This window comes from Sphaerisporangium rhizosphaerae (assembly GCF_042665155.1).
Classification (GTDB): Bacteria; Actinomycetota; Actinomycetes; order Streptosporangiales; family Streptosporangiaceae; genus Sphaerisporangium; species Sphaerisporangium rhizosphaerae.
Genome location: NZ_JBHTCG010000028.1, coordinates 56,439 through 113,848, shown reverse-complemented (window position 1 = coordinate 113,848; position 57,410 = coordinate 56,439). Strand labels below are relative to the sequence as shown.

The 57,410-nt window shown below is 72.5% G+C and carries 46 protein-coding genes (2 of these 46 cut by a window edge); 21 read left to right on the top strand and 25 right to left on the bottom strand.

Going from position 1 to position 57,410, the window contains the following annotated elements:
• Window positions 1-473: the 3' portion of a hemerythrin domain-containing protein gene (locus ACFQSB_RS30875; protein ID WP_354848253.1), read on the top strand. 97 nt of this gene lie to the left of the window's left edge; only the last 473 of its 570 coding nucleotides appear in the window; the start codon falls outside the window, past its left edge; it ends in the stop codon at window positions 471-473.
• Between the two features lie 201 nt (window positions 474-674).
• Here the strand turns inward: ACFQSB_RS30875 and ACFQSB_RS30870 are convergent, their stop codons facing one another.
• On the bottom strand, window positions 675-2,219 hold the full coding sequence (locus ACFQSB_RS30870; RefSeq protein WP_380830381.1) for a penicillin-binding transpeptidase domain-containing protein: 1,545 nt from the start codon (window positions 2,217-2,219) through the stop codon (window positions 675-677).
• 102 nt (window positions 2,220-2,321) lie between these two features.
• On the opposite strand from ACFQSB_RS30870, the gene ACFQSB_RS30865 reads away from it, so the two are divergent.
• Both ACFQSB_RS30865 and ACFQSB_RS30860 read left to right on the top strand, forming a co-directional pair.
• Window positions 2,322-3,263, top strand: a complete 942-nt coding sequence (locus tag ACFQSB_RS30865) for a LysR family transcriptional regulator (protein WP_380830380.1) — start codon at window positions 2,322-2,324, stop codon at window positions 3,261-3,263.
• Window positions 3,260-4,198 (top strand): serine hydrolase, encoded by a 939-nt coding sequence (locus ACFQSB_RS30860; RefSeq protein ID WP_380830378.1) that lies wholly within the window; start codon window positions 3,260-3,262, stop codon window positions 4,196-4,198. The genes ACFQSB_RS30865 and ACFQSB_RS30860 overlap by 4 nt, the downstream gene beginning before the upstream one ends.
• Window positions 4,199-4,248: 50 nt before the next feature.
• Here the strand turns inward: ACFQSB_RS30860 and ACFQSB_RS30855 are convergent, their stop codons facing one another.
• The 4 genes from ACFQSB_RS30855 to ACFQSB_RS30840 all read right to left on the bottom strand — a co-directional run bounded on the left by ACFQSB_RS30855 (window position 4,249) and on the right by ACFQSB_RS30840 (window position 7,982).
• Window positions 4,249-4,704 carry a hypothetical protein gene (locus ACFQSB_RS30855; protein ID WP_380830376.1) on the bottom strand — a complete coding sequence of 152 codons (456 nt, stop codon included), beginning with the start codon at window positions 4,702-4,704 and terminating at the stop codon, window positions 4,249-4,251.
• A 211-nt stretch (window positions 4,705-4,915) separates the two neighbouring features.
• A complete protein-coding gene (locus tag ACFQSB_RS30850) occupies window positions 4,916-5,119 on the bottom strand; it encodes a hypothetical protein (protein WP_380830374.1) in 204 nt (67 codons plus the stop codon).
• A 369-nt stretch (window positions 5,120-5,488) separates the two neighbouring features.
• The gene (gene glpK, locus ACFQSB_RS30845; protein ID WP_380830372.1) at window positions 5,489-7,006 is read right to left on the bottom strand and encodes a glycerol kinase GlpK; all 1,518 of its coding nucleotides are present in this window, start codon (window positions 7,004-7,006) and stop codon (window positions 5,489-5,491) included.
• A 136-nt stretch (window positions 7,007-7,142) separates the two neighbouring features.
• Window positions 7,143-7,982 (bottom strand): MIP/aquaporin family protein, encoded by an 840-nt coding sequence (locus tag ACFQSB_RS30840; protein WP_380830370.1) that lies wholly within the window; start codon window positions 7,980-7,982, stop codon window positions 7,143-7,145.
• A gap of 395 nt (window positions 7,983-8,377) precedes the next feature.
• Here ACFQSB_RS30840 and ACFQSB_RS30835 point away from each other — a divergent pair, with 395 nt between their 5' ends.
• From ACFQSB_RS30835 to ACFQSB_RS30815, 5 genes are all read left to right on the top strand, one after another.
• Window positions 8,378-9,643 carry a sensor histidine kinase gene (locus ACFQSB_RS30835; protein WP_380830368.1) on the top strand — a complete coding sequence of 422 codons (1,266 nt, stop codon included), beginning with the start codon at window positions 8,378-8,380 and terminating at the stop codon, window positions 9,641-9,643.
• A complete protein-coding gene (locus ACFQSB_RS30830) occupies window positions 9,640-10,311 on the top strand; it encodes a response regulator transcription factor (RefSeq protein WP_354848219.1) in 672 nt (223 codons plus the stop codon). The genes ACFQSB_RS30835 and ACFQSB_RS30830 overlap by 4 nt, the downstream gene beginning before the upstream one ends.
• A 178-nt stretch (window positions 10,312-10,489) precedes the next feature.
• Window positions 10,490-13,786 (top strand): efflux RND transporter permease subunit, encoded by a 3,297-nt coding sequence (locus tag ACFQSB_RS30825; RefSeq protein ID WP_380830366.1) that lies wholly within the window; start codon window positions 10,490-10,492, stop codon window positions 13,784-13,786.
• Window positions 13,787-13,975: 189 nt separating this feature from the next.
• The gene (locus tag ACFQSB_RS30820) at window positions 13,976-14,719 is read left to right on the top strand and encodes a sugar phosphate isomerase/epimerase family protein (protein ID WP_380830364.1); all 744 of its coding nucleotides are present in this window, start codon (window positions 13,976-13,978) and stop codon (window positions 14,717-14,719) included.
• Window positions 14,716-15,819, top strand: a complete 1,104-nt coding sequence (locus ACFQSB_RS30815) for a Gfo/Idh/MocA family protein (protein WP_354848211.1) — start codon at window positions 14,716-14,718, stop codon at window positions 15,817-15,819. The genes ACFQSB_RS30820 and ACFQSB_RS30815 overlap by 4 nt, the downstream gene beginning before the upstream one ends.
• Before the next feature lie 48 nt (window positions 15,820-15,867).
• On the opposite strand, the gene ACFQSB_RS30810 is transcribed toward ACFQSB_RS30815, so the two are convergent.
• The gene (locus ACFQSB_RS30810) at window positions 15,868-16,311 is read right to left on the bottom strand and encodes a CBS domain-containing protein (protein ID WP_354922437.1); all 444 of its coding nucleotides are present in this window, start codon (window positions 16,309-16,311) and stop codon (window positions 15,868-15,870) included.
• 20 nt (window positions 16,312-16,331) lie between these two features.
• Entirely contained in the window at window positions 16,332-17,615 is a 1,284-nt protein-coding gene (locus tag ACFQSB_RS30805) for an ArsB/NhaD family transporter (protein WP_380830362.1), read from the bottom strand.
• Between the two features lie 536 nt (window positions 17,616-18,151).
• On the opposite strand from ACFQSB_RS30805, the gene ACFQSB_RS30800 reads away from it, so the two are divergent.
• On the top strand, window positions 18,152-18,460 hold the full coding sequence (locus ACFQSB_RS30800) for a hypothetical protein (protein ID WP_380830360.1): 309 nt from the start codon (window positions 18,152-18,154) through the stop codon (window positions 18,458-18,460).
• A gap of 209 nt (window positions 18,461-18,669) precedes the next feature.
• On the opposite strand, the gene ACFQSB_RS30795 is transcribed toward ACFQSB_RS30800, so the two are convergent.
• The 4 genes from ACFQSB_RS30795 to ACFQSB_RS30780 all read right to left on the bottom strand — a co-directional run bounded on the left by ACFQSB_RS30795 (window position 18,670) and on the right by ACFQSB_RS30780 (window position 21,620).
• A complete protein-coding gene (locus ACFQSB_RS30795; protein WP_380830358.1) occupies window positions 18,670-19,206 on the bottom strand; it encodes a hypothetical protein in 537 nt (178 codons plus the stop codon).
• Complete coding sequence (locus ACFQSB_RS30790; protein WP_380830356.1) at window positions 19,203-20,321, bottom strand: XRE family transcriptional regulator; 1,119 nt, start codon at window positions 20,319-20,321, stop codon at window positions 19,203-19,205. Before ACFQSB_RS30790 ends, ACFQSB_RS30795 begins: the two co-directional genes overlap by 4 nt.
• A gap of 224 nt (window positions 20,322-20,545) precedes the next feature.
• A complete protein-coding gene (locus ACFQSB_RS30785) occupies window positions 20,546-20,746 on the bottom strand; it encodes a DUF397 domain-containing protein (protein ID WP_380830354.1) in 201 nt (66 codons plus the stop codon).
• Window positions 20,739-21,620 (bottom strand): helix-turn-helix domain-containing protein, encoded by an 882-nt coding sequence (locus ACFQSB_RS30780; protein ID WP_380830352.1) that lies wholly within the window; start codon window positions 21,618-21,620, stop codon window positions 20,739-20,741. The genes ACFQSB_RS30785 and ACFQSB_RS30780 overlap by 8 nt, the downstream gene beginning before the upstream one ends.
• A 113-nt stretch (window positions 21,621-21,733) precedes the next feature.
• Here ACFQSB_RS30780 and ACFQSB_RS30775 point away from each other — a divergent pair, with 113 nt between their 5' ends.
• The 3 genes from ACFQSB_RS30775 to ACFQSB_RS30765 all read left to right on the top strand — a co-directional run bounded on the left by ACFQSB_RS30775 (window position 21,734) and on the right by ACFQSB_RS30765 (window position 23,199).
• Window positions 21,734-22,210 carry an ATP-binding protein gene (locus ACFQSB_RS30775; protein ID WP_380830350.1) on the top strand — a complete coding sequence of 159 codons (477 nt, stop codon included), beginning with the start codon at window positions 21,734-21,736 and terminating at the stop codon, window positions 22,208-22,210.
• Window positions 22,211-22,498: 288 nt separating this feature from the next.
• Window positions 22,499-22,711 carry a DUF397 domain-containing protein gene (locus ACFQSB_RS30770; RefSeq protein ID WP_380830348.1) on the top strand — a complete coding sequence of 71 codons (213 nt, stop codon included), beginning with the start codon at window positions 22,499-22,501 and terminating at the stop codon, window positions 22,709-22,711.
• 77 nt (window positions 22,712-22,788) lie between these two features.
• Entirely contained in the window at window positions 22,789-23,199 is a 411-nt protein-coding gene (locus ACFQSB_RS30765; RefSeq protein ID WP_380830346.1) for a hypothetical protein, read from the top strand.
• A gap of 238 nt (window positions 23,200-23,437) precedes the next feature.
• Here ACFQSB_RS30765 and ACFQSB_RS30760 read toward each other — a convergent pair whose 3' ends face one another.
• The 4 genes from ACFQSB_RS30760 to ACFQSB_RS30745 form a co-directional block, all read right to left on the bottom strand.
• A complete protein-coding gene (locus ACFQSB_RS30760) occupies window positions 23,438-23,773 on the bottom strand; it encodes a cupin domain-containing protein (RefSeq protein WP_354848196.1) in 336 nt (111 codons plus the stop codon).
• A 223-nt stretch (window positions 23,774-23,996) separates the two neighbouring features.
• Window positions 23,997-25,226: an ABC transporter permease gene (locus ACFQSB_RS30755; protein ID WP_380830344.1), complete on the bottom strand. Its 1,230-nt coding sequence runs from the start codon at window positions 25,224-25,226 to the stop codon at window positions 23,997-23,999.
• Window positions 25,227-25,314: 88 nt separating this feature from the next.
• Window positions 25,315-26,085: an ABC transporter ATP-binding protein gene (locus ACFQSB_RS30750; RefSeq protein ID WP_380830342.1), complete on the bottom strand. Its 771-nt coding sequence runs from the start codon at window positions 26,083-26,085 to the stop codon at window positions 25,315-25,317.
• The gene (locus ACFQSB_RS30745) at window positions 26,082-27,164 is read right to left on the bottom strand and encodes a peptidoglycan-binding protein (RefSeq protein ID WP_380830340.1); all 1,083 of its coding nucleotides are present in this window, start codon (window positions 27,162-27,164) and stop codon (window positions 26,082-26,084) included. Before ACFQSB_RS30745 ends, ACFQSB_RS30750 begins: the two co-directional genes overlap by 4 nt.
• Before the next feature lie 182 nt (window positions 27,165-27,346).
• On the opposite strand from ACFQSB_RS30745, the gene ACFQSB_RS30740 reads away from it, so the two are divergent.
• Together ACFQSB_RS30740 and ACFQSB_RS30735 are read left to right on the top strand one after the other, a co-directional pair.
• Window positions 27,347-28,024, top strand: coding sequence for a response regulator transcription factor (locus ACFQSB_RS30740; protein ID WP_380830338.1), 678 nt, complete (start codon window positions 27,347-27,349; stop codon window positions 28,022-28,024).
• Complete coding sequence (locus ACFQSB_RS30735) at window positions 28,021-29,232, top strand: sensor histidine kinase (protein WP_380830336.1); 1,212 nt, start codon at window positions 28,021-28,023, stop codon at window positions 29,230-29,232. The genes ACFQSB_RS30740 and ACFQSB_RS30735 overlap by 4 nt, the downstream gene beginning before the upstream one ends.
• A gap of 28 nt (window positions 29,233-29,260) precedes the next feature.
• Here ACFQSB_RS30735 and ACFQSB_RS30730 read toward each other — a convergent pair whose 3' ends face one another.
• Window positions 29,261-29,776, bottom strand: coding sequence for a hypothetical protein (locus ACFQSB_RS30730; protein WP_380830335.1), 516 nt, complete (start codon window positions 29,774-29,776; stop codon window positions 29,261-29,263).
• Window positions 29,777-29,978: 202 nt separating this feature from the next.
• Here ACFQSB_RS30730 and ACFQSB_RS30725 point away from each other — a divergent pair, with 202 nt between their 5' ends.
• Window positions 29,979-31,217, top strand: coding sequence for a PP2C family protein-serine/threonine phosphatase (locus ACFQSB_RS30725; RefSeq protein WP_380830334.1), 1,239 nt, complete (start codon window positions 29,979-29,981; stop codon window positions 31,215-31,217).
• A gap of 29 nt (window positions 31,218-31,246) precedes the next feature.
• On the opposite strand, the gene ACFQSB_RS30720 is transcribed toward ACFQSB_RS30725, so the two are convergent.
• Both ACFQSB_RS30720 and ACFQSB_RS30715 read right to left on the bottom strand, forming a co-directional pair.
• Complete coding sequence (locus ACFQSB_RS30720; protein WP_380830333.1) at window positions 31,247-32,194, bottom strand: hypothetical protein; 948 nt, start codon at window positions 32,192-32,194, stop codon at window positions 31,247-31,249.
• Between the two features lies 1 nt (window position 32,195).
• The gene (locus ACFQSB_RS30715; protein WP_380830332.1) at window positions 32,196-33,314 is read right to left on the bottom strand and encodes an MBL fold metallo-hydrolase; all 1,119 of its coding nucleotides are present in this window, start codon (window positions 33,312-33,314) and stop codon (window positions 32,196-32,198) included.
• Between the two features lie 295 nt (window positions 33,315-33,609).
• Here ACFQSB_RS30715 and ACFQSB_RS30710 point away from each other — a divergent pair, with 295 nt between their 5' ends.
• Window positions 33,610-34,047 (top strand): hypothetical protein, encoded by a 438-nt coding sequence (locus ACFQSB_RS30710; protein ID WP_380830331.1) that lies wholly within the window; start codon window positions 33,610-33,612, stop codon window positions 34,045-34,047.
• Window positions 34,048-34,177: 130 nt separating this feature from the next.
• Window positions 34,178-34,807: a hypothetical protein gene (locus ACFQSB_RS30705; protein WP_380830330.1), complete on the top strand. Its 630-nt coding sequence runs from the start codon at window positions 34,178-34,180 to the stop codon at window positions 34,805-34,807.
• 205 nt (window positions 34,808-35,012) lie between these two features.
• Here the strand turns inward: ACFQSB_RS30705 and ACFQSB_RS30700 are convergent, their stop codons facing one another.
• The 4 genes from ACFQSB_RS30700 to ACFQSB_RS30685 all read right to left on the bottom strand — a co-directional run bounded on the left by ACFQSB_RS30700 (window position 35,013) and on the right by ACFQSB_RS30685 (window position 39,336).
• Window positions 35,013-36,113: a RodZ family helix-turn-helix domain-containing protein gene (locus ACFQSB_RS30700; protein WP_380830329.1), complete on the bottom strand. Its 1,101-nt coding sequence runs from the start codon at window positions 36,111-36,113 to the stop codon at window positions 35,013-35,015.
• A gap of 418 nt (window positions 36,114-36,531) precedes the next feature.
• Window positions 36,532-37,515 (bottom strand): TauD/TfdA family dioxygenase, encoded by a 984-nt coding sequence (locus tag ACFQSB_RS30695; RefSeq protein ID WP_380830328.1) that lies wholly within the window; start codon window positions 37,513-37,515, stop codon window positions 36,532-36,534.
• 110 nt (window positions 37,516-37,625) lie between these two features.
• On the bottom strand, window positions 37,626-38,639 hold the full coding sequence (gene sbnB / locus ACFQSB_RS30690; RefSeq protein ID WP_380830327.1) for a 2,3-diaminopropionate biosynthesis protein SbnB: 1,014 nt from the start codon (window positions 38,637-38,639) through the stop codon (window positions 37,626-37,628).
• The gene (locus ACFQSB_RS30685; RefSeq protein ID WP_380830326.1) at window positions 38,629-39,336 is read right to left on the bottom strand and encodes an aspartate/glutamate racemase family protein; all 708 of its coding nucleotides are present in this window, start codon (window positions 39,334-39,336) and stop codon (window positions 38,629-38,631) included. Before ACFQSB_RS30685 ends, sbnB begins: the two co-directional genes overlap by 11 nt.
• Before the next feature lie 112 nt (window positions 39,337-39,448).
• Between ACFQSB_RS30685 and ACFQSB_RS30680 the strand changes: the two genes are divergently transcribed.
• The 4 genes from ACFQSB_RS30680 to ACFQSB_RS30665 all read left to right on the top strand — a co-directional run bounded on the left by ACFQSB_RS30680 (window position 39,449) and on the right by ACFQSB_RS30665 (window position 42,688).
• Window positions 39,449-40,648 carry a cytochrome P450 gene (locus ACFQSB_RS30680; RefSeq protein WP_380830325.1) on the top strand — a complete coding sequence of 400 codons (1,200 nt, stop codon included), beginning with the start codon at window positions 39,449-39,451 and terminating at the stop codon, window positions 40,646-40,648.
• 11 nt (window positions 40,649-40,659) lie between these two features.
• Window positions 40,660-41,847 (top strand): NAD(P)/FAD-dependent oxidoreductase, encoded by a 1,188-nt coding sequence (locus ACFQSB_RS30675; RefSeq protein ID WP_380830324.1) that lies wholly within the window; start codon window positions 40,660-40,662, stop codon window positions 41,845-41,847.
• A gap of 210 nt (window positions 41,848-42,057) precedes the next feature.
• A complete protein-coding gene (locus ACFQSB_RS30670) occupies window positions 42,058-42,303 on the top strand; it encodes a hypothetical protein (RefSeq protein ID WP_380830323.1) in 246 nt (81 codons plus the stop codon).
• Complete coding sequence (locus ACFQSB_RS30665; RefSeq protein ID WP_380830394.1) at window positions 42,263-42,688, top strand: type II toxin-antitoxin system VapC family toxin; 426 nt, start codon at window positions 42,263-42,265, stop codon at window positions 42,686-42,688. Before ACFQSB_RS30670 ends, ACFQSB_RS30665 begins: the two co-directional genes overlap by 41 nt.
• Window positions 42,689-42,836: 148 nt before the next feature.
• On the opposite strand, the gene ACFQSB_RS30660 is transcribed toward ACFQSB_RS30665, so the two are convergent.
• From ACFQSB_RS30660 to ACFQSB_RS30650, 3 genes are all read right to left on the bottom strand, one after another.
• On the bottom strand, window positions 42,837-44,255 hold the full coding sequence (locus ACFQSB_RS30660) for a PI-PLC domain-containing protein (RefSeq protein ID WP_380830322.1): 1,419 nt from the start codon (window positions 44,253-44,255) through the stop codon (window positions 42,837-42,839).
• Between the two features lie 405 nt (window positions 44,256-44,660).
• Window positions 44,661-50,168, bottom strand: coding sequence for an amino acid adenylation domain-containing protein (locus ACFQSB_RS30655; RefSeq protein ID WP_380830321.1), 5,508 nt, complete (start codon window positions 50,166-50,168; stop codon window positions 44,661-44,663).
• Window positions 50,165-57,410, bottom strand: the 3' end of a protein-coding gene (locus ACFQSB_RS30650; RefSeq protein ID WP_380830320.1) for a non-ribosomal peptide synthetase. Its footprint extends 8,777 nt past the window's final position; 7,246 of the gene's 16,023 nt are visible here — the last part of the coding sequence; the start codon falls outside the window, past its right edge — the gene reads right to left on this strand; the stop codon is at window positions 50,165-50,167. The genes ACFQSB_RS30655 and ACFQSB_RS30650 overlap by 4 nt, the downstream gene beginning before the upstream one ends.

The window sequence follows — 57,410 nt, the reverse complement described above, 5'->3', positions numbered from 1 at the left end:
AGCGGATGCGGCAGCGCAAGCAGCAGGTGCGCCGGCTCATCATCGAGGAGTCCAAGCACGAGGCGGTCGAGGAGGAGTACTTCTGGCCCGTCGTGCGGCACCTGGTCCCGCACGGCGACGAGCTGGCCGAGCACGCGATCAAGCAGGAGCAGCGGGCCAAGTACACCCTCAACGACCTCATCGACTACGAGCCCGGCGAGTCCAGGTACGAGGACATGCTGACGGAGTTCATCGCCGAGGCGCGCGAGCACATCGCCTACGAGGAGGAGCAGGTCTGGCCGGAACTGCGCCTGGTGATCAGCCCCGACCGAGCCATGGAGCTCGGCACCAAGATGGAGAAGGCGAAGAGGATCGCCCCGACCCGGCCGCACCCGCACACGCCGCCGAACCCGGGGCTGCTCAAGGCCGCAGGGTTGTTCGTGGGGGCCGCCGACCGCATCCGCGACATGGTCGCCGCCCGCGCGCGGCACTGAGCCGCCCCGCGCCCGGCCCCGGGACGCCGCCCGCACCGACGCCCCGGGGCGGGGCCCCGCGCACCACCGCGATCCACGGCGAGACGGCGGACACCTCGCGAAGACCGCCGCCCCGCGTGAGGCGACCACTTGCCGCGAGTGGGTCGTCCCGCGCGGGGCGTCGTCTCAACCGGTGTCTCAACCGACGCCTCGACCGGCGCCTCAGCCGGTCGCGAGCCGGGACAGGAAGCGGGCGGCGACCGGCGCCGCGACCGCCGCGCCGGTGCCCCCGCCCTCGACGATGACCGCGAACGCCAGGTCGTCCCGGTAGCCGATGAACCACGAGTGGGTCGGCGGCATGCGGCCCGACCCGTACTCGGCCGTGCCGGTCTTGCCTGCCGTCCCGCCGGGGAAGTCCACGCCGCTCGCGGTGCCCTCGCTCACCACGGCGGGCATCAGGTCGCGCAGGGCGCGGACGACCGCGGGCTCCAGAACGCGCGGCGCCGACCCGCCCGCGGGGACCAGCGACGGCGGGACGAGCCGGGGCTGGCGCCAGGTCCCGTCGGCGATGGCGGCGGCCACGGCGGCCATGTTCAGCGGGCTGGCCAGCACGCGGCCCTGGCCGATCGCCGCCGAGGCCAGGTCGGTGTCGTCGCGCGGAGCGGGGAAGGCCGCGCGCACGGCCGGCACCCCGGGAGTGATCGGCGCGCCGAATCCGAAGCCGCGCGCCACCTCGGCCAGCCGCGCGCCGCCGAGCCGGTCCACCGCCAGGCTGCCGAAGGTGGTGTTGCACGAGTGGGCGAAGGCGTCCTCCAGGGACAGCCGCCCGAAGTCGTGGAACTCGGCGTTGTGGAAGGCGAACCCGCCGATGGTCCGCTCGGGCGGGCACTCGACGGTGTCGCCGGGGGCCATGCCACCGGCGACCAGCGCGGAAGCGGTCACCACCTTGAACGTCGACCCCGGCGGATAGGCGCCGAGCAACGCGCGGTTGAAGCCGCCCGGCCGGTTGACCGCGGCCAGCACCTCGCCCGTCGAGGGACGCAGCGCCACCAGCGAGGCGGGTTTGCGCACCCCCTCCAGCGCCGCCGCCCCCGCCCGGTGGACCCGCAGGTCGATGGTGGTGCGCAGCGGCGTGCCCGGCGCGGCCTTCCCGGCCGCCACCGTCTCGACGGCCCGGCCGTCCTTGACGATCTCCACGCGGGCCGACGGCCTGCCCTTCAGCCGGGAGCCGTACTCGGCCTTGAGCCCGTCGACGATCTGGAGCACCGAGCCCGGGGCGGTGGGCGTGTCGATGCGGGCGCCGTCGGCGGCGAGGATCGGTGCGGGCTCCGCCGGCACCTGGGTGACCCGGAAGCGCGCGCCGGCCGTGAGGTCGCGGTGCAGTGAGGAGGGTGAGAAGGACACCTTCCACGCGCGGTCCCGCTCGACCAGCCGCAGGGTGGCGGTGTACCCGAAGTCGACCGGACCGCGCAGGTCGGCGCGGAAGTCCACCGTCGTCGCCGTCCCGCCCTCCTTGACCGCGCCGGGCGTGAAGCGGGCGGAGGTGAGGCGCAGGTCGTCGTGGAAGCGGCGGTACCACTGCTCGAAGTCGCCCGGCGGTGCGGCCACCATGGCGCGCATCGCGGTGTAGTCGCTCTTGGACCAGGCGGCCAGGTAGAGGGCGGCGGTCTCCTGCGCCGACCCCTCGGTGCGCAGTGCCCACACCACCCCGCCCGCCACGGCCAGCGGCACCAGCGCCATGGCGGTCACCACTGTCACTCGTCTCATCGTTCCCCCTTCGACTCAGAGGAGGACAGCAGACGATTGACCGTTATGTCCAATATTGCTATGCACGTCATTTTCATACGGATCTGGATATAGTCGCTGGTGATGGACCTGGTACGGCACCTGCGCTACTTCACCGTCGTCGCCGACGAGCTGCACTTCGGCAACGCGGCGGTGCGGCTCGGCATGGCGCAGCCGCCGCTCAGCCAGCGCATCAAACGCCTGGAGGACGAACTGGGCGTGCGCCTGTTCGACCGCTCCAGCCGCCAGGTCCGGCTCACCGAGGCGGGCCGGCTGCTGCTCGCCGAGGCCCGCGACATCGTCGAGCGGGTGGACGCCATCCCCGCGCTGCTGGCCCGCGCGACCGGCGGCGGCGCCACGCTGCGCGTCGGCGTGCCGCCCGACCTGGGCGGGTCCGCCATCGCGGCCCTGCTCGCCGGCTTCCGCGAGGCCCACCCCGAGGTGCGGCTCGGCCTGATCGAGATGGGCACGGCCGACCAGGTGGGGGCGCTGAGCGACGGCGCCCTGGACGGCGGCGTGATCCGCCACCCGGTGAGCGCCCCCGGGCTGCGGTTCGGGCCCGTGCTGGTCCAGCACCCGGGCGTGCTGCTCGCCGAGGACGACCCGCTGGCCGCGTTCTCCTCGGTCCACCTGGCCGACCTGGCGCCGCGCCACCTGGTGCTGTTCCCCCGCGAGAGCGAGCCGGGACTGCACGAGGAGACGCTGTCGGAGTGCCGCCGCCACGGGTACGTGCCCGGCGAGGTGCACATCGGGCGGCACCCGCAGTTCACGCTGGGGCTGGTCATGTCCGGCACGGCCGTGGCCTTCGGCCCCCGCGCCGAGCAGGCCGGCGTCGCCTGGCGGCCGCTGCTCGGCGCCCCGCTGGCCTGGCGGGTGTCGGTCGCCTGGCAGCGCACGTCCCAGGCGTTGGAGGAGTTCGGCGCGGTGGCCCTGCGCGTCCTGCGGGACAATGCCGGGATGGTCCACGAGGGAACCGCGCCGCCCCGCGCGGTCAGGCCGCGCCCGGCGTCCGGCCTGCTCGCATGACCCGCGAGGACCGGGCCCCCGCCGCGCACGACACCGCCGCCGGGCCTTCCCGCCCGGACGGTCGGGGCGCCCGTACGCGGCCTCCCGACCTCGCGTCCGTCTTCCGCGCCGCCGCGGTCACCGGCAGCCTGCACGCGACCGACCTGGACACCGGGGCGCAGGTCGGCGTGCGGGCCGACGACCCGGTGGTGCTCGCGTCGGTGTTCAAGCTCCCCCTGCTGGTCGAGTTCTACCGGCAGGCCGAGGCGGGACTGCTCGACCCGGCGCTGCCGTGCCGCGTCGAGCCCGGCGAGCGCACGGCGGGCGGCACGGGGCTGGCCGCCATGCTCGACGGGGCCACCCTCTCGCTGCGCGACCTGGCGTACCTGATGATCGCGGTGAGCGACAACGCCGCCGCCGACGTCGTGGCCCGGCACGTCGGGCTGGAGGCGGTGAACGCCATGCTCGCCCGGTTCGGACTGCCTGGGACGTTCGTCGAGCACGACTGCCGCGGCATGCTCGCCGCGCTGGAGGCCGACCTCGGACCGCTGGAGGGACCACCGCACCCGCGCGACCTGGCCCGCCTGCGCGTGCTCGACCCCGCCACCACCAACCGCAGCACGCCGCGCGAGATGACCCGGCTGCTCGGCATGGTCTGGCGGGACGAGGCGGCGGGCCCCGAGGCGAGCGCCGCGATCCGCCGCCTGCTCGGCCTGCAGGTGTGGCCGCACCGCCTGGCCTCCGGGTTCCCCTACGACGACGTGGTGGTCAGCGGGAAGACCGGGTCACTGCCGACCCTCCGCAACGAGGTCGGCGTCGTGGAGTACCCCGACGGCGGCCGCTACGCGGTCGCGGTCTTCACCCGCTCCATCGGCACGGCCCAGCACCAACCCCGAGCCGACGCCGCCATCGGCCTGGCCGCCCGCGCCGCCATCGACCACCTCCGCACCCTCTGACCCCGCGAAGATCCCGGCACTCGGAAAGCCTCCCAGACTGTACGCATGGATCATTTCTTGCGCGTAACCGTGTATCCCTCTGTCTCCAGGTAGGCGATGGCGGTATCCATGTCACGCCTGATCGCCGCCTTGAGCTGCATCTGATGGAACTTGCGTCGGCCTGGTCCGATCGCCTCAGCCCATCCCGGCTTGCCTTCGACGACACGTTCGCTCACGAGGAACTCGATCACGTCCTCCAGGCACCAGCGGAAGCGGCGGTGACCGGCCGGGAAGTGCAGGCGGTGCAGTCCCCGTTCCAGAAGTTCTCCACCCCACTGCTTGAGGACGGACGAGTCGCCGTACACCTGGATGCGGGCCTCCGGGTAGCCATCTGCCTTGTTGCGCTCATAGTCGAAGTGACAGAGACGTCCTTCGCCCTCAGGGTCCGCATAGATGGCCACGAAGGAGGACAGCACGGTCAGGTACTCGCCCTCAGGGTCGTAGCAGAACCGAAACGACAGGTCCATCCATGGCCTGACGCGGCTCCCCGGGAGATACCGGAGGGGGAAGGGCTCCGGGATCAGGTTCGACTTCGTCAACCCCTTGGCGACGATGACGACGTTGCGGTCTCGGGGGGAGATGACCGCGGAAATCCGGACGTGATCACAAATGGTCGCGTTAAGAGTACGTTGGACGTATTCTCCGAATTTTCGTGCCTCGTTGTGAAGCTTCGCCCCATCAGTACTCGCGGATGAGGAGCCAGAGCTTGCGGTGCTGGAGCGAGTCGAACCGGCGCTCTTTAGCCTGTCGAGCCAGTTCGTCATAGGTGACACCCAGCCCGTGCAGCGCCTGCTCCTTCGCCGCCTCGTACTCCTCGTGCGTCAGCTCGATGACTTCCACGTCGTCGGGCTGCTGTGGGTCCATATGTTGTAAGACTGCCATCTTGACCTCCTCCCAGACCTCCGCTGAGCCACGTGAATCGGTCTGCTGTTGTCAAGGTAACCCCGGCGTCCGACAGAAAACACCGGCCACCACAGTCACGGATCGATCACTCAACGTTATTTCACGCTCTGCGACGATCCATAGGCCAGACGAGAGACAGTAGTCCCGCCCGTTGCCATGACCCCGGTAACAGGAGCGAGAAGTTGGAGCCCTATCTGTCGCCGGTGCCGGCGAGGCGTTCCCGAGCGGCGGAGAGATACCCGTCTGAGCCTTGAGGCCTTTCCGGCGGAGCCGGCGAGAGCGGCGATCGCCTGTGGGGCGTGCCTTCCGGCGGGCCGGTCGTGGCCCGCCGGAAGGCGGCGGTCTGTGTCAGTCGACGTCGACCCAGTCGAGGGTGCGTTGTACGGCCTTCTTCCAGCCGGCGTAGCCCTTCTCGCGCTGGTCCTCGGTCCAGGTGGGCTGCCAGCGGCGGTCCTCGTTCCAGTTGCGCTTGAGTTCCTCGGTGGAGCCCCAGAACCCCAGCGCCAGCCCGGCGGCGTACGCGGCGCCCAGGGCCGTGGTCTCGGCGACGACCGGCTTGGACACCGGGACGCCGAGGACGTCGGCCTGGATCTGCATGCACAGCTCGTTGGCGGTCACGCCGCCGTCCACGCGCAGCACGTCCAGGCGCACGCCCGAGTCGTTCTCCATCGCCTCGACCACGTCGCGGCTCTGGTAGCAGATCGCCTCCAGCGTCGCGCGGGCGATGTGGGCGTTGGTGTTGTAGCGGGACAGCCCGACGATGGCGCCGCGCGCGTCGGAGCGCCAGTACGGGGCGAACAGCCCGGAGAAGGCGGGCACGAAGTACACCCCGCCGTTGTCCTGCACCTGCCGGGCGAGCTGCTCGCTCTGCGCCGCGCCGGAGATGATGCCGAGCTGGTCGCGCAGCCACTGGACGGCCGACCCGGTGACGGCGATCGAGCCCTCCAGCGCGTAGACCGGCTTCTCCTGGCCGAACTGGTAGCAGACGGTCGTCAGCAGGCCGTGCTGTGAGCGGACCAGCTCGTTGCCGGTGTTGAGCAGCAGGAAGTTGCCGGTGCCGTAGGTGTTCTTGGCCTCGCCGACGCCGAAGCAGACCTGGCCCACGGTGGCCGCCTGCTGGTCGCCGAGGTCCCCCGAGAGCGGGACCTCCCCGCGCAGCGGGCCGGTGGCGCGGGTGACGCCGTACAGCTCAGGGTTGGAGGAGGGGCGGATCTCGGGGAGCATCGCGCGGGGGATGCCGAAGAACGACAGCAGCTCGTCGTCCCAGTCGAGGGTTTCGAGGTTCATGAGCATGGTGCGGCTGGCGTTGGTGGGGTCGGTGACGTGCACGCCGCCGTCGGTGCCGCCGGTGAGGTTCCACAGCAGCCAGGTGTCGGTGTTGCCGAAGACGGCCTCGCCCGCCTCGGCGTCCGCGCGCACGCCGTCGACGTTCTCGAGGATCCACTGGATCTTGCCGCCGGAGAAGTAGGTCGCCGGGGGCAGGCCGGCCTTGGCGCGGATGACCTCGCCCTTGCCCTCGCGTTCCAGTGCGCTCGCGATGCGGTCGGTGCGGGTGTCCTGCCAGACGATGGCGTTGTAGTAGGGCCGGCCGGTCCTGCGGTTCCACACGACGGTCGTCTCGCGCTGGTTGGTGATGCCGAGCGCCACCAGGTCGGCCGCCGAGAGGTTCGCCTTGCCCAGCGTGGTCTCGGCGACCGCGCGGGTGCGCTCCCAGATCTCCACCGGGTTGTGCTCGACCCAGCCGGCCTGGGGCAGGATCTGCTCGTGTTCGAGCTGGTGGCGGGCGATCTCGTTGCCGCCGTGGTCGAAGATCATGAAGCGGGTGCTCGTCGTGCCCTGGTCGACTGCTCCGACGAAGTCAGCCATGGATGATCGCCTCCTTCAGTGGCCCGGCCACTGGCGGGCCTCGCGCCTTTCACGCCGTCCACGCCCTGCACGGCGTCCTGCCGTCCTGCCGTCTGCCGTCCTGCCCTCTGCCGTCCTTCCGTCCTGCCGTCTGCCGCTAGGCCCTGAGGGTCCCATCGGACGCTTCCCTCTCGGTGGGCACGGTACCCGGCTCCGGCTCGCCCGGCTCGGGCAGGAATCGTGCGACCAGCGCCTGGTACAGCCCGGCGCCCAGCACGCCGCCGATGACCGGGGCCACGATCGGCACCCAGAAATAGAGGTTGCCGTACTGATCTCGCCACGCCGACCCGTACCCGGTCAGGTAGGAGGCCAGTCGCGGCCCGAAGTCGCGGGCCGGGTTGATCGCGTAGCCGGCGTTGGTGCCCCAGGCCATGCCGATCGCCACCACGATGAGCCCCACCACGAACGGGGCGAGGTTGGCGGCCGGAGCGCTGTTGGCCAGGTCGGTGACGGCCAGGACCAGGAACAGCAGGATGGCCGTGCCGATCACCTGGTCGCGGAAGGCCCCCCACTCGTGCACCGGCAGCGTGCCGTTGCCCGGCAGGGTGGAGAAGACCCCCTGCGTCTTGATCGTGTGGCCGGGGTCGGCCTGGGCGAGGACCTCGGTGTAGTTCCACCGCACCAGGAGCGCCGCGACGAACGCGCCCGCGGTCTGGGCGAGCGAGTACGGCAGCACCTTGCGCCATGCGAAGCCCTTGAACACCGCCAGGGCGATCGAGACGGCCGGGTTGAGGTGGGCGCCGCTGATGCGGCCCGCGGTGTAGACGCCGAGCGTCACGCCGAGGCCCCACGCCCAGGCGATGCTGTCGTGGTCGCCGAGGCCGCCGGCCACGACCTGGGCCACGACGGCCGTTCCGATGAGAATCAGGATCAGAGTGCCCGCGAACTCCGCGGCCAGCTCACCGAGCAGGCTGGGGGATCGTTTCGGTCCGGCCATGTCGTCTCCTCACGTGTCGCCGTACGACTCGCCGTTGTGCCTGACCGCCGCGGAGGCGACGGCGGGCCGTTACCATCGGCCGTCAAGCGGAGGAGCTGGGCGCCCGCCCGTCTGTTCAACCTGCAGCAACACTGCACCGAAGGACGAGAAAGCCATGTTCACGAACGGGTCAAGAAAATTTTTCGCGTAGTTCGTGACTTCCCCGGGTTCGTCCGCCGTCGTCCCGGTATCCGCACCGATCACGTTTTCGATTATGAGCGGCTGACGGAGAATTTCCACCCCGCGGCAACGACGAGGTCAAGGTCGCCTGGTGGCGGGCGTACCACGATCGCCGTAGCGAAGGACGGTCCCCCCGGACGAGGAGGAAGCGGCGCCGCGGCCGTACCGTGGTGGGCGTGAGTCGCGTGACCCGGCTGCGCGAGGCCGTCTCCTCCCACCCGTACCTGGTGGACACCCTCATCGCGTGCCTGACCTTCGCGGGGACCGTCCTCGGGCCGCCGGCCGGTCACCGGCCCCGCGTGGACCTGCCGCCGATCCCCGGCCCGGCCCCGGCCGCGGTGGCCCTGGCGGCGGCGATGTGCCTGGCGCTGGTGTTCCGCCGCGCCTCCCCTCGCCTGGTCGCCGCGCTGGCCGTGGCGGGCTCGGTGACACTGCTGATCACGGGCGGCCCCCGCCCCCCGTTCGACCTGGTCTCGGCCGTGGCCCTGGTCACCCTCGCCGTCCACACCCCCCGCCGCGTCTCGTGGACATGGGGCGTGGTCGCCGCGCTCGTCCTCGGCGGCACCCGCATCGTCCTGTCCGGCGACGCCTGGCTCACCCCGCAGGTGGCCGGGCAGATCGCGTGGATCGGCATGGCCATCGCCGTCGGCGACGCCGTGCGCAGCCGCCGCGCGTACATCGCCGCCGTGGTGGAGCGCGCCCGCCGCGCCGAGCAGACCCGCGAGGAGGAGGCCGAGCGCCGGGTCATGGAGGAGCGGCTGCGCATCGCCCGCGAGCTGCACGACGTGCTGGCCCACCACATCGCGCTCATCAACGTGCAGGCGCAGGTGGCCGCGCACGTCATGGACGCCGAGCCGCGGCAGGCGCGCGAGGCCCTCGGCCACATCCGCCAGGCCGGGCGGGCGGCCCTGGACGAGCTGCGCACCACGGTCGGGTTGCTGCGCCGGCCGGGCAGCGCCGAGGAGCTGCCCACCGAGCCCGCGCCCGGGCTGGACCGCCTGCCCGAGCTGATCACCTCCTTCACCGCGGCGGGCATGGACGTGGACTGCCATCTGGAGGGCACCCCCCGGCCGCTGCCCTCCCCGGTGGAGCTGACGGCGTTCCGCGTCGTGCAGGAGGCGCTGACCAACGTGAGCAAGCACGCCGGCCCGGCCACGACGCGGGTGCGCATCGCCTACGGGCGGCGCGAGCTGACCGTCGAGGTCAGCGACGACGGCCGGGGCTGCGCGGCGGTCCCGGGCGCCACCCCCGCCGCGGACGGCCCTCCGGACGGCTCCCCGGGCTCCCTGGACGGTCTCGCGCCGGCCGGCACCGGGCACGGGCTGGTGGGCATGCGCGAGCGGGCCCTGTCGGTGGGCGGGACGTTCAGCGTCGGCCCCTCACCCGGCCGCGGCTTCCGCGTCCACGCGGTCCTGCCCGCTCCCGCGGCGAGCGCCGTATGACCGTCCGCGTGCTGCTCGCCGACGACCAGGCCCTCGTGCGGGCCGGCTTTCGCGTCCTGGTCGACTCCGCTCCCGACCTGGAGGTGGTCGGCGAGGCCGACACCGGCCACGAGGCGGTGCGCCTCGCCCGGGACACCAGGGCCGACGTGGTGCTGATGGACATCAGGATGCCCGGGATGGACGGCCTGGCCGCCACCCAGGCGATCACCTCCGACGCCGACCTCGCGGGGGTGCGGGTGCTGGTGCTGACCACCTTCGAGATCGACGAGTACGTCTTCGCCGCGCTGCGCGCGGGCGCCAGCGGGTTCCTCGGCAAGAGCGTCGAGGCCGGCGAGCTCCAGGACGCCATCCGTGTCGTGGCGCGCGGCGACGCCCTGCTGTCCCCCGGCGCCACCAAGGGGCTCATCGCCCGCTTCCTGTCGGCGCCCGGAGCCCGGCCCGACCACACCCCCGAGCACCTGGACGTGCTCACCGACCGCGAGCGCGAGGTGATGACGCTGGTCGCCGCCGGGCTGACCAACGACGAGATCGCCGACCACCTGGGCATCAGCCGCATGACCGCCAAGACGCACGCCAACCGGGCGATGATCAAACTGGGCGCGCACGACCGTGCCCAGCTGGTCGTGATCGCCTACGAGACGGGCCTCGTGCGCCCCCGCGCGCGGTAGCCCTCCCGCTCCCCTACGACGTTCGCGGTAGGACAAGACCCTCCCAGCGACGGACACCCTTCGCCCAGGCGGCGATGAGCCTTGAAGTACGGTGCCGGGCGACCGGCCCGCGACCGCGAGCGGCGCCCCTCCCACAGGCGCCGGCCGCCCCTGCCGAACCCGACCAAGAGATGGACCGATGTCGTTACTCGCCAGACTGAGCCTCGCCAACCGCGGCCTGGTCGCCCTCATCACGATCGTGGTGGCCGCCTTCGGGGTGTACACCATCCCCGCGCTGAAGCAGCAGCTCCTGCCGTCGCTCTCCTTCCCCACCGTGTCGATCGTCGCCTCCTATCCCGGCGCGGCGCCGCAGATCGTGGAGGACGGCGTCACCCGCCCGCTGGAGGACGCCGTGCGCGGGCTGTCCGGCGTGACCGGCGTGAACTCGACCTCCCGCGAGTCCAGCGCGACCGTCCAGGTGCTGTTCGACTACGGCACCGACATCGACGCGGCCCAGAACCGCATCCAGCAGGCCATCGGCCGCGTGCAGACCCAGCTTCCCGACGGGGTGGACCCGCAGGCCGTCACGGGCAGCACCGACGACCTGCCGGTGATCCAGCTCGCCGCCAGCTCGGCCGGCGACCAGCGGCGGCTGGCCGACCGGCTCACCGCCGAGGTCGTCCCGGCGCTCAGTGGGGTCGAGGGGGTGCGCGAGGTGTCGGTCTCCGGCACCCGCGACGAGGTGATCACCATCGAGCCGGACGACGACGAGCTGGCCGAGCACGGGCTGAGCGCCTCCTCGATCGCCTCGGCCGTCCAGTCGGCCGGCACTCCGGTGCCCGCGGGCACGCTGACGAAGTCGGACAAGTCCCTCAGCGTCCAGGTGGGCACCAAGCTCGGCTCGGTGCAGGACATCAAGAACCTCTACCTCACCCCGCCCGCCGCCGCCCAGGGACAGGGTCAAGGGCAGGGGCAAGGACAGGGCCAGGCGTCCGGGCAGGGCCGGGCGGGCGCGGGCGGCCAGGGTGGCGTGCCCGGGGCGTCCGGGACCGCGGGCGCCGCCGGAACCGCGGCTTCGCGGGCTCCTCGGGCGCCCGCCAAGCCCAAGCCCGTGCGCCTGGGCGACGTGGCCACCGTCAAGCTCGGGGTCGCCGACTCCACCACGCTGACCCGCACCAACGGCCGGCCGAGCCTGGGCATCGCGGTCACCATGAAGTCCGGCGGCAACGCGGTGTCGATCTCGCACGACGTGCGCGCGAAGCTGCCCGCGCTGGCCTCCGCCTTGGGCGACGACGCCAGGTTCACCGTGATCTTCGACCAGGCGCCGTCGGTCGAGCAGGCCATCGAGAGCCTGACCACCGAGGGCCTGCTCGGCCTGGCCATGGCCGTGCTGGTGATCCTGGTGTTCCTGTTCTCGCTGCGGTCGACCATCGTGACGGCCGTGTCCATCCCGCTGTCGGTGCTGATCGCGCTGATCGCCCTGTGGATCCGCGACTATTCGCTCAACATGCTCACCCTCGGCGCGCTGACCATCGCGATCGGCCGGGTGGTGGACGACTCGATCGTGGTCCTTGAGAACATCAAGCGGCACCTGTCCTACGGCGAGCCCAAGCGCCAGGCCGTCGAGAACGGCGTGCGCGAGGTGGCGGGCGCGGTGACCGCCTCCACGCTGACCACCGTCGCGGTGTTCCTGCCCATCGCCTTCGTCGGCGGCCTGGTCGGCGAGCTGTTCAGCCCGTTCGCGATCACCGTGACGGTGGCGCTGCTCGCATCGCTGCTGGTCGCGCTCACCGTCGTCCCGGTGCTCGCCTACTGGTTCATGAAGGCGCCCAAGGACGGCGACTCCGAGGCGATCAGGCGGGCGGCGGACGAGAAGGAGCGCCGGGGCCTGCTCCAGCGCGCCTACGTCCCGGTGATCCGCTTCGCGACCCGGCACCGGATCACCACGGTCGCCATCGCCATGGTGATCTTCATCGGGACGCTGGGCCTGGTGCCGATGATCCGCACCAGCTTCATCGAGGACTCCGGTCAGAACACCATCAGCATCCGCCAGACCTTCCCGGTCAGCACCTCCCTCGCGGCGGCCGACGCCATGGCCAAGAAGGTCGAGCAGGTCGTCTCGGGCACCAGCGAGGTGGCCTCGTACCAGGTCACCGTGGGCGGCGGCGGAGGCATCGGCTTGGGCGGGCGCGGCCGTAATGGCGGGACCTCCCGGGCCAGCTACTCGCTGACGCTGCGCGACGGCGCCGACGCGGGCGCGGTCGAGCGCCGGCTGACCGACCGGCTCGCCGCCACGCCGGGCATCGGCGAGGTCGGCGTCGGCCAGGCCGGCGGCTTCGGCGGCAACGCGCTGCAGGTCGTCGTGCGCGCGGCGGAACTGGACACCCTGCGCACCGCCGCGCAGACCGTCCAGCGGGCCATGGCCGGCGTTCCGGACGTCGCCGAGGTGACCAGCAGCGTCGCCGACACCGCGCCCCGCATCGACGTCACGGTCGACCGCAGGAAGGCCGCGGTGAAGGGCCTCAGCGAGGTCGCCATCGGACAGGCTGTGGCGCAGGCGTTCAGGGGCAGCACGGTCACCCAGATCGCCCTGGACGGCACCACGGCCGACGTCGTGCTCCGGCCCGGCAAGGCGCCGGCCTCGCAGGCCGACCTGCGCGACCTGAAACTCGCCGGCACGGTCGAACTCGGCGACGTCGCCACGGTCAAGCAGGTCAACGGGCCGGTCGAGGTCACCCGCATCGACGGCGACCGCAGCGCCACGGTGTCGGGCAAGTCCACCGGCGCCGACCTCGGCGCCACCACCGCCGAACTGCGCAAGCGGGTGGACGCGCTGTCGCTCCCGGCGGGCGCCTCCGTCGAGATCGGCGGCGTCAGCGCCGACCAGGCGGAGGCGTTCGGCAGCCTCGGGCTGGCGCTGGTGGCGGCGGTCGCGCTGGTGTTCTTCGTCATGGTGGCGACCTTCCGCAGCCTGGTGCAGCCGCTGCTGCTGCTGGTCTCGATCCCGTTCGCCGCCACCGGGGCGATCGGCCTGCTGCTGGTGACCGACACCTCGCTCGGCCTGGCCGCGATGATCGGCATGCTGATGCTCGTCGGCATCGTCGTCACCAACGCGATCGTCCTGATGGACCTGGTCAACCAGTACCGCGAGCAGGGCATGCCCCTGCACGAGGCGGTCGTCGAGGGCGGCCGGCGGCGGCTGCGGCCCATCCTGATGACGGCGCTGGCGACGATCTTCGCGCTGCTGCCCATGGCGCTCGGCATCACCCAGGGGGGCGGCTTCATCTCCCGGCCGCTGGCCGTCGTGGTGATCGGCGGCCTGATCAGCTCCACGCTGCTCACCCTCGTGCTGGTGCCGACGCTGTACACGATGGTCGAGAACCGCAAGGAGAAGGCCCGCGCCCGGCGCGAGCGCCGCAAGGGCGGGACGCCTCTGCCGCCCCCGCGGGAGGAGACGCCCAGCGAGCCCGCCGTGAGCGCGCCGGGCCACGCCTGACCCGCTACCGGGTGAGGAGAAAGCGCCGGCCGTCCATCGCGGCGACCGGCGCTTTCCCGGTTCAGAACCCAAATTGGCCATTGTCTTTCCAATACCGGCGACTTAGCGTCTTTACGTACCGATTACCCGGTTGTTACGCGGAGTGTCGACGCGGGCACTCCGCCCTCTGGACCAGGAGGTTCCCTCCCGATGGCGAAGCCGCTGGGCGTACAGCTTTACACCGTTCGTGACCAGGTGAAGGTCGATCGTGACGAGGTGTTACGGCGGATAGCGGACATCGGATACGGCGCCGTCGAGGCCTACGACCCCACCGACGACCCCAAGGGATTCCGCAGGACCGCCGACGAGCTCGGGCTCACCGTGCCGAGCACGCACGCCTACGCGCTGCTCTCGCAGGAGCCGGACGCCGTCCTGGACGCCATCGCGACCGTGGGCGCCGACCTGGTGATCATCCCGGGCGGCATCCCCGAGGAGGACTTCACCACCCGCGACGGCCTCGACCGCACCGCCGACCTGCTCAACGGCCTGGCCGAGCACGCCGGCCGCTACGGCATGCGGCTCGGCTACCACAACCACTGGTGGGAGATCGAGCCGAAGATCGACGGCGTCCACGCCATCGAGGCGCTCGCCGAACTGCTCGCCCCCGGCGTGTTCCTGGAGATCGACACCTACTGGGCGGCCGTGGGCGGCGCCGACGTGCCCGCGCTGCTCGGGCGGCTCGGGGACCGCGTCCTGGCTCTGCACGTCAAGGACGGCCCCGGCGTCAAGGGCCAGGCCCACACCGCCCTCGGCGAGGGCGTGATGCCGGTGCCGGACTTCCTCGCCGCCGCCCCCGGCGCGCTGCGCATCGTCGAGCTCGACAACTGCGACACCGACATCTACGAGGCCCTGGCCAAGAGCCACGCCTACCTCACCGAGCTGGAGCGCGCATGACCGGCGGGCCCGTCGGCGTCGCCCTCGTGGGCGCCGGCGCGATCAGCGACGCCTACCTGCGCAACCTCACCACCTTCCCCGACGTGCGGGTGCTCGGCGTCGCCGACCTCGACGTCGCGCGAGCGGAGGAGAAGGCCCGCGCGTACGGCGTGCCCGTGGCCGGCGACGTGGACGCCGTCCTGGCCGTCCCCGAGGTGGAGATCGTCGTCAACCTCACCATCCCCGCCGCGCACGCCGCCGTCGCCACCGCCGCCCTGCGCGCGGGCAAGCACGTCTACGGCGAGAAGCCGCTGACCCTGGACCCCGAGGAGGGCGAGAAGCTGCTGGCCGAGGCCGCCGAACGGGGCCTGCGGGTCGGCAACGCGCCCGACACCTTCCTCGGCGCGGGCCTGCAGTCGGCCCAGCGGGCCCTCGCGTCCGGCCTGATCGGCGCGCCGGTCGCCGCGACCGCCGTCATGCAGAACCCCGGCCCGGAGTCCTGGCACCCCAACCCGGAGTTCCTGTTCCAGCGCGGGGCGGGCCCGCTGTTCGACATCGGGCCGTACTACCTGACCGCGCTGGTCGCCGCGCTCGGGCCGGTGGCCAAGGTCGCGGCCACCGCCCGCAAGGCCCGCCCGTACCGGGTGATCGGCTCGGGCCCGAAGGGCGGCACGCGCTTCGCCGTGGAGGTGCCCACGCACGTCATGGCGCTGCTCGACTTCGCGGGCGGGGCCAGCGCGTCCTCGACGTTCAGCTTCGACTCCCCCGCGCACGTGACGATGATCGAGATCATCGGCACCGAGGGCAGCCTGTCGCTGCCCGACCCCAACACCTTCGGCGGGCCGCTGAAGGTGCGCGCGGCCGGCGACGACGACTGGCGCGAGCTGCCGGTGGAAGGCACCACCGTCGGACGCGGCCTCGGCGTGCTGGACATGGCGCGGGCGCTGCGCGGCGGCGTGCCGCACCGCGCCTCCGGCAGCCTCGCCCTGCACGTGCTGGAGGCGATGGCCGCCATCGCCGGCTCGGCCGAGGACGGTGAGTTCCGGCACCTGTCCACGACGGTCCGCGAACCCGAGCCGCTCCCCGCCGACTGGAACCCCGAGGAGGCCACCCTCTCCTGACGGGAGCGCCGGGTCCCCTGATCGGGCGGACCCGGCGCCCGGCCCGCCTCAGACGGCCAGCGCGCGGGCGAGCAGCGTCTGGAGGGTGATCGCGCCCAGCAGCACGCCCTCCTCCACGACGGCGATCAGCGGGCTGCGGGTGCGGGCCATCAGGGCGGCCACCTCCAGCACGGTGGCGTCCGGGTCGGTGATCGGCAGCTCGCGCGGCTGCTCGGGCAGGCACTCGCCCACCGTGCGGCCGCCGAGCGCGCGGACGAACGCGTCGGCCTGGTCCTCGTCGATGACGCGGGCCAAGGCCGGGTCGTCCTGGCAGTAGCGCGGCACGGCCAGCCGCAGCACCTGCGTGCCGGGCAGTACGCACAGCGGCCTGCCGTCACCGTCCAGGACGATCAGGCCGGGCAGGTCCTGCTCGGCGAGCAGCCGGGCCGCCTCCGCCGCGGGAGTGCCGGCCGTCACCGTGGGAAAGCCGCAGACAAGATCACGCGCGTGCACCGAAGACCTCCTTGCCGAGCCTAACCGGCGAGATAGCGCAACCACAGGTACGGAGCCGCCAGCCCCACGGTCACCACCGTGACCACCAGGCCGTACTTGGTGAACTCCCAGAAGCTGATGCGGACGCCGTTGCGGGCGGCGATGCCGAGCACGACCACGTTGGCCGACGCGCCCACCGCCGTCGCGTTGCCGCCCAGGTCGGCGCCCAGGGCGAGCGCCCACCACAGCACGTCGCCGGACGGCCCGCTCACGTGGGCCAGGTCGGCGACGATCGGGCTCATCGTGGCGACATAGGGAATGTTGTCCACGATCGCCGACAGCACGGCCGACCCGCCCAGCAGCCCCATCGTGGCCGGCAGCAGGCTGCCCTCGGTCGCCGAGGCCGCCGCCTGCGACACCTGGCCGATGACGCCGGTCTCCACCAGAGCGCCCACCATGACGAACAGGCCCATGAAGAACACCAGCGTGGCCCACTCGACGTCGCGGATCGCCTCCTCCACCGTCACCCTGGTCGCGGCGACGAGCAGGCCGGCGCCGAGCAGCGCGACGACCGCGGGCTCGTAGTGCAGCACCGGGTGCAGGACGAACGCGGCGATCACCACGGCGAGCACCGCGAGGCTCTGCGTCAGCAGGCGGTGGTCCGCGATGGCCTCGCGCTCGTTCAGTTTCATGATCTGCAGCGCCCGCGCCGGGTCGTACACGAACGCCGACCGGAACAGCCACCTGCACAGACCGACGAAGACCACCAGCACCACGACGATGAACGGCGCCAGGTGCACCAGGAAGTCGTTGAAGGTGAACCCGGCCCGGCTGGCGATGATGATGTTGGGCGGGTCGCCCACCAGCGTCGCGGTGCCGCCGATGTTGGACGCCATCACCTCGGCGATCAGGAACGGCGCCACCGGCAGCGCCAGCCGGTCGCACACCAGGAAGGTGACCGGGGCGATCAGCAGCACGGTGGTGACGTTGTCCAGCAGCGCCGACGCCAGCGCCGTGATCACGATCAGCATGACCATCAGCCGGAACGGCCTGCCCTTGGCCCGTTTGGCCGCCCAGATCGCGACGTACTCGAACACGCCGGTCTGCTTGAGCACGCCTACGATGATCATCATGCCGAGCAGCAGGAAGATGACGTTCCAGTCGATGCCCGAACGCTCGGAGAAGAACGCCGACCGGCCGTCCACCGCGTGGATCAGCAACATCAGCCCGGCGCCGCCGAGCGCGGCGGCCGTGCGATGGATGCGCTCGGTCGCGATCAGCCCATAGACGGCGACGAACACGACGACGGCGGCGACAGCGATCACAGGCGAACCTCCGGGAAGCCGGTCTGGGCAACGTCAGCAGAACCGCCGACCAGACTTCCCGGCACACCTGACAACTCTCCAAGAACCCTACCAACCGTCATGAGAGAACTCGGTGTCCCAGCGCACGTCGCCGTATTTACCCTCGGTGACTATTTGATGACTCCATGCTGAAGAACGTCCGCAACGAACTGCGAGCCGGCCGCTGTGGAACGCCTGTCCATGCTGGAGGCATGAGCGACGAGGAGCCGATCGACTACGAAGCCGTCCGGCGACGATTCCCCTGGGTCGGTCTAGGAGCCAGCGGCGAACACGATCTCTCTACCCGCTACCGCGAGATCATGGCGGAGGCTCGGAAGAACAGGAGATCGTGGAGGCGATCGAGGCCATCCGCGCCGAGCCGTGAAAGCCCTGCTGTGCGATTCGGACCCGCTCATCGCCACCTTCGATCCGGGCGACACGTTCCACACCAGATGCACCCGTCTCCTGATGACATGGCCCAGCCGGCTCGTCATCCCGGAGCCCGTCCTCGGCGAGACGTGCAACTCTTCTTGCGCAACCATGTCCGGAACGGCGCCGGACTGGAAGCCACGCTGCTCGAAGCCGTCACCACGCACGCCAGTGACTTCGCGATCGCGGATCCAACGCTGGAGGACCGCAGGCGCGCCGTGGACGGGCGCCTGTACGTCAACGTCACCGACGCCGCCGCACCCCGCTGGGAGGACGCGGGCATGCCGTCGGAGGAGGGAAGGCCGAACCTCGGGCTCGGCGCCCGTGTCGTCCAGCCGCAAGCCGGTCGCGAGTACGCCCCGGTGGCCATGGTGACCGATCACGACGCCGAGGTCTGAGCGGACATGGGGGTCGGCTCATGGTGTGGACCCGCCTGGGCAAACCGGCCGGCGGCATCGTCGTCGAACAGGTCGGCGCGGTCGTCCTCACGACGGACCCACCGTCACGCAGACGCACGTCCTTTTCCGCACCCAAGAAGGCACCATCACCGACGCCTGGTACGGCTGACCGCGCAGGAGCGATCAGCCCGCGAACGGCGTACAAAGATTCACTCCAGCAGTCCTTCCGCATGCGCCCACTCGATGAACCCAGCGCCATCACATGGAAGAAACGCCTCGTGATCGCTCAGAAGATCTACTACCTCGGTCGCTTCTCCGGGTTCGACATATCCCTCGCGGATGCCCTTGCAGAGCAACTCGAGCGTCCCCGTCACCTTGACGCCTCGCTCCACTCCATGACGTCGCCCGACGCGATCATCGATCACCGCGACGATGTTGTGGAACTCGGCGTAAGCGAGCGTGGTCGCCTCACCGATGTTGCGGGAGCCGCGACCAAGGCGGTCATGATATTCAGAAAAAAGCGTTAGATAGTCCAATGCGCTCTCATCGACCACCGTCACCCAAGGTTGGGCAGACGCTTGGAACAACTGGGCGTGCTTGGACCCGCCTCGGAGCAACTCCTCCTCGACCGCCTTCGTGATGAGACATACGCTGCCGGCCACGAGCTTGGCGAATATGGGGAGCTGATTCGATCGGGCGAAGTAGTTCAGCGGCGAACTGTCGACGACCAGACGTCCGAGGCTCAACGCAACTCGCCCCGGAGCGCGTCCAGGGGCACCTCGTCCCGGACAGGGAGATCATCGATCTCGATCTCACCACGCAGAATGTCCGCTACCCGCTCGCCGGACAGGCGATGGCTGCGATATGCACGAATCGCGGCCGCGGACACCCCTGTCGGTATGTACGGCGGCTGCAGCTCTTCGACAACGCGCATGTTGCATTCGAGATAGTCCGCCCGAGTGGGAGAACGCGAGTCGAGAAGACCGAACTCGCCCTTCGAGATGAGCTCGAATGCTCGCAGCTGCCTCAGGGCAGCGGTCCAGCTTATTCGGTACTCCGCGCTGACAACGATGGCGGCCTGGCGGGGCTCCAAGTCCTTTCGAAGGTCATGCCATCGCCTGGTAACGCCTTTGCGAGGAAAGAGAAGGTTGATAGCGAATGAGTCGATCGCGCACTCCGCGCCATTAGTGTCGGTTCCCCAGTCAACGGAGTATGCGTCCCCAAAGAGGTGATGGCCCAACTCGTGAGCAAGAGTGGAACGCCTGCGCCCCGGGTCGATCTCCCCGTTGATCACTGCCACCCCGAGACCCTCCACCTCGACATAGGCGCCGTCGGCGGCCGATTCACCAAGGGCGAGGGAGTAAGGGAACAACCCCACGCGTTCGACGAGGTCGGCCAAGTTGTGCAGAGGGGCGCAGGGATCGACACCGAGGAGAGATCTGGCCTCGGACGCCGCCGGCTCCACGGACCAGTCCGCAGCGCCCGGTTTGATCGATCTCAGGGATCCTTTCGCCGGGTTCGGGGTCAGCACCCGGACATCGGCGAGGACCGCCAGGTCGCGGGCGATGTCCTCGATCGCCAGATCACCTTTCTGATCACTACGCTGCCCGGCGACGGCCGCACGCCGGCTGATGACAGCGGCCGGCGGGACCGACACGAACCACTGGAGCGGTCGCCCGAGGACTTCCGCCAAGCGGACGAGTTCGAGGGAGTTGATCTGCCTGCGACCGGCTTCGATCTTGGTCACCGCGGTGCGGTCCACGCCGAGCTCGTGGGCAAGGCGATCTTGGCTGTACCCCCGGGCCCGACGAGCTTCCGCAACACGCGCGCCGACCTGGTGCCACTCCTGCCCATCGATCATGGTGCCATTATCGCACATAATCTCGGTCGATCACAGAATGTGATCTTAATGGCACGTCACGCCTGCTGCCTCGACTGACGGGCCATGGCCACCAGAGAGAACTTCCGCGTCTTTGGCCCGGCAGCCGAGGTGAGACCAACGCCGAGGTTCGGGGTGTGCGCGGATGCGAAAGGAGCCCTGCCGGGTGGGCCAGGGCTCCTTCCTCTCGTGCGTGGTCGCGGGTGTCAGGCGATCATTTCCCCGGTCTTGAGCGCGCCCAAGAACGTGGACCACTCGGCCGGCGGCAGGACGAGGGCTACGGACGCCGCGCTCTTGCTGTCCCGCACCGCGATGATCCCCGGCACGTTCGACGCGACCTCGACACAGTTGCCGTTGTCTGTGCTGTAGGTGCTCTTGCGCCATTGTGCGCCCCAAAGGTCACCCACTTTGGTTCACCACTTCCTGTATGAGGCGGAGTGACTGTTTGAACGGTAGAGCCTCAGCGCGCACCGCGTCATATCTAGCCGTCAGCTCGACGATGACCTGCCGGTCTTCTATCGTTCGCCCATTCGGCTGCGCGTCCGTGTAGGCCGCATAGGGAGATCCGTTCCGCTCGGCGATGATGAACCCCCCGGCCAGCCCGCAGTGCTCTCCTGCGTCGTAGGGCACGATCTGTATGGTGATCTTGGGCCGGTGTGCGACCTCCAGCAGGAACCGTAGTTGTTCCCGTAGAACTTCCGCGCTGCCTATGCACCGTCGAATCACGGCCTCATCCATGATGAAGCTCGTCGCCGGAGGCTTGTCCCTCTGCAGGATCGATTGTCGCTGCATCCGGCTGGCAAGCCGTTCCCCCACCTCCTGAGGGGTGAGGCCAGGAGCCGCCGAGAACATCGCGTGCGCGTATGCCTCGGTTTGCAGGAGGCCGGGGATCAGGATGGGCTCCCAACTACGAAGCACGTCGGCCTCTTCCTCTTGTTCGAGCCAGGGCCTGAGGTGCGCAGGCGCACGGTTCCATGTCGTGGCGATGTAGAGGCCGAACATGGTGCCGTCCAGGCCGAGGGCTCGGTCGCACGCGCGGGCGAAGTCGTCGGTCGGCGGGCGTCTGAGAGTTTCCACCATGGCTACCAGCGAGTCCGAGAAGCCCATGCGAGACGCCAGCGCCCGCTGAGAAAGTCTGGCCGCCTGACGATACCGCCGCAGTTCGCAGGCGAAGACGGCACGGGGGGACTCACCCGGGTCCACGTCCTTCGTGGGGGACAACCCACTCCTTTCTATGGCGATTTCCGACATATTTCTGCGCTCACGGACCAGCTCACGCAAGATGTGAAGCTATGTAAGCGCCAATCGCTCCCGATCGTAACTCTCTGCCGCCACTCTGATAAGGCGAAGTCTGAAAGACGCGCAGTCCTGGATCGGACGAAAAGGCGAGCACAATGCGGATGGGAAGACTATTAGGCGTCATCGAACTGGCCGGCGACCCCAGGTCTGCCAGGACGGCCCGTGACTTCGTACGGGAGAGAGTCGGTGATGGCCACACGGCGCTGGACACCTTGACGCTCCTGGTTTCCGAAGTGGTCACCAACTCGGTGGTCCATTCGGATTCCCGGCATGGCGGAAGAGTCACTCTGACGCTCGCCGACTGCTACGACTTCATTCACGTCGACGTGGTGGACGCGGGCGGCTCAGGGGTTCCACACGTACGGGTCGACGAATCCGGCGAGGGCGGACGGGGTCTTCAGATCGTGCAGATCCTCGCCGCTCGCTGGGGTGTGCGTCAGGATGCGACCAGCCGGACCGTGTGGTTCCAGGTGAACTACGAGCGCGGCAGGGTCGCCTCCGCGATCAGGGCGACGGCGGAGGCGAAATCTTCTGCGTCGGATCATAAGCATGCTTTCCTCACTACCACCTGATCCACTTACGCGCTCGTTGGCCGACACATGAACTGAGCGATCACGCTGTTCATGACGTAGGTGAGCAACGAAATGGCACCGCATATACGAGCCGCCATATCGGCTCGCTTGGCATCCGAATCGGCTTCACCGCCGACCGGTCATGAACCGGTGCGGCGGCGAATTCCACCCCGTTCGCCGTCACATCATGGCGACGGCACGAAGCGGCGCCACCCCTGGGGCGCCATCGTGCCGCCGCCGGCGAGTCGTCCGGCGACCGTCGCCGGGCACCACAGGAAGGGAAGACACATGCACGACCTTTACGGTCACGACCTCGCCGGAGCGCAGTTCCGGCGGTTGTGCGGCGGGTACACCGGCGATGACGGGGAGGCATGCGTGGAACTCGCCCCCATCCCCGGCGCGATCGACGCTTTCGCCCTGCGTGACGGCAAGAACCCGGATGCCGGGACGCTCCGGTTCACCGGTGCCGAACTCCGCGCCGCCGGAATGACCACCCTGTAGCACCAGCGGAACAGGCGGTCCCTGCCCGCTCGCGACAGGCAGGGACCGCGCCCGAAAATAGGGGAAAGAAGCGCACGATGCACCACTTCCACTGCTACTCGTGGACCGGTCAGGGCGACGACCAGCGTCGGGAAGGCGAACGTCGTCCGACATCCCCGGCATGGTCCGGCTCGCCTCTCCCTCCGATGCGCACCTGCGACTGGCTGCTGAAGCCGCTCACCCGCGCGGCGGCGTCACCGCAGAGGGTGGAGCATGCCTTGTCCTGGCTCGCCGAGCGCTACCAGGAGGTCGTTCCGACCTTCCTGTACCCCGATTGCGAGGCCGAAGTCGGACTGGACTTCCGGCTGACGATCGCGAGGGAGTCCCTGGTGGGCGGAGTCGACGTCCAATGGGGCTTCTGGCTACAGGCGGGACGCTTCGCGACCGCCGGCGTCGTCTGCTGCTCCCCGAACCGACACGCCGCTCATCCTTGCCCAGCCCGCCGGTGATGATAGATGCCCGGGGCGACCTTCACCTTGACGACGAAGCTTCAGCGGCCTCCCCATCAAGGGCTCACAGATCGCAACGAAACGCTGCGCGACTGCGAGGGCGACGGCAGAAGGGAATCGCCTCGAAAAGGGCGCGCCGAAGGCACCATTTCCCGGAGCGGCGGCGACGGCACCCCGCGCCGATCGAACCCACCGGCACTCCACCGCGATGTGGCCGGCGGGCTTCGGTGGCCGGTGGTCAGCGGGGCATGGCTACGGTGAGGAGGAGGGCGGAGTCCTCCAGGGCCTCCAGGCGGTGGCGGGTGTCGGGGACGATGATCAGGTCGCCGGCCAGGGCCTCCCAGGAGACCTCGCCGGCGATCACGCGCACCCGTCCGAGCAGCACGAAGATGGTGGCCTCGCCGTTGGCCTCGTGCTCGCTCTGCTCCGAACCCTTGGCGAACGCCATGACCGTCTGCCGCAGGACGCGTTCGTGCCCGCCCACGACGGTGTCGGCCGCGTGCCCGCCGGTCGATTCGACGGCCTTGTCGAGCTGCTGACGGGCCATGGCCACCAGAGAGAACTTCTGCGTCACGATGCTTCCCCTCACGTTCGGCACGGCGGCCGGTCCGGCGTGCGCGCCCCGCTTCCAGGTCGCCGCATCCTGACCGGAGTGGTCACGCGGGACGATGAAGGCTCACCTTCATGCGTACCCCGTTGCGCGTCTACCCTCGTCAGCCGTTTGACACCTTTTCCGTGCCGCCGGTGACGGCTCCCCGGCCGATCACATGCTGTTCAGGGCGGAAGCGGCAGGGCCTTCACGTGGCGGCCAGGGCGACGGTGGGGGCGAGGCGGGCGGCGCGCATCGCCGGGTAGATGCCGGCCAGGGTGCCGATGAGCAGGGTCGCGAGCAGTGCCCCGCCCATCGCCCAGGCGGGAACCACCGCCGGCCAGCCCTTGGCCATGGCGTACGCCGTCGTGGCCGCCGCTCCGAGCGCCGTGCCCGCCACCCCGCCGAGCACCGACAGCAGCAGGGACTCGGTGAGGAACTGGAGCCGTACCTGGCCGCGCGTCGCGCCGAGCGACCGGCGCAGGCCGATCTCCCTGCGGCGCTCCAGGACCGAGATGACCATGGTGTTGGCCACCCCGACCCCGCCCACCAGCAGCGCCACCGCGCCGAGGCCGAGCAGGAGGTTCGTGAACGCGCCCGAGGCCGCCGCCTTGGCCGCGAGGGCGTCGGACGGCCGGCTGACCTGCACCTCGTCGGGACTCTCGGGGTTGACGGTTCGCGGCAGGACCCCGCGCACCGCCTCCACCGTCTCGTCCGGCGAGCGCTCGTAGATCGTGGTCGGGTACCCGTCGAAGCCCGCGTAGCGTTCGGCGGCGGCCCAGCCCATGAGGGCCGAGCGTTCGATCTCCGGCGCCAGCGGCATCGCGTCCAGGATCCCGACCACCGTGAACCAGCGGCCCGCGATCCAGACCGGCACTCCGACGCGCTCGATGCCGAGCCGGCGGGCGGCGACCGAGCCGAGCACGACGGCGGGCTCGCGCCCGATGGCGGCGTTCAGCCAGGTGCCCTGCCGGACGGCGCCCTCCAGCGTGGCGGTCAGGCCCTCGTCCGCCGCCTGCACGGCGATGCCGCCGGTGACGGCTTCGGGGATGCGGTCGGTTCTGCGTACGGTCGCGTCCAGTCGTCCGGTGGCGCCGGCCCTGGTGACCGGGCCGATGCGGCGGACCATGTCCAGCGCTTGCTTCGGCAGTTTGGCGTCGTCGCCGAACATGGTCTGGCCGGGCGCCACGGTCAGCAGATTGGTGCCGAGGCGGTCCAGTTCGCGCAGGAGTTGCTCGCGCGAGGAGGCGGAGATGCCGATGACGGCGACCATGGTGGCGATGCCGATCGCGATGCCGAGCGCCGACAGCACCACCCGGGCCGGCCGGGTGCGCAGCCCGGCGGCGCCCACCCGCAGCACGTCACGAGGTGCGAGCCTCGACGGCGCCAGCCGCTCTCCGCGTCCGCCGGCCCTGACGGCGGTCGTCCCGCTGCTCATCGGAGGTCCCCCTCGAAGTCCCGCCATGCGGCCATACCGGTCACGCCGCCCGTCAGGCGCTTCCCTCGAACTCCCGCGGTCGTGCCGTTCATCGGGTGCTCCCTTCGGTCTCCCGCGGGGTGGCCGGGCCGCTCATCGGGTGATCGTCGCCGACGCCGGTGCCGGTACGGGCCGGGCGCATCGGCGGTGGGCCGTCGTCGGCGGCGATGAGGCCGTCCCGGACGCGTACCCTCCGGGGCGTCCGGTCGGCGACGTCCGCGTCGTGGGTGATGATCGCGACCGTGGTGCCCGAGGCGTGCAGGGTGCGCAGCACCTCCAGCACCTCGGCGCCCGCCGCCGAGTCCAGGTTCCCGGTGGGCTCGTCGGCGAGCAGCAGGGGCGGGTCCCCGACGACGGCGCGCGCGACGGCGACCCGCTGCTGCTCCCCGCCGGAGAGCTGGTGGGGCTTGTGCGCGAGCCGGTGCCCGAGTCCTACCCGTTCCAGGGCGGCGGCGGCCCGCTCGCGCCGCTCGCGCAGCGGGCGTCCGCTGTAGAGGGAGCCGTCGGCCACGTTGTCCAGCGCGGTGGTGCCGGGCGCCAGGTGGAACTGCTGGAAGACGAACCCCAGGCGGCGGGCGCGCAGCGCGGACAGTTCCCGGTCCGACAGCTCGGCGATCTCGTGGCCGGCGATGCGGACGCTTCCCGAGGTGGGCCGGTCCAGGGTGCCGATCATGTGGAGGAGCGTGGACTTGCCCGACCCGGACGGGCCGACGATGGCCAGCAGCTCGCCCTCCTCGATGACCAGGCTCACCCCGCGCAGGGCCTCCACGTGCCCGCCGTAGACCTTGCGCACGTCGGTGAGCCGGACGATGGCGCTCACTGCTCCGGCACCCCGACCTTCATGCCGGCGGCCAGCCCGGGGCCGGTGATCTCGACCCGTCCGCCGCCGTAGGCCCCGGTCTCCACCGCGACATAGCGGGAGGAGGCGCCCTCGACGACCTCGACGCCGAAGCCGCCCTCGGCCAGGGCGAGCAGCGACTCGACCGGCACCGACAGCACGTCCTTCACCCGCTCGCTCTCCATGTCCACGGTGACCGGGGCCTGGTCGAGCCGGCCGACCTTCCTGGCCGACTTCAGCGTGATGTCGACGTCGATGGTGGCCCCGTCACCACCTCCCGGATCGCCTTCCTGGCTGCTGGACCGGGCCACCGTGCCCACCTCGGAGATCGTGCCCTTGACCCGGCGCCCTCCGGGCAGCTCGACGGTCACGGCCGCCCCCTTCCTGGCCATGGCCTGGTAGTCGGTGTCGAGGTCCACGTGGACGGTGCGGCGGGTGGAGGTGACGGCGAGCGCCCGCCTGCCCGGCCCCACGGCGTCTCCGACCTCCACCTCGGCCGAGGAGACCCGCACGGGCCCGTCGAGGAACACGACCTGGGCCGCGTCCACCGCGCCGGTCTCCGGGAGCCCGCGGTCCTCCTGCCACTCCCGTACGGCCTGGTCGGTGGCGTAGGTGAACTCCTCGTCCACGGTCATGTCGTCCCCGTAGCCCAGGGCCCTCAGGTTGGACTCGAGCTGGCGGACGTCGGGCCCGTCGCTCACGCCGCGCCGCATCGTCCGGTACACCGGGACCCGCCCGTACATCAGCACGAGCGGCCTGCGGTCCACCTTGAGCAGCGCGTGGCCGCGGGTGACGGTGCTCCCCTCGGCGGCGACGGCCGTCACGGTGCCGGGCGCGCCCGCGTAGACCTTCCGCTCGCCGGCGTAGGTCAGCGTCCCGTCCACCGAGGAGGAGTCCACCAGGTCGCCGCGCGTGATCTCGGCCGTGCTCCTCGCCGGCGACGCGGACGGCGCCGCCGCGCCGGCGCCGGAGTTCATCACCACAGCCGCCGCGGCCGCCCCGGCGAGGATCAAGGTCACCCCGATCGCGGCCGGCAGGACGGCCAGGCGCCGAGCTCCCATCGATGTTCACCTCCGCGCCGCGGGACCCACGCCCGCGGCATGGGTGGGTTTCTAGCCAGAGGCGGGTTAGCGGCGGGTAAGCGCGGGACGGGGCCGGCGGGCTTACCGGTTGCTAACGCCGTCTGAGGCACGCTGGTCAGTCGTCCGTCGTTGCCGCCGGACCAGCGAAGGGGGGACGCGCGATGCGTGTGCTCGTCGTCGAGGACGAGGACGAACTCGCCGACGCCATAGCCCGCGGGCTGCGGCGCAGGGCGATCGCGGTGGACGTGGCCTACGACGGCGCCGAGGCGCTGGAGCGGCTCGGCCACACCGCCTACGACGTGGTCGTCCTCGACCGCGACCTGCCGGAGCTGCACGGGGACGAGGTGTGCCGCCGCCTGGCCGCCGCCGGGGCGTCCGGGCGGGTGCTCATGCTGACCGCCGCCGGGCGGGTGGGCGACCGGGTCGCGGGGCTGTCGCTGGGGGCCGACGACTACCTCACCAAGCCGTTCGCGTTCACCGAGCTGGTCGCGCGGATCCGCGCGCTCGCCCGCCGCACCGCGCCGGAGCGTCCCGCCGTCCTGTCGCGGGCGGGCGTGCGGGTGGACCTGGCGGTCCGCGCCGTCCACCGGGACGGGCGGCCGGTGACGCTGACGCGCAAGGAGTTCGCCGTGCTGGCGGAGCTGGTGCGGGCCGGCGGGGCCGCCGTGACGCCGCGGCGGCTGGTCGCGCGGGCATGGGACGAGAACGTGGAGTCGGGGACGGGGGCGTTGCGGGTGACCATCACCACCCTGCGCAGGAAGCTGGGAGAGCCGGACGTCATCGAGACCGTGCCGGGGATGGGGTACCGCCTGGCGGAGCGGCCGGAAGGTGCGCGGTGATCGCCCGGCGGGCGCGCGGGTGGTGGAGCGGCGTCGGGCTGCGCACCCGGCTCACCATTCTCTACAGCGGCCTGTTCTTCACGGCCGGGACGGCGCTGCTGTGGGTGACGTACCTGCTCACGGCCCGCGCGCTGGAGCGGGAGCTGTTCTTCGGTACCTCCACGCTGCCGCCTGACCTGCCCACCTCGCCGCACAAGCCCATGGTGTTCGCGATGAAGGTGCAGCGCGACGTGCTCGCCCAGGTGGAGCAGGGCAGGCAGCAGGTGCTCGGCGACCTGTTCCAGAACTCGGCCATCATCATGCTGGTCGGGGGCGTGCTGGCGATCGTCCTCGGCCATCTGGTGGCCGACCGCGCGCTGCGCCCGCTGCGGCAGGTGACCGAGACGGCCGAGCGGCTCTCGGAGAGCACCCTGCACGAGCGCATCGCCCTCGCGGGCCCGCGGGACGACGTCAAGCGGCTCGCCGACACCTTCGACGCCATGCTGGACCGGCTCCAGCGGGCGTTCGACGCGCAGCGGCGGTTCGTGCTGAACGCCTCGCACGAGCTGCGCACCCCGCTGGCGATCAACCGGACGCTGCTGGAGGTGGCCCTGGAGGAGCCGGACGCCTCCGACGACCTGGTGCGCCTGGGCAAGGCGCTGCTGGGCACCAACGCCCGGCACGAACGGCTGATCGAGGGGCTGCTGCTGCTCACCCGGTCGGAGCACGAGCTGGTGGCGCGCAAGCCGGTGGCGGTGGACGAGGTGGCGCTCGGCGTGCTGGAGGGGCTGGAGGCGCTCGCGCGGCGGCGGCGCGTCGCCCTGGAGCGCCGGCTGTCCCCGGCGACGGCGGCGGGCGATCCGGTGCTCATCGAGCGGTGCGTGTTCAACCTGGTGGAGAACGGGCTGAAGTACAACGTCAAGGACGGGATGCTGCGGGTCGAGGTGACCGACGATTCCAGAAATATCGTGATCAAGGTGGCTAATACCGGGCCGGTGATCCCCGCCTACGAGGTCGAGGACCTGTTCGAGCCGTTCCACCGGTTGCGCGAGCGCGTCGGCTCGGCGCAGGGCTCCGGTCTCGGGCTCTCGATCGTCCGGGCCATCGTCGCCGCGCACGACGGCCAGGTGGAGGCGACGCCCCGTCCGGACGGCGGCCTGCTCGTCACCGTGAGCCTGCCCGCCGCCCGCCCCCCGGTCGCGGCCCGCCTCCCCGCCGCCACGAGGTGACCGGCGGGGCGACGCGGCCGGGCCGCGGTCACCCGCCCATGCCGCCGCCCATGAAGTGCTCACACGCCTTCTGCGCGGCCTTGACCTTCTCCTCCCCTCCGCTGCCCGGCTTGGGCATCCTGATCAGGATGCCCTCCCCGGGCTTGGGGTCGGCCATGTCGACACCGTGCTCGCGCATGCACCGGGCGAAGCGCAGCATGGCGTCCCGGCGCTTCGGGTCGTCCGCGTCCATCCGCTTGCCGCCCTGCATGTACTTCCCGCACGCCTTCTGCGCCGCCTCCATCTTGCCCTGCTGCCCCTTGTCGATCTTCATCTGGATGCGGCCGTCCGGATCGGGGTCCTTCATGTCGACCCCGTGCTCGCGCATGCACTGCGCGAACTTCAGCGGGTCGCTGGACGTCGCGGGCGAGGCCGACGCGGCGGGCCCGCCGGAGGCCCCGCCGTCGGCCGAGGCGACGCCCGTCCCCTTCGCCTGCCCCCCGCATCCGGCCAGCGCGAGCACGGGCAGTGACGCCAACACCAAGGTCAGCCGCCGGACAACCATCTCGATCTCCTCCTCGCGTCCCCGGGCCCGGTGCCCGGCCGACGGGACCATGTCTACGGAGCACGGGATTAGCGAGAGGTAAGGGTGACGCGCACCCGGACGTGCGCCATCACTTTCCATGCCTATGACCACAATTTGCCCGGTATGTCCCATCCGCTGCTCGACCGGGGGTAAGGCTCTCAGGGAGGACGCAGGGGGCCAGGTGATCGCGAGGAAGCTGTCCGCCGGTGCCGCCGATCTGATGGCCGAACTGATGGAGGCCGGCCACTTCTCGGGCCTGGAGATGCTGCCGGAGCTGCTCGCCGAGCACGCCCCGGGCGCGGGCATGCGCGACATCCTCGTGTACCTGGTGGACCTCCAGCAGGAGAACCTGCACCTGCTCCCCTACCCCGAGGGCCGGCCTCTGGGGCCCTGCGAGCTGCGGGTCGACGGCACGCTGGCGGGCAAGGCGTTCCAGCAGCTGCAGGTCCTCCCCAAGACCGGCGAGGACGGCCGTCCCGAGTGGTGGTGGGCGCCCCTGCTGGACGGCATCGAACGCCTCGGGGTGATGCGCGTCAGCGTGGACGAGGAGACCGAGTGGACCCAGGCGGACATCCGCTGCCTGGCCTCGACCGTGGCGCTGCTGGTGGCGAGCAAGAGCGCCCACAGTGACACCTTCGCACGGCTCGTGCGCACCCGCGCGATGAGCGTCACGGCGGAGATGCAGTGGAACCTGATGCCGCCGTTGAGCTTCGCCAACGACGAGGTGGTGATCGCCGCGGCGCTGGAGCCCGCCTACGACATCAGCGGCGACGCCTTCGACTACGGCCTGGCGGGCGACACCCTGCACCTGGCGATGTACGACGCCATGGGCCACGACGCCTCCGCCGGCCTGACCGCGACCCTGGCCGTCGCGGCCTGCCGCAGCCACCGCCACCAGGGCAAGGACCTCCCCTCCACCGTCGAGGCGATCGAGGACGCCCTGATGGAGGAGTTCGGCACCGATGAGCGCTTCGCCACCGCGGTGCTGGCCAACCTGGACGTCCCCAGCGGGCTGCTCACCTGGATCAACTGCGGCCACCATCCCCCCGTGCTGATCCGCGACGGGCACTGGGTGGCCACGCTGGACTGCCGGCCGTCCCACCCGCTCGGGCTCTACCTCGGCCTGCCCCTGGTGACGTGCCAGGAGCAGCTCCAGCCCGGCGACCGCGTGCTGCTCTACACCGACGGCATCACCGAGGCCCGAAACGAGCACGGCCAGGAGTTCGGGCTGCCGCGCTTCGTCGACTTCGTCATCCGCAGCGCGATGGACGCCCTGCCCGTGCAGGAAACCCTGCGCCGGCTGATCCGCAACGTGCTCACCTACCACGACCAGCGGATGGAGGACGACGCCACCGTCATGCTGGTCGAGTGGCACGGCCCCCGCCACCCCACCCGCGAACGCCCCTCCATCCTCCCCTGACCGCACACCCCACTGCCCGCACCCGCTGGTCAGGACTCCGCGCGGGCCTCGGCGGCGCGGCGGCGGGCTTCGGTGGCTCGGCGGGTGGCGCGGTCGCGTTCGCGCTCGGCCATGTTCAGCCGCTTGGTGGCCGCCTCCTGGCGTTCGAGGGCCGCGGCGAGCTCTCGGCGCAGCCGGTCGGCCTCCTCGGTGGCGGCCACGTGAGCCCGCTCGGCCTCACCGGCCTCCGCCTCCCATTCGGCGAGGGCGCTCGCGGCCTGCGCGGCCTGGGCCTCGGCCGCCGCCGCCCGCTCCTCCCGCCGGCGGCGCCGCTCCTCTTCCTCCCGCTTCTTGGCCTCCTCGCGGGCCTTGGCCGCCTCGGCCGCCCGCTGGGCCCGATCGCCCTTGGCGGCCGGGGCGCCCTTGGCGGCGCGCCCACCGGCCGGCGCGGAGGAGCCGGCCTCGTGCTGGTCCGTTCCGGCCGGCGCGGCGCCGGCGACGGAGCTCCCCAGAAGCGCGGACAGGTCGTCGGCCGGGCCGAAGCCGACGTGTCTGCGCGGCTGGGCCAGCCGGCCGTGCCGGACCTCCTCGGCCACCGCCGCGTCCATCGTCGCGGCGTGCAGGGTGTCCTCGATCTCGCGTGCGGCCCCCTCGCGCAGCGGACGGCCCGCCTGCTCGGCCAGCGCGTCGACGGTGCGGGCCAGGCGGGCGACCAGTTCGCCGCGCCGCTGGTCCAGCTCGCCGATCTGCCCGCCCTTCCCCCAGGCCGCGCGCAGGTCGGCGCCCAGGTCGAGCAGCTCGTCCAGCTCGTCGGGGGCGTCACGGGCCAGCCGGTTCACCGCCCACGCGGACACCGTGGGGCGCCGCAGCGCGCCGATGCTCTTGGCCAGGCCGGCGTCCCCGGCCTTCTTGGCCTCGGCCGCCAGCCGCTTGCGCGTCTCGACGAAGTCTTCCGGCGCGCCGCCGTACAGCTCGCTCACCGCCTGGGAGAGGTCCACATCACCGCCTTATCAGGGTCTCCCACCAGCCGTCCACCGCCGGCGCGGCGTCGACGTCGACGGTCTCACCGGGCCGAGGCGCCACGATGCGGACGTCACGGGCCTTGGCCTCCCGCCACAGCCGCTCGACGGGCTCCGCCCACGGGTGCAGGGCCAGCGTGAACGTCGCCCAGTGCACGGGAAGCAGCAGCCCGCCGCCGAGGTCGACGTGGGCGTTCACCGCCTCCTCGGGGTTCATGTGGATGTCGGGCCATGCGGGGCTGTAGGCGCCGATCGGCATCAGCGTGAGGTCGAACGGCCCGTGCTGGGCGCCGATGCCGGCATACCCCTGGAAGTATCCGGAGTCGCCGGCGTAGAAGACCTTGCGGCGCGCCCCGGCGACCGCCCACGAGCCCCACAGCGTCTCGTCTCGGCGGAAGGTCCGCCCGGAGAAGTGCCGGGCCGCCGTCGCGGTGAACCGCAGGCCGGCCACCTCGGCCTCCTCGTCCCAGTCGAGCTCGACGACGCGGTCGGACGGCACTCCCCACTTCTCCAGGTGGGCGCCGATGCCCAGGGGCACGAGGAAGGGCGCGGTGCTCGTGCGGGCCAGCACGCGAACGGTCGCCAGGTCGAGGTGGTCGTAGTGGTCGTGCGAGATGGCGATCGCGTCGAGGGAGGGGAGCGAGCCGAGGCCGACCGGCGCCGGGTGCAGCCGCTTCGGCCCCACGAGCTGGGAGGGCGAGACCCGCCTGCTCCACACCGGGTCGAACAGGACCCGCCGTCCCTCGATCTCGACCAGCGTCGAGGCGTGGCCGTACCAGACGACCCGCAACCCGTCGGGGGTGGGCGGCTCGGCCGACGGGGTCAGAAGCGGCACCTCCCCCGGCGGACGGCGCCGCTCGGCGCCGGTGAGCAGCTCGCGGAGCATGCCCGGCGGCGGCCCGGCCGGCACCTTCGTCGGTCCGGGCATCGGGTTGACGAAGACGCCGTCCGCGAACCGCGCCGAGGCGCGCATGCGGGCGGCGCGGCGCGCGCCGGAGCGCAGTGGGCGGGCGCCGAGCTCCGCCGGGACGTCCCGCAGCGCCCAGCCCGCCGCCGCCACCGCCGCGGCGGCCGTCAACCTCGTCGTGGTCCGTCCCATCACCGTTCACGCTCCCCGCGTCTCAGTCGTCCACCCAGCCGAACTCCTTCTGGCCGGTCCGGTGTTCCCGCCGCCCGCGGATGCCCGCCGGGTGACCGTGCCGATGGTCGCGTACAGGCCCGCCCAACGCCGTCGCCACCCATCGCGGCGGCGACAAAGAGCGTCCAAAGACACACGTGTCGTGAGCATTCCGGCACAGCGCGTGGCCGGTGACGGGGTAGGGAGCCTGACGTCGCCGATGTCCGGTCCGGGGAACGCCCGCCGCCGGACGGACCTGGAGAGGCAGGTGCGCCCGATGGCCCTTCACCGCACGCAGAGCCGGCCCGCCGGAACGAACGGCCCGCCGGACCATGCCCCCGTCCACGTCCCCGTCCGCGTCCGCGTTCGCGTGCCGGGGGCGGTGCTGCTGGGTGTCCTGGCCGGCGCGCTGATCGCGGTCGCCGCGCCCTCGGCCGCCGGAGCCGAGGCGACGGCCGCGCCCCGAGGCGGCGCCGCGGTGTTCGGGGGCGGCGACCGGGGGCCGATCCACATGACGGCGGGCAACGGCCGGCGCAACAACGCCTACGCCGCCATCTACAGCCCTACGGTGGTCCGCGGCCAGCAGCAGGTGACCAACACCATCACCGGCGGATACTCGCGCACGCAGACGGCTCTGTGCACGCACCAGCGCGTCTGCGTCATCAAGCAGCGAAACCGCGCCACGCACCGCGGTTGGCACCGCCCAAGGCAATGATCCGGCAATGACCGGCTCGCGCCGTTCGCGGCGGACCCGCCCGCCGTGCCGCCCGGAGTTACGCTGACCGGGCCGGTCCCGATCCGGACCTGGCCGCCCGGCTTTCGGGTGACGCATCAGGGGGCGGAAGATGACGCGTCAGCACGGCGGCCGAGCCCGCATGCCAGGCGACCTCGCCATGTGGCTGCTCGCGGGGGCCTGCGCCGCGATCGTCCCGGTCGTGGCCTCGCCCGCCGCGACGGCCGACGCCGGGGCTGGCCGGGCGTCGTACAGAGCCCACCACGCCCGTACCCAAGCACAACCTCGCCAGCGCGCACGGTCGGCCACGCGGGAGCGGGGCCGCGCACGGGCCCACGGGCACGCCCGTGCCGGCGGCGGAGGGCTCGCCCGCGCGACCGGGGGCGGTCACCCGCGCGGCGGCGACGACGGTGACGGCACCGCGCCCAAGGTGGTGAAGTCCGGGAACGGCACGCGGAACCAGAGCATCACCGAGATAGGCAGCACGACCGTCAACAAGGGCATGCAGCACACCACCGCCGAGACCGTGAGCGGGACGACCGGCATCCAGAACGCGCTGTGCAAGCACGCCAAGGTGTGCAACATCCACCTGAAGGTCATCATCATCAACCCCGGCCCGTCCCAGAAGGGCAAGAAGGCCAAGTCCGCCGTCACCGACGTCACGACGACCGACGACCCCGCAGACGGTGCCACCGCGAGCCAGAACACCACCGCCGACGAGGACGACTGCTGCTGCGACTGACGGTCCACGAGCCCCGTCGCGCGACCCACCTCCTGGCATCGGCTCGACGGGGTGGTGGTCCACTCCGGTTCGCCGGCGGCACAGGCGCGAGCGGTTCCTTCGTTCGACGGGGGCCGCCGGGCGCATGGGCTCGACCGGCCGCTCACGGTGAGGCCGCGGCACGGAGTCCGTGCCGCGGCCGCGGATGCCCGTCAGTGAGTGCGGCTCAGGGGGTCGGGGTCACGGTCACCGTCTGGGTCACCGTCGGGTCGGCCGTGGGGGTCTCGGAAGGAGCCGTAGGAGTCTCGGAAGGAGCGGTGGGGCTCTCGGAAGGAGCCGTGGGGGTCTCGGAGGGCAGGGTGGGCTCGGTCGGCGTGGGCGTGGGGGTCGGCGTGGGGCAGGACGCGGGAGCGCGCCACTTGGCCTGACCCGGCCACCAGTGGGTGCTGGGCTTCCAGCCCTTGCCGGGCCAGTACCGCTTGTTCGGCCGCGACAGGTCCACGATGTACCCGGCCGTGGCGCTCAACTCGGGGGCGGCGGTCGCGGTCTCCCCCTGAGGCGCGACCGCGTCGCTCTGCCCGGGCGCGGGCGTCACGGTGCCTTCGGCCGTGGCGGTCACGGAGCCCTCGGGCGTGGGGGTCACCGACTCCCCGGGGGCGGGCGTGACCGAAGCCTCGGGCGTGGGGGTGAGGGAACCCTCCGGGGTGGGCGTGGCCGAGTCCTCGGGGGCCGGCGTGACCGAGCCCTCCGGGGTGGGGGTCACCGAGGGGGAAGGGGTCGGGGTCGGCGGGACGGGGGTCGTGTCGCCCCCCTGCGGCACGGCGGTCAGCGCGACCCAGTCGCCCTGCTTGATCACGCTGTCGCCGTGGCGGCCGGAGACGACGCGGGTGGCCTCGATGATCGAGTACGCCTTCTCGTAGCCGTCCTGGCTGCGCACGGTGATCGCGTCGTCGGACACGGCGGTCGCCTGGCCGGTCTGGGTGAGCAGGGTGACGGTGGCGCAGCGGTCCTTCGACGGGACGACGAACTCGCCGTGCATCGTCCCGAGGAACGCCCAGGGGGCCACGTGCGGCACCGAGACAGGGGTCTCGACCGGCGGCGGGGTGCCGTCCGTGGGCGGCGCGGTCGGGGTGTCGGTGAGCGTGGGGGTGGGGGCGGGGGTCTCGGAGGGAGGCGGCGTGGGGGACGAGGCCGAAGCAGCGGCCATCCCGATGCCTCCCGACGTCACGAGCATGACGGCGGCGGCGAGGACGGACGGTCCTGAGAGGCGCCAGCGTGGCCCGCCTGATCCGATCTTGTGCGGGTTGTCAGGGTTGGTGGGCGTCACCGTGATCCTCCATTGGCTTGTCTGGTCACCCCGCCGCGAACGCCGGCGAGATGACAGGGCCGTTCTGCCTTACCCCCTCTAGAACGGCCCTCACGCCCTCCCGGCTCGATTGTGGGACGCGGAAATCGGCCGATCCCCCTTGCCGGACGGGCCCGCCGGCGCCCCGGCGCCCGCCGTCCCCCGCCGCGCGGCACCCGCTCCCGGGCAGGTCGGCCCGCGATTCCGGGCAGCGCGGAACCCGTCCTCGCTCGACCCGCCGAAGGCCCGAATCTCCGGCCAAGAAATTTCGTGGACATTTCCCGGCGGCACCGCCATCTTCACCCACCGTCTCCCTTCCCCTTCTTTCTGTAACCACCGAAGCCCTCCTCGCACGGAAACGGCCCGTCTCCGGGGAGACGGGCCGTGCGGAGCAGGAGGGTCAGGCGATCACGTGGCCGTCGTCCGGGCGGTCGACGCGGGAGCGGCGGAAGTCGCGCAGGACGAAGGTGCGCTGGAGCCAGCGGTCGGCGCCGTCGTAGCGGGGGCGGAACGCGGTTCGCCCGTGCATGGTGACCCGGTTGTCGACGATCGCCAGGTCGCCGGGGTTGAGGACGACGGTGTGGGCGACCCGCTCGCACAGCTCCCCCAGCTCGGCCAGCGCCCGCTCGGCCTCGGGGCTGAGGGCCTTGGTCGCGGCGAAGTCGACGCGGATGTCGGGGTCCTCCGGCGCGCCCGACAGCACCGCGTGGGGGGCGGTGCTCTGGCCGGTGCCGAACGAGGGCGGCGCGGCCGTCACGAAGTCGGGGCTGCTCAGCGCGGTCCTGGCCGCCGGGCTGAGCAGCGGCGTGATCTCCCGGATGCTCGCCGTGCGCAGGCCGGCGACCCGGTCGCGGTCGGCGCGCAGGCACAGGAGCATGACGAAGTCCGGCCGGTAGGGGTGGAAGGCGTTCTCGTTGTGGAAGCTGAGCAGCACCGAACCGGCGTTGCCCTGGAACTCCTCCTTGCCGCGCACCGGCACGACGTCCTGTACCAGGGCGCCGGACTTCTCGGCGCGGAAGGCCACGGGCTCGCCCAGCTCGGCGGCGATCAGCATGAGGAGCAGGGCGGGAACGGTGCCGAACCGCTGCACCGAGGTGCCGGTCCCGGGCGTGCAGGGCAGCGACGCCTCGTCGATGGGCAGGTTGTGGATGAGCGCGGCGCCGCGCTCCCCGGACTCGCGCAGGAAGCCGCGCAGCATCCCGCGGAGGGAGGCGGGCATCAGCATGGACGCCCGGCGGCAGGCGGCGATCATCTCCGCGTCGTCGATGCGGCCGCCCGGGACCTGACGGATCACCGTCCGGGCGATGGTCACCAATTCGTCGGCGTCCGTGGCGCTCAGCCGGAGACCCCCGGTGGCGCTTTCGGCCGTTGCCAGAACTGTCAACTGACTCTCCTAAGAACAGCGGCGGAGCGACTCGTGAAGCGTATTGAGCCGGTTTATGCGGGCAATATTCGCCCGATTTGGCACAGAGCCGGTTTCACACAAGGCCGGTTTCACACAAAGAAGTCGGGCACGACGGACAGGTCGCCGGAGTGGCCGGCGGCCTGGTGGACGAACCGTCCGACGGCGAGGTCGAGCACGCCCAGCCCGAACGGCGAGAAGATCAGCGGCCGGTCGCGGCGGACCGTCACCGCGCCGGTCATGACGTCGTAGAGGGTCCCGTCCACGAAGTCCCGCCCGCCGGTCAGCTGCTGGGCCAGGTCCAGGGAGGTGCCGGCGCGCAGGCAGTGGTCGACGTCGTCCACGACGTTGGCGGCGTCCTTGACGATCTCGGGCGCGAGGTCGCGGAGCGACACGTGCAGGACGAGCGGGTTGTGGGCCAGCAGGGCGGGGTCGGTCACGTGCGGCGTGCCGGCGACGGTGGCGAACACCACCAGGTCGCAGGCGCGGAGCAGGTCCTCGGGACGGTCGTGCACCACGGCGTCCTGGCCTGCGGCGGCCAGGTCGGCCGCGAACCCGGCGGCGCGCTCGGGCACCAGGTCGTGCACGCCGACACTGTCGAAGCTCCAGCCGGTGGCGGCGAAGTAGGAGTGGATGGTGCGGGCGATCAGCCCGGTGCCGAAGAACCCGGCGCGCACCGGCCGCCGCCCTTCGCGCGTGAGACGATCGGCCGCCAGGACGGCCGAGGCGGCGGTGCGCGCGGCGCTGATGAGGGAGGCCTCCAGGCAGGCGTACGGGTAGCCGGTCTCGGGGTCGTTGAGGATGAGCACGCCGGACGCGCGCGGGATGCCGCGTGCCACGTTCGCGGGGAAGCTGGAGATCCACTTGAGCCCGTCGACGGCGTCCTGCCCGCCCACGGACGCGGGCAGCGCGATGATCCGCCCGGTGGGCCGGTCGGGGAAGCGCAGGAAGTACGACGGCGGGTTGACGGTGCGGCCCTCGCCGTGGAGGCGGTAGGCCTCCTCGACCAGTTCGACCACCTGCTTCTCCCGGCCGGCCAGCACGCGGCGCACGGCGGCTCCGGGCAGCACGCCGAACGGGGGGAGGCCGAGCTTCTCATCCGGCATGCTGGAGGTCCTTCCGATAGGGGGCCTGGATGGTGCGGGCGAACGCGCGCAGCGCGTCGACCACGTTCGCCTCGCCGAGCAGAGCCGCGAGCCCGCCTGACACCAGGTGGAACTCCGTGCAGCCGATGACGACGCCCGTGCAGCCGTAGCGGGCGCGCAGGCGGTCGACGGCCGGCGCGACGTCGGGCAGCGCGCCGTTGCGCTTCATCCGGTACACCATGCGGTGCACCAGCTCCTGGTCCCGCTCTCCGAGCAGGGCCACCCGGCCGGCGACGCGGTCCCACAGCGGCGCGCTCTGGAAGATGCGCGCCCGCCGCGTCCCCTCGGTGCACAGCAGCAGGAACCTGCCCTCGGCGCGGTCCAGCTCGTCGATCGTCAGGTCCACCAGGGAGGTCAGCCGCGCCCGGAGCAGCGGGTCGACCAGCGGGAGGAAGTGGTGGGCGGTGAAGCAGGCCATGACGAGCCGGTCGGCGCCGCGCGCGAGCAGGTCGCCGAGCCGGTCGTCGAGGCGGCGGGCGATCTCCTGCGCGCCCGGGCCGTCCACGGCCTCGGTGCGGTCGGGAAAGCCGGGGTCGGAGTCCACGAGCACCCGGGGCATGTCCTGTTCGCGGGAGCGGAGATTGGCGTGGTAGAGCGTCTTCAGAAACTCGGCCGAGGCGAGCGGACCCATCCCACCGAGCACACCGAGAACATCCATTGGCACAAACTATGGCCACCGGTTATCAGCCCGATATCAAACGGATTCCCGATATCCAGGTGATAAGCGGGTCGGGCATATTCGGCGGGGACGACAGAATGGAGTCCGCCAAATGACCGAGGTCATGATCGACGCCGTTCCGCTCGCGGACGGCGGGACCGAGCTGTTCGACTGGATGGCGCGCATGCGGGACCACCATCCCGTGTGGCGCGAGGGCGACGGCGCCTACCACGTCTTCCGCTACGTGGACGTGGAGCGCGTGCTGACCGACCACGCCGCCTTCTCCAACGACATCAGCCGCATCAACCCCGAGCTGGCCGAGATCAGCCAGGGGAACATCAACTCGATGGACCCGCCCGGGCACACCAAGCTGCGCCGCCTGGTCAGCAAGGCGTTCACCCCCCGGACGGTCGGCGCGCTCGCGCCCCGCATCGCCTCCCTGGCCGATGAGCTGCTGGAGGAGGTGACGGCGCAGGAGTTCGACCTGGTCGACGCGCTGACCTTCCCGCTCCCGGTGATCGTGATCTCCGAGCTGCTCGGCGTGCCGGCCTCCGACCGGCACCTGTTCCGCACGTGGATCAACCGCATGCTGAACGCGCAGAGCATGACCGCCCGCGAGGGCATCACCTCCGAGTCGCCCGAGTACGCCGACCTGCTCGAACAGGTCACCAAGGACATGGCCGACTACCTGCTCCAGCACTGCCGCGACCGGCGCCTGCACCCCAGGGACGACCTGATCAGCGCGCTGTGCACGGCCGAGGTGGACGGCGAGCGGCTCTCGGAGGACGAGGTCGTCAAGTTCGCCGACATCGTGTTCATGGCGGGCAGCGTCACCACGACGCTGCTGCTGGGCAGCTCCGTGCTGTGCCTGGACGCCCACCCGGAGGCGATGGCCGCGGTCCGCCGCGACGCCGCGCTGATCCCCCCGGCGATCGAGGAGGTGCTGCGCTACCGCGCGCCCTTCACCACCGCCAGCAGGATCACCGCCGCGGAGGTGGAGCTCGGCGGGGTGACCATCCCGGAGAACCGCGTGGTCACGCCCTGGCTGATGTCGGCCAACCACGACGAGCGCCGCATCGCCGACCCGGGGCGCTTCGACATCCGCCGCGACCCGAACCCGCACCTGGCCTTCAGCCACGGCATCCACTTCTGCATCGGCGCGCCGCTGGCCCGCCTGGAGGCCAAAATCGCGCTGGAGGCGCTGCTGCGCCGCTTCCCCTCGCTGGAGGTGGACCGGAGCGTGGAGATCGGTTACCACGAGCGGGGCATGTGGGGGCCGAAGAACCTGCCCGTCATCGCCCGGCCGAACTAGAGGGGCGGGGCATGTACGACGTGATCGTGGTCGGCGCCCGCTGCGCGGGGTCGCCGGCCGCCATGCTGCTGGCGCGGGCCGGGTACCGGGTGCTGCTGCTGGACAAGGCCCGCTTCCCCCGCGACAAGCTGTCCACGCACTACCTGCACCAGCCGGGCGTGGCGAAGCTCGGCCAGTGGGGCGTGCTGGACGCCGTGGTGGCGACCGGCTGCCCGCCCATCGACGGCATCGTGTACCAGGTGGAGGACGTGCGGCTGGAAGGCTGCTCGTGGGGGGTGGACGGCTACCGCACGGCCTACGCGCCGCGCCGTCACCGCCTGGACCCCGTCCTGGCCGACGCCGCCATCGCCGCCGGGGTGGAGTTCCGGCAGGGATGCCAGGTGGAGGGGCTGCTGTCCGACGGCGACCGCGTCGCCGGCGTGCGGGTCAAGACGGCGCAGGGCCGGTTCGAGGAGCGGGCGAGGCTGGTCATCGGCGCCGACGGCATGCGCTCCACGGTCGCGGCGCTGACCGGCGCGCGCACGATGGTGGAGGACGCCCCGAGGTCGTGTGTGTACTTCAGCTACTTCGAGGACCTGCCGGCCACGTTCGAGGTGTACCAGCGGCCCCGCCGCCTGGTCGGCACGGTGCCCACCAACGACGGGCGCACGCTGGTCGGGGCGTACTTCCCGCAGGCGGAGTTCGAGCGCATCCGCGGGGACGCCATGACGGCCTACCTGGACAGCGTCCGCACGACCGCGCCCGAGGTGCACGAGCGGATGCGCTCGGCCACCCGGGCGGAGCGGCTGTACGGGACCGGCGACCAGCGCAACTTCTTCCGCCAGGCGGCCGGCCCCGGGTGGGTGTTGCTGGGGGACGCGGGCTACCACAAGGACTCGATCGGCAACAGCGGCATCACCGACGCCTTCCTCCAGGTGCAGATGCTGGTGGACCGGATCGGCGCCGACCTCGGCGACCCGGCCAGGCTGGACGCCGCGCTGGCGCGGTTCGGCGAGGACCGCGACGAGCACTTCACGGGCGTCTACCACGGCACGCTGAGGGCCGCCGAACTGCAGATCCAGCCGGAACGGGTCACCATGCTGCGCGCCATCGCCGGCCGTCAGGACCTGGTGGACCACTACTTCTCCACCCTGTCCGGCGCCTGCGAGATCGACGACTTCTACACCGACGACCTCTTCGACGCCCTGGCCCTCGCCTGAGCCCGGCGGCCGCTCCAGCGCCGACACTCTCCAGGCGTGGTCCTCGCAGGTCCCAGGCAGCAGAACGCGGCGACCTGCCGGCGCAGGGTCATTCCCGGAGCAGATCAGCGACGTGAGGCGCGGAGCACGTCCATCGGCGGATACGGCGACCCACCACAAGCTACGCTGGAGCCACGGTCAGGAGATGAGGGTGCAAGGAGATGAGCGACCGTGGACGTGGACCTCGAGCACGAACCGATCCATGACCTCGCCCGCCGAGTCATCCGACTGGCCGAGGAGACCCAGCATGCCGCTCAGGTGCTCGAACGCCGCCTGGAAGCCCTGGAACGCCGCGACGAGGCCACCGGCAGGGCCGAGCGCATCCTGACGATCGCCGCCGGCATGCGAACCCACCTCGGCCAGGACAAGCTCTCCACTGACACTCTCTACGACCCCGGCACCGGCCTCCCCGCATGATCGTCGACTCGGCGCCATCATCGCCATCATCAACGACGAACCGGAAGCCGGCAGGTTCGCCCACGCCATCGCCGGCACCGTCTGCCGCATCTCGGCCGTCAACTACGTCGAAGCGGCCATCGTGGCCGACAACCGAGGCGAGGCCATGCGCCGGTCCTTCGACGCGCTCATCGACGCGATGACCCTTCTGATCGAGCCCGTCACACCCACGCAGGCGAAGATCGCCCGCGGCGCCTACGAGACCTACGGCAAGGGCAACAACTCCAAGGCCCGGCTCAACATGGGCGACTGCTTCGCCTACGCCCTGGCCAAGGACCTCGACCAGCCGCTCCTGTTCAAAGGCGACGATTTCCCCCACACCGACATCACCCCCGCCCAGCCCTGACGTCAAGGCGAGATCCACACCAAGGATCGCTCGGCTGCCGCCCCGCTTCCCCTCGCTGAGGGTCGACCTCGGGCGCCATCCGAGATCGGCGACTTCTCCACCGACGAACTGTTCGATGCCCTGGCCCTGGTCTGAGCGGCCAGGGGCCTCACTGGACGGCGCCGGACCGGGTGAGGAGGTCGTCGTACCAGGCGTCGTAGGGGTGGTTGGTCGCGGGATAGCCGGCGAGGGGGGTCGTCGCCATGGCCGCCGAGTCGAAGTCCCACCCGCGCACGAGCCGGCCCGCCTGCCGCGCGGAGGTGATGAAGGCGGACTCGGTGGCCGGTGCGGCATAGAACAGGGCGCCCTGCTGCAGCTCCGCGGCATCGCCCTTCTGGTACTCGTCGAAGGCCGTCTGCCGGTAGCGGACGCGGTCGCCGGTGAACCGGTCGGTGTCCACGCGCAGGGTCCCCGCCGGCGTGGGGCCGTCCGCCCCGGTCCACACGTGGACCCTCGCCGTGCCACGGGCCGAGGTGGTCTTGTCGAAGCGCGCGTCGGAGGTCTTGGCGTTGCCGCTCCACGCGACAGTGGAGGCGGCGGTGTTCAGCGCGCCGTTCCACGTCCAGTTCTGGCTGTTGTTCTGGCTGCGGTGGATCTCGCGCAGTTGCGTGCCGGCCGGGCTGGTGAACGCGACCGTCGGCAGGACGCCGTTGTCGTACTGGTGGCTCGCCGACCAGGTGATCTCGCCGTCGGCGTCGAGCCGCCCGACGCGGTACCACAGCGTGGTCGCGCTCTGGGACTGGTGGACCTCGACCAGGTCGCCGTTGTCGTTCAGCGCGACGGCGGGCGTCTGGCCGGTGTCGTACCTGCCGTGGCGCAGCCAGCTCACCCGGCCGTTGTCGTAGCGGCCGGTCCAGTACCACAGCACGCCCGCACCGGAGTCGTGCACCTCGACGACCTGGCCGTTCGCGTTCAGCGCGACCGCGGGGTTGGCACCGAGGTCGCGTCTGTACTCCGCGCGGGTCTTGCCGTCGCCCGAGAGCAGCGCCAGCACCCGGCCGCGCAGCGCGTCCACCGACGGCGGGCTCGCCGGGTACTCCTCCGCGGCCGACAGCCGGGGCCCGAACACCGAGACGAGCTCCTGGTTGAGCGCGGTCAGGTTGCCGGCGGCGAAGGAGGGGTTGTCGGTCAGGTCGTCCTTGAGGTCGAGCATGACGACGATCGGGGCGGCGGTGGGATGCTGCTGGGACCACGTGTCGATCACGGTCAGCCAGTCGCGCAGCAGGTTCGAGGCCGGGTTGCCCGCGTGGTCGACCAGGTCGCCGGGCGAGTCGTGGCCGATGGCGTAGTCGTGGGCGGTCGCGTACCCGTTGTCGTGGACGTCGAGCTCGATGAAGCGGACGCCGTGGTCGAGCTGATAGGCGATGGACTTCTTGGCGCCGTCCACGTTGCCGGAATAGCTGTTGTGCGTGGCGCGGAAGATCGCCGACGGTAACGGCGCCTCCGCTTCGGCCCGCGCGTTCCCGCTGATCAGCAGTACGGACGCGGCCACGGCGACCACGGACGGCAGGGCCCTGGAAGGGGTCATCCTCGGATCCTCACGTTGGGGGGACGGTGGTGCTGAGGGCTTCTTAGCACCACGCCGGGGGAAACGGGGGCGAACGGCGATGGCCACGGGGTGAAATCCCCGTGGCCATCGCCGTCGTCGCTTTCGTCGGGCCAGACGGGCGTCGACCGGAAACTCCGACAGCGAGGTCAGGCGTGGTCTCGAGGAGATCGTGGCCGTTCACCCATGGTCTCTGCGCTACTCGGATCAGCCTGATGGTCGCTGTCAGCCGGGTCGGGGGTGTGGGGCCGAGCCCCTGCCTTGGGGTTTGGGGCGGGAGCCCCAAAAAGCACCGTCCGAGCGCAGCGAGGGCCATGCTCTGCGAGCGACCGCACACCCACCGGCCGGGGGGCGGAGGTGGTTTGCCCGGCCGGAGGGCGTGCGGCGTCACACCGCCGCGTGGTGCCTGAGCGTGATGCGGGCGGCGATGAGGGCGGCGATGTGGGCGGCGGGCCCGGGGTCGAGCATGCGGTGGTGCTCGGCGTCGACCGGGCGGACCTCGATGGCGCCGGCGGTGTACGGGCGCCAGGACTCCGGCGGCGAGGACGGCCGGGCGGAGGTCACCAGGAGCATGTCGCCCTCCAGGGCGGGCGGCGGGCCGCTGGTGATGCGGATGCTGTTCACCATGACCTCCAGGGCGTGGCCCCGCTGGTCCTCGGAAAGGTGGCCGAGCTCGCTGGTGCTGCCGCCCAGCAGCGTGACGACGTGCCGGCGCATCTCCTCAAGACTCATCGCCCGGGTGTCCACCGGCTCGGCGCCGTACGCCTCGCCGTAGTGCTCGCACATGTCGGCGAGCAGGACGGCGCGGTCTGCGTAGTCCTTCTCCTCCGGCGGGGAGGGGTAGGCGTCGAGGACGGCCAGCAGGCCGACCTCCTCGCCCTCCTCGCGCAGCCGGGCGGCCACGGCGTGGGCGAAGTTGCCGCCGAGCGACCAGCCGAGCAGGTGGTACGGGCCGGCGGGCTGGACCTTGCGCACCTGGGCGACGTAGTCGGCGGTCAGCTCGGCGAGGTCGGCGGGCAGCTCGTCGCGCCCTTCGAGGCCGCGGGCCTGGAGCGCGTACACCGGGTGCGCCGGGTCGAGGTGGCGCAGCAGCGCGGAGTACCGCCAGCCCAGGCCGGCCAGCGGGTGCACGCAGAACAGCGGATAGCGGTCGCCGCTCTCTCGCAGCGGCAGGACGACGTCGAACGCGCCGCCGGCCCCGCCGCCGGAGCGCGCGGCCAGCCGGGCCGGGGTCGGCGCCTCGAAGACGTCGGCGACCCGCAGCTCGGCGCCCAGGACCGCGCGGACGCGGCCGACGAGCTGCGTGGCCAGCAGCGAGTGCCCGCCGAGCTCGAAGAAGTTGTCCTCCACGCCGACCTCGGCGACGCCGAGCACCTCGGCGAACAGCCCGCACACCACCTGCTCGCGCGGGCCGAGCGGGGCTCGTCCCGTCCCTGACTCGTACACCGGGGCGGGCAGCGCCCGGCGGTCGATCTTGCCGTTGGGCGACAGCGGCAGCGCGTCCATCCGGACGAACGCCGCGGGAACCATGTGCGCGGGCAGGGTCTCGGCCACGTGGTCGCGCAGCCCCGCGGGGAGCTCGCCGGCCACGACGTAGGCGACGACCCGCCGGTCTCCCGGCCGGTCCTCCCGCACCACGACCGCGGCCCGCTCCACGGCGGGATGGCGGGTCAGCGCGGCCTCGATCTCGCCGGGCTCGACGCGGAAGCCGCGCACCTTGACCTGGTCGTCGACCCGGCCGACGAACTCGAGCTGCCCGTCGGCCCGCCACCGCACCGCGTCACCGGTGCGGTACATGCGCCCGCCCCGGAACGGGTCGGCGACGAAGCGTTCGGCGGTCAGCCCGGGACGGCGCAGGTAGCCGCGCGCCAGCCCCACACCGGACACGTACAGCTCGCCCACCACGCCGGGCGCCACCCTCCGCAGCCCGGCGTCCAGGACGTGCACCCCGGCGCCGGGGACCGGGCGGCCGATCGGCGGGTGGGCGGGTCCCGCGAGGGGCGCGCTGACGGTCGCGGCGACGGTGACCTCGGACGGGCCGTACTCGTTGATCAGGCGGCGTCCCCGCGACCAGGAGTCGCGCGCCTCGGCGGACAGCGTCTCGCCGCCGGTGACCAGGGTGCGCAGGGACGGGATGTCCCGGGGCAGCCCTTCGAGGACCGCCGGCGGGATGAACGCGTGGGTGACCCCTTCCCGCCGCATCAGGGCGGCCAGTTCCTCGCCGGTCAGCCCGCCGCCGGGCCCGGTCAGGCAGGCGCCGGTGAGCAGGGCGCAGCACAGTTCGGCCACCGAGACGTCGAAGCTGGGCGAGACGTACTGCAGGACCCGGTCGCCGGGGCCCGCCGGGTAGGCGCGGGCCTGGTTCTCGCGCAGGGCGGCGAAGCCGCGGTGGGTGACCACCACGCCCTTGGGACGCCCGGTCGACCCGGAGGTGGAGATGACGTACGCCGGGGACGAGGGCAGCAGCGGGGCCGCCCGGTCGGCGTCGCGGGGGTCGTGGCCGGGGAAGGCGGCGGCGTCGGGGAGCGGCCCGGACAGCACCAGGGCGGGGGCGGCGTCGTCGAGCATCGCGGCGATCCGCTCGGCCGGGTAGGCCGGGTCCACCGGGAGGTAGGCCGCGCCGGCCTTCAGCACCGCCAGCACCGCGACGACCAGGCCGGTCGAGGGGGGCAGCTTCAGCGCCACGACGTCCTCGGGGCCGGCGCCGCGCGCGATCAGCAGGTGGGCAAGGCGGTTGGCGGCGGCGTTCAGCTCGGCGTAGGTCAACCGGTCGGCGCCGAAGGCGACGGCGGGGGCGCCGGGGGTGCGGCGCGCCTGCTCCTCGAACAGCTCGGGGAAGCTCGCCACGGGCTCCCAGGGGCCGCCGTCGCCCCAGCGCGCCAGCCGGGCGGCCTCGTCCGGCGGCAGCACGTCGAGCGCGCTGACCGGCGCGGCCGGGTCGGCCACGGCCGAGCGGAGCAGGCACCCGAGCCGGTCGGCGAGCAGCCGGGCGCTCTCGGGGTCGAACAGGTCGGCTGCGTACTCCAGCACGCCGCGCAGGTCGGCGTTGAGGCTGAACGCCAGGTCGAACTTGGCGACGTCGGTGCGGATCTCCTGGCCGCCGACGGCGAGCCCGGCCAGCGCGGGGGTGTCGCCGCCGTCCCCGGCGTCGTCCTGCATGGCGAGCATCACCTGGAACAGCGGGTGGTGGCCGAGCGAGCGGGCCGGGTTGACCGCCTCGACCAGCCGCTCGAACGGCACCCCGGCGTGGGCGTAGGCCGACAGGTCGGTCTCGCGCACCCGGTCGAGCAGGTCGCGGAACGCCGGGTCGCCCGAGGTGTCGGTGCGCAGGACCAGGGTGTTGACGAAGAACCCGACGAGGTCGTCCAGCGCCTCGTCCGCGCGTCCGGCCTCCGGCGTGCCGATCGGGATGTCGGTGCCGGCGCCGAGCCGGGTGAGCAGCGCGGCGAGCGCGGCCTGCAGCACCATGAACACGGTGGTGCCGCTCTGCCTGGCCAGCGCGGCGACGCCGTCGCGCAGGGCGGGGTCCCAGTCGATCGGCACCTGGCCGCCGCGGTAGGTGGCCTTGGCCGGTCTCGGGCGGTCGGTGGGCAGCTCCAGCCGCTCGGGCAGGTCCTTCAGCGCCTCCAGCCAGTGGCCCAGCGGGAGGTCGGCGTCCCGCTGCCACAGGGTGTAGTCGGCGTACTGCACGGGCAGCGGCGCCCAGCCGGGCGGCCGTCCCTGGACCCGGGCCGCGTACGCGGTGGAGAGGTCCCTGGCCAGCGGGCCCATCGACCAGCCGTCGCCGGCGATGTGGTGCAGCAGGATGAGCAGGCAGTGGTCGTCAGGGGCGAGCCGGAACAGCGTCGCCTTCAGCGGCAGCTCGCGGGACAGGTCGATGGCGTGCGCGCACGCGGCCCGCAGCGCTTCGTCGAGCTCTCCGGGGGCGAGGTCCACCTGGTCCAGTGGCACGCGGGCGAGCTCGGGCGGCAGCACCCGCTGCTCGGCCTCGCCCTCGTGGTCGGGGAAGACGGTGCGGAGCGACTCGTGCCGCGCCGTGACGTCGTCCAGGGCGAGCCGCAGCGCCGCGATGTCCAGCGGGCCGCGCAGCCGCAGCGCGCCGGGGATGTTGTAGGTGGCGCTCGGCCCCTCCAGGCGGGACATGAACCACAGGCGCTGCTGGGCGTAGGACAGCGGGATGCGTTCCGGGCGCGGCATGGGCGCCGGCGGGGGCCCGGCCCGCTCGGCGGTCTCGATCCGGCGGGACAGCTCGGCCACGGTCGGCGACTCGAAGATCGCCCGGACGGGGAGGGCGGCGCCGAACACCGCGCGCACCCTGCTGAGCAGGCGCACGGCCGTCAGCGACTGGCCGCCGAGGGCGAAGAAGTCGTCGCCGGGGCCCACTTCTGGCACGCCGAGGATCTCGGCGAACAGCCCGCGCAGGATCTCCTCCCGGGGGCCGCCGCGGTGGCGGCGCGTCCGGGCCTGACCGGCCTCGCCGGCGGTGGCCGCCGCGGTGAGAGACGAGCTCAGGGACCCGACGGTGGCCGCCGCGTCAAGGGCGGAGCTCGCGGACCCGGCGGTGGCCGCCGCGGCCAGGGCCGGGGGCGTGGGCAGCCCGGCCTCCCGCAGCGGCGCGTCGGGGGCGGTGGCGAGCGCGGTGAGCGTCTGGACCAGCCAGTCGCCCAGGGCGCGCGCCTCGTCGTCGGTCACCAGGTCGGTGCGGTACTCCAGCTCCATCTGCAGCCGGTCGCCGGCCATGCCGGCGATCAGGCGCAGCGGGTAGTGGGCGGAGTCGCGCCCGCCGACCCCGACCAGGCGGATCTCGGCGTCGTCGCGGCCGGGCGAGCCGCCGGGGTAGTTCTCCACGGTGGTCACGGTGTCGAACAGCTCGCCGAGCCCGGTCATCCGGTGGATGCGGCCGAGCCGCACCGACTGGTGGGCCAGCAGCCCGGCCTGCTCGCCCTGCAGCCGGGTGAGCAGGGCCGTGAACGACTCGGCCTGGTCCAGGCGTACCCGGACCGGGACGGTGTTCATGAACATCCCGACCATGGTCTCGATGCCGGGCACCTCGGGCGGCCGTCCGGAGACGACCGCGCCGAACACCACGTCGTCGCGGCCGGTGAGACGCCCGAGCAGCAGGCCCCACAGGCCCTGGACCAGGGTGTTGGGGGTGACGTCCCTGCCGCGCACGGCGGCGGTGAAGTCCGTCGCCACCTCGCGGGGCAGGTCCAGGATGAGCCGTCCGGGCAGCTCGGGGACCTGCTCGGCGGCGCCGGGGAACAGCCGGGTGGGCTCGGTGAGCCCGTCGAGCGCGGCCCGCCACTCCCGCTCGGCCTCCGCCTCGTCCTGGCCGGCCAGCCAGGTCAGGTAGTCGCGGAAGGGGGTGACCCGGGGCAGCGCCGAGGCGTCGCCCCGGGAGTGGTAGAGGGCCAGCAGCTCGCGCAGCAGGATCGGCAGCGACCAGCCGTCGAACAGGATGTGGTGGTTGGTCACCATCAGCCGGTGGTGCTCGTCGTCCAGCCGCACCAGGGTGAAGCGGAGCGCGGGCGGGGTCGCCAGGTCGAACCTGCGGTCCTGCTCGGCCTCGAACAGGCGGGCCAGCTCGGCCTGCTGCTCCTCGGGAGGCAGGCCGCTCAGGTCGGCCTGCTCCCAGGGCGGCTCCACGTCGCGGTGCACGACCTGCATCGGCTGCCCGGTCTTGCGCTGCCGGAAGCTCACCCGCAGGTTCGGGTGGCGGCGCAGCAGCGCGCGGGCGGCCGTGCGCAGGACGCCGGGGTCCAGGCGGCCCTCGATCTCCAGCACCATCCGGACGGTGTAGGTGTCGACGCCGTCCTCTTCGGCCAGGGCGTGGAACAGCAGCCCTTCCTGCATCGGCGCCAGAGGCAGGACGTCTTCGAACGCTGCGCGCTTCACTGCCCCATCAGCTCCTCTTCGAGGCTGTCGATCTCGTCCTGGGTCAGGGTCAGGGACAGGTCGGAGGGGGTGTAGCCTCCGGCGTCCGGACGGTCGGCGTGGGCGGCGAGGCCGCGCAGCGCGGTGAACCACTCCTCGGCGAGGGCGCCGATCTCCCGCTCGGTGAACAGCTCGCCGGGCCAGCACCAGGTGACCGACAGCTCGGTGCCCCCGGGGCGGTCCACGGCGGTGGCGACCAGCTCGATCGCGTGCGCCGAGGGCATCTCCGGGTCACGGGCGACGGGGGTCGGCATGCCGCTCGCGGGCGTCCAGTACGCGCCGCCGCCGTCCCCGCCGGCGCCGCCTCCGCCGCCGAAGCGGCCGAGGTAGTTGAAGGCGATCTGCGGGACCGGGGTCACCCTGGGCTCGCCGCCGAGGTAGCGCCACAGCCCGAAGCCCACGCCGTTGTCGGGGATGGCGCGCAGCGTCTCCTTGACCCGCCTGAGGGCGTCGCCGACCTCCGGGCCGCCGGCCAGGACGGCCCGCCGGTCGATCGGGCCGGTCCGCAGGTGCACCGGGTACATGCTGGTGAACCAGCCGACGGTCCTGGACAGGTCCAGGCCCTCGGCCAGTTCCTCGCGGCCGTGCGCCTCGACGTCCACCAGCAGCTCCTCCCGGCCGCGCCACTGGCCGGCGGCGATGGCGAGGCCGGTGAGCAGCACGTCGTTGACCGAGGCGTGGAACAGGGCGGGCACCGCGGTCAGCAGCGGCTCGGTGTCGGCGGCGGGCAGCGTCAGCGTCAGCTCGCGCGCCGCCCCGGCGGCGTCCTTGCGGGGGTCGAGCTCGCGGGAGCCGAGCGGCGGCTCGGCGGCGGGCAGCGCGTCCCACGGGGCCGCCTTGGCGTCGCGGGCCAGCGAGGCCAGCGTGTGCGCCCAGTGGCGGAAGGACGTGGGCACCGGGTCGAGGACGGGCCTGCCGCCACCGGCCAGCGCCTCCCACGCCGCCTGGAGGTCGGGGACCAGGATGCGCCAGGAGACGCCGTCCACGGCCAGGTGGTGCAGCACGAGCAGCAGCAGGCCGGGGCGGCCGGGTCCGGCGTCGAACCAGACGGCGTTCACCATGGCCCCCGCGGCGGGCGACAGCGACGAGCGGGCGATCTCGCCCTCCTCGGCGACCACCGCGCGGACCCGGTCCTCGGCCAGGCCCGCGACGTCGACCCTGCGGACGCGGTCGGCGGCGGCGACCGCGCCTACCGGCGGGATGGTCAGGGACGCGCCGCCGGCCGAGGACCGCATGCGCAGCACGTCGTGGTGGTCCAGCAGGGCCTGGACGGCGCCCTCCAGGTGCTCGCCGAGGCCGGGCGGCACGGTGAGCGCCATCGCCTGGTTGAACCCGTCGCTCGGCCCGCCCAGCTCGCGCAGCCAGTGCATGATCGGGGTGGCGGGCAGGTCGCCGGTCGCCGCGTGGCGGGCCGCGCCGGCGCTCGTGCCCGGCGTCTCCCGGGCGACGGCCGCGAGGGCTTCCACGGTCTGGTTCTGGAACACGTCGCGGGCGCTGATGGTCAGGCCGGCCTTGCGGGCGCGGGAGACGAGCTGGAGCGACATGATGCTGTCGCCGCCGAGCTGGAAGAACCCGTCGTCCAGCGACACCGACGGCACCCCGACCACCTCGGCGAACAGGCGGCAGAGGATCTCCTCGCGGGCGTTGCGGGGCGCGCGTCCCTGCGCCTCGCCGGCGGCGATGGACGGGTCGGGCAGCGCCTTGCGGTCGATCTTCCCGTTCGGGGTGAGCGGCAGGTCGGGGAGCACGACGAGCGCCGCGGGCACCATGTAGTCGGGCAGGGTCGCGGCCAGGTGGTCGCGCAGGGCGGCCGAGGACGCGCCGGGGTCCTGGGTCACGACGTACCCGAGCAGGCGCTTGGGCCCGCCCTGCGGCTCGTCGGCGATGACGACGGCGTCGGTGACGCCGGGGGCGGCCCGCAGCGCGGCCTCCACCTCGCCCAGCTCGATGCGGTTGCCGCGGATCTTGACCTGGTGGTCCACCCGGGTCAGGAAGTCGAGCTGGCCGTCGGCGCGCAGCCGCACGCGGTCGCCGGTGCGGTACATGCGCGCGCCAGGCTCGGCGGTGTAGGGGTCGGGCAGGTAGCGCGTGGCGGTCCGCGAGGGCTCGCCGAGGTAGCCCAGGCCGACGCCGGTCCCGGCGATGTACAGGTCGCCGGGCAGGCCGGGCGGCACGGGCCGCAGGCCGTCGTCCAGGATGTGCAGCACGTTGTTGCGCAGCGGACGCCCGACCGGCAGCCGCCCGTGCTCCACCTGGGCGTCGACGTCGCCGGTGATGAAGGCGTGGGTGTTGTCGTCGGAGCACTCGGTCAGCCCGTAGGCGTTGACCAGCGCGGCCCGCGGGAAGCGGGCGTACCACCGCTTGCAGATCTCCGGCGAGAGCACCTCGCCGTTGACGATGAACCACCGCAGCGTCGGCATCGCCGCCGCCGGGATGCCCGAGTCGTAGGCGTCGAGCCCGGCCCGCATGAAGGACGGCACGACCTCCACGATGGTCAGCCCGGCGCGCTCGACCTCGGCGAACAGCTCCAGCGGGTCGCGGGCGACGTCCTTGTCCACGACGTGGGTGCGGCCGCCGGCCAGCAGCGCCGACAGCATCTGCCACACCGAGACGTCGAAGGTGAGCGGCGCGTTGAGGACGACGGCGTCCCCGGCGCCGATGCCCAGCTCCTCGATCTTGGCGTACAGGTGGTTGACCATGCCGCGCTGGTGCACCATCGCGCCCTTGGGCCTGCCGGTGGAGCCGGAGGTGAAGATGACGTACATCAGCCCGTCGCCGCGCAGCTCGGGGCGGGCCGGCGGGTCGCCGTGCGGCTGACGGGCCAGCGCGGCGCGGGTGTCGTCCTGGTCCAGCAGCAGCCAGGGCGCCTGGACCCCCGGGATGGGGACCGCGGAGGCCGAGGAGCCGATGAGCAGCGTCGGCCGCGCGCTGTTCAGGACGGCGCTGACGCGGTCCGCCGGGTGCTCGGGGTCGAAGGGCAGGTAGACCGCGCCCGCCTTGAAGATCGCCAGCAGGCTGACGACGGCGTCGACGCTCGGCGGCAGGCCGACCGCGACGAACTGCTGCGGGGCTCCGCGCTCCATCAGCAGGTGCGCCAGCCGGTTGGCCCGCTCGTTCAGCTCGGCGTAGCTCAGGGTGAGCTGCCCGTAGGTCAGCGCGGGGGCGCCGGGCGTGCGCGCCACCTGGGCCTCGAACAGCTCCTGGAAGGTCTCGCCGGGGATCGGGGCGGCCGTGGCGTTGCCCGCCGCGAGGCGCTCGCGCTCCTGGTCCGCCAGCAGGTCCACCTGCGCGATCCGCTGGTCGGGGTCGGCGGCCACGGCGTCGATGAGCCGGGCCAGCCGCTCGGTGAGCGCGACGGCGGTGGCGTCGTCGAACAGGTCGGTGGCGTACTCCAGCGACCCGCCGATGCCGGCCGGGGTGCCGTCCTGCGCGTGGTGCTCGCGCAGGCCGAACGCCAGGTCGTACTTGGCGACGCTGCCGCGCAGCGGCTCGAACCCGGCGGACAGGCCCGGCAGGTCCAGACGCGGGAGCCCCTCGCTGATCAGGCTGAGCATCACCTGGAACAGCGGCGTGTGGGCCATCGACCGCTCGGGGTTGACCGCCTCCACGACCCGCTCGAAGGGCACCTCGGCGTGGGCGTAGGCGGCCAGGTCGGCCTGCCTGACCCGGGTGAGCAGCTCACGGAAGGTGGGCTCCCCGGAGACGTCGGTGCGCAGCACCAGCGAGTTGACGAAGAACCCGACCAGGTCGCCGAGCGCCTCGTCGCTCCGCCCGGCGACGACGGTGCCGATGGGGATGTCGGTGCCGGCGCCGAGCCTGCTGAGCAGCGCGGCGACGGCGGCCTGCAGGACCATGAACACGGTGGTCCCGGTCTCGCGGGCCAGCGCGGCGACGCCCTGGTGCGCGCTCGCGGGGATGGCGACCGGGATGGTGGTGCCCGCGTGGCCGGCGACGTCCGGCCGCGGCCGGTCGGTGGGCAGTTCGAGCACCTCCGGCGCCCCGGCGAGCGCGTCGCGCCAGAACCGGATCTCGGCCTCCTCGGTGCCGGTCTCCTGCTGCCACAGCGCGTAGTCGGCGTACTGCACCGGCAGCGGCGTCCACTCGGGGGCCTGTCCGGCGTGCCGGGCGGTGTAGGCGGTGACCAGGTCGGCGGCCAGCGGCATCATCGACATGCCGTCGCCCGCGATGTGGTGGACCAGCAGCATCAGCACGTGCTCGGCCGGGCCGGTCCGGTACAGCCAGGCGCGCATCGGCGGCTGCCCCGTGAGGTCAAGCGGGTACCTGATGTCCTGGGCCAGCAGGTCGGGCAGGTCCCGCTCGGTGGTGTCGACCAGCGTGACCTCGGTGTGGACGGCGGGCAGGATCGTCTGGTGGACCTCGCCGTCGGTCTCGGCGAAGACGGTGCGCAGCACCTCGTGCCGGCCGGTGAGGTCGTCGATGGCGGCGCCGAGCGCGCCGGCGTCGAGGTCGCCGGACAGGCGGATCGCCAGGGGGATGTTGTAGGTCGGGCTCGGGCCCTCCAGGCGGTGCAGGAACCACAGCCGCCGCTGGGCGTAGGACAGCGGGATGCGCTCGGGGCGCGGCATGGGCCGCACGGGGGGCCGGGCGCCGGCGGCCCGGTCCAGGCTCTCGCACAGCGCGGCGACGGTGGGGTTGTCGAACAGCTCGCGCAGCGGCAGCTCCACGGCCAGGACCGAGCGGACGCGGCTGACCAGTTGCGTGGCCAGCAGCGAGTGCCCGCCGAGCTCGAAAAAGTTGTCCTCCACGCCGACCTCGGCGACGCCGAGCACCTCGGCGAACAGCCCGCACACCACCTGCTCGCGCGGGTCGCGCGGCGCTCTGCCCGTCCCGGCCTCGTACACCGGGGCGGGCAGCGCCCGGCGGTCGATCTTGCGGTTGGGCGACAGCGGCAGCGCGTCCATCCGGACGAAGGCCGAGGGGACCATGTGGGCGGGCAGGACCTTGCCCACGAACTCCCGCAGGCCCTCCGGCGGCTCGCCGGCCACCACGTAGGCGACGATGCGCCGGTCGCCGGGCCGGTCCTCGCGCACGACGACGGCGGCCTGCGCGATGCCGGGGTGCCGGGTGAGCACGGCCTCGATCTCGCCGAGCTCGACGCGGAAGCCGCGCACCTTGACCTGGTCGTCGACCCGGCCGACGAATTCGAGCTGCCCGTCGGCCCGCCACCGCACCGCGTCGCCCGTACGGTACATGCGCCCAGGCCCGAACGGGTCGGCCACGAACCGCTCGGCCGTGAGCGCCGGGCGGCGCAGGTAGCCGCGCGCCAGCCCCTCGCCGGCGATGTACAGCTCGCCGACCACTCCCGGGGCGACGGGCCGCAGGCCGGCGTCCAGGACGTAAAAGCGGGTGCCGAACAGCGGGGAGCCGATCGGCGGCTTCTCCCCGGCCACGAGCGGGCCGCTCGCCGAGACCCACATGGTGGTCTCGGTGGGGCCGTAGCCGTTCAGCATGAGCCGGCCCTCGCCCCACCGGTCCACCAGCTCGGGGCCGAGGACATCGGTCCCGACGAGCAGGGTGGCCAGGTCGGGCAGGGGGACGACCGGCAGGCTCGCCAGCGCGGCGGGCGGCAGCACGGCGTGGGTGACCTGCCCGTCGAGGAGCACCCGGGCCAGGTCGTCCCCGCCGCGCACGTCGCGCGGCGCGATGACCAGGGCGGCGCCCGCCCCGAAGGCGTAGAGCATCTCGAAGATGGAGGTGTCGGTGCTGAGCGGGGCGAACTGGAGCACCCGGGAGTCCGGCCGGGTGCGCAGCCGCTCCCGCTGGGAGGCGGCGCTCGCCGCGATGCCGCGGTGGGTGACCACCACGCCCTTGGGACGCCCGGTCGACCCGGAGGTGTAGATCACGTACGCCGGGGACGACAGGCTCAGCGGCGCGGTGCGCTCGCCGTCGGCGAGGTCGTGGGCGGCGTACTCCGCGAGGCCCTCGACCCCGTCCAGGTCGCCGAGCACGAGCCGGGGCGCCTCCCCCGGCAGGGCCGCCGCCGCGCCCGCGCCGGTGATGACCAGCGAGGGGGCGGTGTCGGCGAGCATCAGCGCGATGCGCTCGCCCGGGTAGTCCGGGTCCACCGGGACGTACGCGGCGCCGGTCTTGAGCACCGCGAGCACCGCCACCGCGGCCTGCGCCGAGCGGGGCAGCGCGACGGCGACGTGCGACTCCGGGCCGGCGCCGTACCGGTCCACCAGCAGGCGGGCCAGCCGGTTGGCCACCGCGTTGACCTCGCCGTAGGTGAGGACGTGCCCGCCGGACACCAGCGCGGGCGCCTCGGGCGCGCGGGCCGCCTGGGCCTCGAACAGCGCGGGGATCGTCGCCGGCGGAACCGGGGAGGCGGTGTCGTTCCACTCCACCAGCAGCCGCGTCCGCTCGGCGGGCGAGAGCACCTCGACCTCGCCGAGGCGGCGGTCGGGGGCGGCCGCCACCGACCCGAGCAGCCGGCGGAACCGCTCGGCGATGCCCTGCGCCGTCGCCCGGTCGAAGATGTCGGTGGCGAACTTGACGATGCCCTCCATGCCGGTGGGCGTGCCGTCGGCGGCGTAGGTCTCGGTCAGGCCGATCCACAGGTCGAACTTGGCCGAGCCGGGGTCGGGGCTGTCCACCTCGACCGACAGGCCCGGCAGGCGGACGTTGCCGCCGACCATGTCCCGGTCCACGGTGAGGGTCACCTGGTACAGGGGCGCGTGGCTCATCGACCGCGCCGGGTTGAGCGCGTCCACGACCTTGTCGAAGGGCACGTCGGCGTTGGCGTAGGCGGCCAGGTCCACCTCGCGCACCCGGTCGAGCAGCTCGCGGAAGCTCGGGTCGCCGGAGGTGTCGGCGCGCAGCACGACCATGTTGACGAAGAAGCCGACCACCCTGTCCAGGGCTTCGTCCGCGCGTCCGGCGACGCCGGTGCCGATGGTGATGTCGGTGCCCGAGCCGAGCCGGGTCAGCAGCCCGGCCAGCGCGGCGTGCATCACCATGAACAGCGTGGCGCTCCTGCGGCGGGCCAGCTCGATGAGGTCCCAGTGCAGCTCGGCGCCGATCTGGAAGGTGACCCGCTCGGCGGTGCCGTGGCGGCGGGCGGGGCGCGAGCGGTCGGCGGGCAGCTCCAGCGGCTCGGGGGCGCCCGCGAGCCGGTCGCGCCAGTGGTCGAGCTGCCGTGAGATCGGGCTGGCCGGGTCGGCCTCGCTGCCCAGCGCCGCCGCC

Coding starts and splice junctions, on each gene's coding strand:
- ACFQSB_RS30870 (WP_380830381.1), bottom strand. CDS start 2,219: ATGAGACGAGTGACAGTGGTGACCGCCATGGCGCTGGTGCCGCTGGCC.
- ACFQSB_RS30865 (WP_380830380.1), top strand. CDS start 2,322: ATGGACCTGGTACGGCACCTGCGCTACTTCACCGTCGTCGCCGACGAG.
- ACFQSB_RS30860 (WP_380830378.1), top strand. CDS start 3,260: ATGACCCGCGAGGACCGGGCCCCCGCCGCGCACGACACCGCCGCCGGG.
- ACFQSB_RS30855 (WP_380830376.1), bottom strand. CDS start 4,704: ATGGACCTGTCGTTTCGGTTCTGCTACGACCCTGAGGGCGAGTACCTG.
- ACFQSB_RS30850 (WP_380830374.1), bottom strand. CDS start 5,119: ATGGCAGTCTTACAACATATGGACCCACAGCAGCCCGACGACGTGGAA.
- glpK (WP_380830372.1), bottom strand. CDS start 7,006: ATGGCTGACTTCGTCGGAGCAGTCGACCAGGGCACGACGAGCACCCGC.
- ACFQSB_RS30840 (WP_380830370.1), bottom strand. CDS start 7,982: ATGGCCGGACCGAAACGATCCCCCAGCCTGCTCGGTGAGCTGGCCGCG.
- ACFQSB_RS30830 (WP_354848219.1), top strand. CDS start 9,640: ATGACCGTCCGCGTGCTGCTCGCCGACGACCAGGCCCTCGTGCGGGCC.
- ACFQSB_RS30825 (WP_380830366.1), top strand. CDS start 10,490: ATGTCGTTACTCGCCAGACTGAGCCTCGCCAACCGCGGCCTGGTCGCC.
- ACFQSB_RS30820 (WP_380830364.1), top strand. CDS start 13,976: ATGGCGAAGCCGCTGGGCGTACAGCTTTACACCGTTCGTGACCAGGTG.
- ACFQSB_RS30815 (WP_354848211.1), top strand. CDS start 14,716: ATGACCGGCGGGCCCGTCGGCGTCGCCCTCGTGGGCGCCGGCGCGATC.
- ACFQSB_RS30790 (WP_380830356.1), bottom strand. CDS start 20,321: ATGATCGATGGGCAGGAGTGGCACCAGGTCGGCGCGCGTGTTGCGGAA.
- ACFQSB_RS30775 (WP_380830350.1), top strand. CDS start 21,734: ATGCGGATGGGAAGACTATTAGGCGTCATCGAACTGGCCGGCGACCCC.
- ACFQSB_RS30770 (WP_380830348.1), top strand. CDS start 22,499: ATGCACGACCTTTACGGTCACGACCTCGCCGGAGCGCAGTTCCGGCGG.
- ACFQSB_RS30765 (WP_380830346.1), top strand. CDS start 22,789: ATGCACCACTTCCACTGCTACTCGTGGACCGGTCAGGGCGACGACCAG.
- ACFQSB_RS30755 (WP_380830344.1), bottom strand. CDS start 25,226: ATGAGCAGCGGGACGACCGCCGTCAGGGCCGGCGGACGCGGAGAGCGG.
- ACFQSB_RS30745 (WP_380830340.1), bottom strand. CDS start 27,164: ATGGGAGCTCGGCGCCTGGCCGTCCTGCCGGCCGCGATCGGGGTGACC.
- ACFQSB_RS30740 (WP_380830338.1), top strand. CDS start 27,347: ATGCGTGTGCTCGTCGTCGAGGACGAGGACGAACTCGCCGACGCCATA.
- ACFQSB_RS30730 (WP_380830335.1), bottom strand. CDS start 29,776: ATGGTTGTCCGGCGGCTGACCTTGGTGTTGGCGTCACTGCCCGTGCTC.
- ACFQSB_RS30715 (WP_380830332.1), bottom strand. CDS start 33,314: ATGGGACGGACCACGACGAGGTTGACGGCCGCCGCGGCGGTGGCGGCG.
- ACFQSB_RS30710 (WP_380830331.1), top strand. CDS start 33,610: ATGGCCCTTCACCGCACGCAGAGCCGGCCCGCCGGAACGAACGGCCCG.
- ACFQSB_RS30705 (WP_380830330.1), top strand. CDS start 34,178: ATGACGCGTCAGCACGGCGGCCGAGCCCGCATGCCAGGCGACCTCGCC.
- sbnB (WP_380830327.1), bottom strand. CDS start 38,639: ATGCCGGATGAGAAGCTCGGCCTCCCCCCGTTCGGCGTGCTGCCCGGA.
- ACFQSB_RS30685 (WP_380830326.1), bottom strand. CDS start 39,336: ATGGATGTTCTCGGTGTGCTCGGTGGGATGGGTCCGCTCGCCTCGGCC.
- ACFQSB_RS30680 (WP_380830325.1), top strand. CDS start 39,449: ATGACCGAGGTCATGATCGACGCCGTTCCGCTCGCGGACGGCGGGACC.
- ACFQSB_RS30675 (WP_380830324.1), top strand. CDS start 40,660: ATGTACGACGTGATCGTGGTCGGCGCCCGCTGCGCGGGGTCGCCGGCC.
- ACFQSB_RS30660 (WP_380830322.1), bottom strand. CDS start 44,255: ATGACCCCTTCCAGGGCCCTGCCGTCCGTGGTCGCCGTGGCCGCGTCC.